Source organism: Rhodococcus sp. 05-2254-5 (assembly GCF_002258575.1).
Lineage (GTDB): Bacteria > Actinomycetota > Actinomycetes > Mycobacteriales > Mycobacteriaceae > Rhodococcoides > Rhodococcoides fascians.
Window position 1 is genome coordinate 57,672 of sequence record NZ_NOZG01000008.1, and the last position, 57,671, is coordinate 115,342.

General features: G+C 64.3%; 48 protein-coding genes (2 of these 48 cut by a window edge). 19 read left to right on the plus strand and 29 right to left on the minus strand.

Translation table 11 applies throughout. The features are described 5' to 3' along the window. The 5 genes from CH278_RS09365 to dnaA all read right to left on the minus strand — a co-directional run. Positions 1-514, minus strand: the 5' portion of a protein-coding gene (locus CH278_RS09365; protein WP_094621757.1) for a DUF721 family protein. It extends 47 nt beyond the left edge of the window; 514 of the gene's 561 nt are visible here — the first part of the coding sequence; it begins with the start codon at positions 512-514; its stop codon lies beyond the left edge, outside the window. After that, on the minus strand, positions 511-1,743 hold the full coding sequence (gene recF, locus CH278_RS09370; RefSeq protein ID WP_094621758.1) for a DNA replication/repair protein RecF: 1,233 nt from the start codon (positions 1,741-1,743) through the stop codon (positions 511-513). The genes CH278_RS09365 and recF overlap by 4 nt, the downstream gene beginning before the upstream one ends. Next, the gene (gene gnd, locus CH278_RS09375) at positions 1,744-2,670 is read right to left on the minus strand and encodes a phosphogluconate dehydrogenase (NAD(+)-dependent, decarboxylating) (protein ID WP_027494998.1); all 927 of its coding nucleotides are present in this window, start codon (positions 2,668-2,670) and stop codon (positions 1,744-1,746) included. Between the two features lie 104 nt (positions 2,671-2,774). Beyond that, positions 2,775-3,959: a DNA polymerase III subunit beta gene (dnaN, locus tag CH278_RS09380; RefSeq protein ID WP_032407801.1), complete on the minus strand. Its 1,185-nt coding sequence runs from the start codon at positions 3,957-3,959 to the stop codon at positions 2,775-2,777. A 659-nt stretch (positions 3,960-4,618) separates the two neighbouring features. Further along, positions 4,619-6,151 (minus strand): chromosomal replication initiator protein DnaA, encoded by a 1,533-nt coding sequence (gene dnaA / locus CH278_RS09390; RefSeq protein ID WP_027495001.1) that lies wholly within the window; start codon positions 6,149-6,151, stop codon positions 4,619-4,621. Between the two features lie 622 nt (positions 6,152-6,773). On the opposite strand from dnaA, the gene rpmH reads away from it, so the two are divergent. The 9 genes from rpmH to CH278_RS09450 all read left to right on the plus strand — a co-directional run bounded on the left by rpmH (position 6,774) and on the right by CH278_RS09450 (position 15,878). Then, positions 6,774-6,917, plus strand: coding sequence for a 50S ribosomal protein L34 (gene rpmH / locus CH278_RS09395; RefSeq protein ID WP_026347786.1), 144 nt, complete (start codon positions 6,774-6,776; stop codon positions 6,915-6,917). Positions 6,918-6,947: 30 nt separating this feature from the next. Further along, complete coding sequence (gene rnpA / locus CH278_RS09400; RefSeq protein WP_032367623.1) at positions 6,948-7,328, plus strand: ribonuclease P protein component; 381 nt, start codon at positions 6,948-6,950, stop codon at positions 7,326-7,328. After that, positions 7,325-7,654: a membrane protein insertion efficiency factor YidD gene (yidD, locus tag CH278_RS09405; RefSeq protein ID WP_027495003.1), complete on the plus strand. Its 330-nt coding sequence runs from the start codon at positions 7,325-7,327 to the stop codon at positions 7,652-7,654. The genes rnpA and yidD overlap by 4 nt, the downstream gene beginning before the upstream one ends. 4 nt (positions 7,655-7,658) lie before the next feature. Continuing rightward, a complete protein-coding gene (yidC, locus tag CH278_RS09410) occupies positions 7,659-8,750 on the plus strand; it encodes a membrane protein insertase YidC (protein WP_094621759.1) in 1,092 nt (363 codons plus the stop codon). Between the two features lie 25 nt (positions 8,751-8,775). Next, the gene (locus CH278_RS09415) at positions 8,776-9,459 is read left to right on the plus strand and encodes a Jag family protein (protein ID WP_256991928.1); all 684 of its coding nucleotides are present in this window, start codon (positions 8,776-8,778) and stop codon (positions 9,457-9,459) included. A gap of 2,667 nt (positions 9,460-12,126) precedes the next feature. Further along, positions 12,127-12,804 (plus strand): 16S rRNA (guanine(527)-N(7))-methyltransferase RsmG, encoded by a 678-nt coding sequence (rsmG, locus tag CH278_RS09435; protein WP_032371601.1) that lies wholly within the window; start codon positions 12,127-12,129, stop codon positions 12,802-12,804. A gap of 76 nt (positions 12,805-12,880) precedes the next feature. Further along, positions 12,881-13,882, plus strand: a complete 1,002-nt coding sequence (locus CH278_RS09440; RefSeq protein WP_094621763.1) for a ParA family protein — start codon at positions 12,881-12,883, stop codon at positions 13,880-13,882. Positions 13,883-13,885: 3 nt separating this feature from the next. Further along, positions 13,886-14,962 (plus strand): ParB/RepB/Spo0J family partition protein, encoded by a 1,077-nt coding sequence (locus tag CH278_RS09445; RefSeq protein WP_032367627.1) that lies wholly within the window; start codon positions 13,886-13,888, stop codon positions 14,960-14,962. A gap of 235 nt (positions 14,963-15,197) precedes the next feature. Then, the gene (locus CH278_RS09450) at positions 15,198-15,878 is read left to right on the plus strand and encodes a hypothetical protein (protein WP_032367628.1); all 681 of its coding nucleotides are present in this window, start codon (positions 15,198-15,200) and stop codon (positions 15,876-15,878) included. 37 nt (positions 15,879-15,915) lie between these two features. On the opposite strand, the gene CH278_RS09455 is transcribed toward CH278_RS09450, so the two are convergent. The 8 genes from CH278_RS09455 to CH278_RS09490 form a co-directional block, all read right to left on the minus strand. Further along, the gene (locus CH278_RS09455) at positions 15,916-17,109 is read right to left on the minus strand and encodes an N-acetylmuramoyl-L-alanine amidase (RefSeq protein WP_032367629.1); all 1,194 of its coding nucleotides are present in this window, start codon (positions 17,107-17,109) and stop codon (positions 15,916-15,918) included. A 138-nt stretch (positions 17,110-17,247) separates the two neighbouring features. Next, positions 17,248-17,580: a thioredoxin gene (gene trxA, locus CH278_RS09460; protein ID WP_008711582.1), complete on the minus strand. Its 333-nt coding sequence runs from the start codon at positions 17,578-17,580 to the stop codon at positions 17,248-17,250. Between the two features lie 46 nt (positions 17,581-17,626). Continuing rightward, positions 17,627-18,616, minus strand: a complete 990-nt coding sequence (gene trxB / locus CH278_RS09465) for a thioredoxin-disulfide reductase (RefSeq protein WP_032371600.1) — start codon at positions 18,614-18,616, stop codon at positions 17,627-17,629. Positions 18,617-18,741: 125 nt separating this feature from the next. Further along, positions 18,742-19,497, minus strand: coding sequence for a hypothetical protein (locus CH278_RS09470; protein ID WP_094621764.1), 756 nt, complete (start codon positions 19,495-19,497; stop codon positions 18,742-18,744). Positions 19,498-19,556: 59 nt separating this feature from the next. Next, complete coding sequence (sigM, locus tag CH278_RS09475; protein WP_045841535.1) at positions 19,557-20,138, minus strand: RNA polymerase sigma factor SigM; 582 nt, start codon at positions 20,136-20,138, stop codon at positions 19,557-19,559. A gap of 99 nt (positions 20,139-20,237) precedes the next feature. Then, positions 20,238-24,428, minus strand: a complete 4,191-nt coding sequence (gene murJ / locus CH278_RS09480; RefSeq protein ID WP_179274539.1) for a murein biosynthesis integral membrane protein MurJ — start codon at positions 24,426-24,428, stop codon at positions 20,238-20,240. Next, positions 24,425-26,827: a DUF6049 family protein gene (locus tag CH278_RS09485; RefSeq protein ID WP_256991927.1), complete on the minus strand. Its 2,403-nt coding sequence runs from the start codon at positions 26,825-26,827 to the stop codon at positions 24,425-24,427. Before CH278_RS09485 ends, murJ begins: the two co-directional genes overlap by 4 nt. Before the next feature lie 2 nt (positions 26,828-26,829). After that, positions 26,830-27,405, minus strand: coding sequence for an NUDIX hydrolase (locus tag CH278_RS09490; RefSeq protein ID WP_032373580.1), 576 nt, complete (start codon positions 27,403-27,405; stop codon positions 26,830-26,832). A 101-nt stretch (positions 27,406-27,506) separates the two neighbouring features. On the opposite strand from CH278_RS09490, the gene CH278_RS09495 reads away from it, so the two are divergent. Beyond that, positions 27,507-28,973, plus strand: coding sequence for a CCA tRNA nucleotidyltransferase (locus tag CH278_RS09495; RefSeq protein ID WP_032371394.1), 1,467 nt, complete (start codon positions 27,507-27,509; stop codon positions 28,971-28,973). 50 nt (positions 28,974-29,023) lie between these two features. Here CH278_RS09495 and CH278_RS09500 read toward each other — a convergent pair whose 3' ends face one another. The 3 genes from CH278_RS09500 to CH278_RS09510 are packed head-to-tail and all read right to left on the minus strand — an operon-like array spanning position 29,024 to position 32,823. Next, positions 29,024-30,520 (minus strand): DUF4185 domain-containing protein, encoded by a 1,497-nt coding sequence (locus tag CH278_RS09500; protein ID WP_094621767.1) that lies wholly within the window; start codon positions 30,518-30,520, stop codon positions 29,024-29,026. Positions 30,521-30,579: 59 nt separating this feature from the next. Next, entirely contained in the window at positions 30,580-31,866 is a 1,287-nt protein-coding gene (locus tag CH278_RS09505) for an MFS transporter (protein WP_094621768.1), read from the minus strand. Between the two features lie 24 nt (positions 31,867-31,890). Then, a complete protein-coding gene (locus CH278_RS09510; RefSeq protein ID WP_094621769.1) occupies positions 31,891-32,823 on the minus strand; it encodes an NAD-dependent epimerase/dehydratase family protein in 933 nt (310 codons plus the stop codon). Positions 32,824-32,940: 117 nt separating this feature from the next. On the opposite strand from CH278_RS09510, the gene CH278_RS09515 reads away from it, so the two are divergent. Beyond that, positions 32,941-33,630, plus strand: a complete 690-nt coding sequence (locus CH278_RS09515; protein WP_027495021.1) for a TetR/AcrR family transcriptional regulator — start codon at positions 32,941-32,943, stop codon at positions 33,628-33,630. Between the two features lie 54 nt (positions 33,631-33,684). Further along, positions 33,685-34,302, plus strand: coding sequence for a YqgE/AlgH family protein (locus tag CH278_RS09520; protein ID WP_032371389.1), 618 nt, complete (start codon positions 33,685-33,687; stop codon positions 34,300-34,302). A 72-nt stretch (positions 34,303-34,374) separates the two neighbouring features. Here CH278_RS09520 and CH278_RS09525 read toward each other — a convergent pair whose 3' ends face one another. Genes CH278_RS09525 through CH278_RS09540 form a run of 4 tightly spaced genes read right to left on the minus strand, consistent with a single transcriptional unit; the run spans position 34,375 to position 38,162 of the window. Continuing rightward, positions 34,375-35,736, minus strand: a complete 1,362-nt coding sequence (locus CH278_RS09525; RefSeq protein ID WP_094621770.1) for a glutamate decarboxylase — start codon at positions 35,734-35,736, stop codon at positions 34,375-34,377. Positions 35,737-35,768: 32 nt separating this feature from the next. Beyond that, the gene (locus CH278_RS09530; RefSeq protein ID WP_094621771.1) at positions 35,769-36,764 is read right to left on the minus strand and encodes a bile acid:sodium symporter family protein; all 996 of its coding nucleotides are present in this window, start codon (positions 36,762-36,764) and stop codon (positions 35,769-35,771) included. An 8-nt stretch (positions 36,765-36,772) separates the two neighbouring features. Continuing rightward, on the minus strand, positions 36,773-37,753 hold the full coding sequence (locus tag CH278_RS09535; protein WP_032371386.1) for a DUF1648 domain-containing protein: 981 nt from the start codon (positions 37,751-37,753) through the stop codon (positions 36,773-36,775). 4 nt (positions 37,754-37,757) lie between these two features. After that, positions 37,758-38,162, minus strand: coding sequence for an SdpI family protein (locus CH278_RS09540; RefSeq protein ID WP_027495026.1), 405 nt, complete (start codon positions 38,160-38,162; stop codon positions 37,758-37,760). 68 nt (positions 38,163-38,230) lie between these two features. On the opposite strand from CH278_RS09540, the gene leuS reads away from it, so the two are divergent. Together leuS and CH278_RS09550 are read left to right on the plus strand one after the other, a co-directional pair. Beyond that, positions 38,231-41,053: a leucine--tRNA ligase gene (leuS, locus tag CH278_RS09545; protein ID WP_094621772.1), complete on the plus strand. Its 2,823-nt coding sequence runs from the start codon at positions 38,231-38,233 to the stop codon at positions 41,051-41,053. A 124-nt stretch (positions 41,054-41,177) separates the two neighbouring features. Then, positions 41,178-42,416, plus strand: coding sequence for a lipase family protein (locus CH278_RS09550; RefSeq protein ID WP_094621773.1), 1,239 nt, complete (start codon positions 41,178-41,180; stop codon positions 42,414-42,416). Positions 42,417-42,421: 5 nt separating this feature from the next. Here CH278_RS09550 and CH278_RS09555 read toward each other — a convergent pair whose 3' ends face one another. Further along, a complete protein-coding gene (locus CH278_RS09555) occupies positions 42,422-42,847 on the minus strand; it encodes a pyridoxamine 5'-phosphate oxidase family protein (RefSeq protein WP_032367642.1) in 426 nt (141 codons plus the stop codon). A 91-nt stretch (positions 42,848-42,938) separates the two neighbouring features. Here CH278_RS09555 and CH278_RS09560 point away from each other — a divergent pair, with 91 nt between their 5' ends. Both CH278_RS09560 and CH278_RS09565 read left to right on the plus strand, forming a co-directional pair. Then, positions 42,939-43,664 carry a molybdopterin-dependent oxidoreductase gene (locus tag CH278_RS09560; protein WP_032367969.1) on the plus strand — a complete coding sequence of 242 codons (726 nt, stop codon included), beginning with the start codon at positions 42,939-42,941 and terminating at the stop codon, positions 43,662-43,664. Then, positions 43,648-44,238, plus strand: coding sequence for a cytochrome b/b6 domain-containing protein (locus tag CH278_RS09565; RefSeq protein WP_094621774.1), 591 nt, complete (start codon positions 43,648-43,650; stop codon positions 44,236-44,238). Before CH278_RS09560 ends, CH278_RS09565 begins: the two co-directional genes overlap by 17 nt. 18 nt (positions 44,239-44,256) lie before the next feature. On the opposite strand, the gene CH278_RS09570 is transcribed toward CH278_RS09565, so the two are convergent. The 3 genes from CH278_RS09570 to CH278_RS09580 all read right to left on the minus strand — a co-directional run bounded on the left by CH278_RS09570 (position 44,257) and on the right by CH278_RS09580 (position 50,947). Next, a complete protein-coding gene (locus CH278_RS09570; protein WP_094621775.1) occupies positions 44,257-45,681 on the minus strand; it encodes a phenylacetate--CoA ligase family protein in 1,425 nt (474 codons plus the stop codon). A 153-nt stretch (positions 45,682-45,834) separates the two neighbouring features. Then, a complete protein-coding gene (locus CH278_RS09575; protein WP_094621776.1) occupies positions 45,835-49,731 on the minus strand; it encodes a hypothetical protein in 3,897 nt (1,298 codons plus the stop codon). Next, positions 49,709-50,947, minus strand: coding sequence for a TetR/AcrR family transcriptional regulator (locus tag CH278_RS09580; RefSeq protein WP_094621777.1), 1,239 nt, complete (start codon positions 50,945-50,947; stop codon positions 49,709-49,711). The genes CH278_RS09575 and CH278_RS09580 overlap by 23 nt, the downstream gene beginning before the upstream one ends. 303 nt (positions 50,948-51,250) lie before the next feature. Between CH278_RS09580 and CH278_RS27960 the strand changes: the two genes are divergently transcribed. Next, the gene (locus CH278_RS27960) at positions 51,251-51,520 is read left to right on the plus strand and encodes a LuxR C-terminal-related transcriptional regulator (protein ID WP_370878644.1); all 270 of its coding nucleotides are present in this window, start codon (positions 51,251-51,253) and stop codon (positions 51,518-51,520) included. Between the two features lie 218 nt (positions 51,521-51,738). Here CH278_RS27960 and CH278_RS09590 read toward each other — a convergent pair whose 3' ends face one another. Together CH278_RS09590 and CH278_RS09595 are read right to left on the minus strand one after the other, a co-directional pair. Next, on the minus strand, positions 51,739-52,410 hold the full coding sequence (locus CH278_RS09590; RefSeq protein WP_094621778.1) for an SDR family oxidoreductase: 672 nt from the start codon (positions 52,408-52,410) through the stop codon (positions 51,739-51,741). Positions 52,411-52,423: 13 nt separating this feature from the next. Further along, positions 52,424-52,939 (minus strand): DinB family protein, encoded by a 516-nt coding sequence (locus CH278_RS09595; RefSeq protein ID WP_027495035.1) that lies wholly within the window; start codon positions 52,937-52,939, stop codon positions 52,424-52,426. A gap of 107 nt (positions 52,940-53,046) precedes the next feature. Here CH278_RS09595 and ggh point away from each other — a divergent pair, with 107 nt between their 5' ends. Beyond that, positions 53,047-54,384, plus strand: a complete 1,338-nt coding sequence (ggh, locus tag CH278_RS09600) for a glucosylglycerate hydrolase (protein ID WP_027495036.1) — start codon at positions 53,047-53,049, stop codon at positions 54,382-54,384. Positions 54,385-54,394: 10 nt separating this feature from the next. On the opposite strand, the gene CH278_RS09605 is transcribed toward ggh, so the two are convergent. Together CH278_RS09605 and CH278_RS09610 are read right to left on the minus strand one after the other, a co-directional pair. Further along, a complete protein-coding gene (locus CH278_RS09605; RefSeq protein WP_027495037.1) occupies positions 54,395-55,081 on the minus strand; it encodes a thioesterase domain-containing protein in 687 nt (228 codons plus the stop codon). Positions 55,082-55,221: 140 nt separating this feature from the next. Further along, on the minus strand, positions 55,222-56,415 hold the full coding sequence (locus CH278_RS09610; RefSeq protein ID WP_256991937.1) for an MFS transporter: 1,194 nt from the start codon (positions 56,413-56,415) through the stop codon (positions 55,222-55,224). Between the two features lie 139 nt (positions 56,416-56,554). Between CH278_RS09610 and CH278_RS09615 the strand changes: the two genes are divergently transcribed. Beyond that, complete coding sequence (locus tag CH278_RS09615) at positions 56,555-57,436, plus strand: LysR family transcriptional regulator (RefSeq protein WP_094621791.1); 882 nt, start codon at positions 56,555-56,557, stop codon at positions 57,434-57,436. 67 nt (positions 57,437-57,503) lie between these two features. Here the strand turns inward: CH278_RS09615 and CH278_RS09620 are convergent, their stop codons facing one another. After that, positions 57,504-57,671, minus strand: the final stretch of a protein-coding gene (locus tag CH278_RS09620) for a PhoX family protein (protein ID WP_094621780.1). The gene runs 1,884 nt beyond the window's last position; 168 of the gene's 2,052 nt are visible here — the last part of the coding sequence; the start codon falls outside the window, past its right edge; the stop codon is at positions 57,504-57,506.

The window sequence follows — 57,671 nt, forward strand, 5'->3', positions numbered from 1 at the left end:
CTTTTCGCCAGCTCTGCGTCGTCGGCCCGGTGATCCGAAGCGACGTCACCACACCGTGGCCCACCGCCGCCGCGATCTTCGCCAGAATCTGCGACTGCATCAGTCGGAGCTGCGTCGCCCACGCAGTCGACTCGGCGGAGATACTGAGCACTCCGTCCTTGAGACCGGTGGGGTCGGCGTGTGCCGAGATGTCCTCACCGACGACGCTGGGCCAGCGCCCCAGCACGGCACCCTCCGATACCTTGGCCGACCACCCACGCTTGGACGCGATGCTGTTGGCCAATGCACCGAATGCCTGCGGATCCCGATCGTCGGGGCCCGCTCCCGACCAACCCCGTCGTCGACGCCCCCGCAGTGCCCGGACACCCCCGGTCGGTGACGAACGACCTTGACCGACCGACTTGCCGCTCGCCTTGGCCGCAGCCCGGGCATCTTCGAGCGCCCGACGCGCAAGGTCGACGCCCTTCAACTCCGGCTGCTCATCCGGTGCCGGTGAATTTGTCTCGTCGCTCATGACACCTCACTCTCCGACGTCGACAGCTCGGTGATGGTCGAAACACGGCCTGCCGCACCGGAATCGGATCCCTGACGTGCCTCGACACCATAGCGTCGTGCATCGAGTTCGGGTGGCACGTCCTCGGGAACCGCGGCGGTGATCAGTACCTGTTCCGCGTCGGCCGCGACCGCCGCCAGGGCCGTGCGCCGCTTGCGGTCGAGCTCGGCGAACACGTCGTCGAGCATCAGGACGGGGTCGGTCCCGTCCTCGCGCAGCAACGAAAAGGAGCCGAGCCGAAGAGAGAGTGCGTACGACCACGATTCACCGTGGCTGGCAAAGCCTTTGGTGGGTCGGTCGCCGAGCATCAATTCCAGATCGTCTCGATGGGGACCGACCAGACACACCCCACGTTCGATCTCTCGCTGCCTCATCACCGAAAGCTGGTGTAGGAAAGCAGCTTCCAGCACGTCGACGTCGTCGGACTCCGGTGCTCGGCCGGCATCGGAGAATTCCGGCGGCAGTGCCTCGGCGAGGCTGCATCGATAGGACAACGTTGCGAGCCGCGATTCCGGCGCGATCGACTCGTAGGCCTGCTGCACGAAGGGCATCAGCTCGTGTACCAAAGATATTCTGGCCGACAGCAATCGGGCACCGTGGGCGGCAAGATGGCCGTCCCAGACATCGAGCGTGGCCAGAGCGCTCGAGCCGTCGCTGGACGACGAGCCTCGGCGCAACGCCCCGTTGGCGGTCTTGAGCAGTGCCGACCGCTGACGCAGCACCTTGTCGTAATCTGCACGCACAGCGGCCATTCGAGGAATTCTGGTGGTGAGCAGCTCGTCCAGATACCGCCGGCGCTCGCTCGGGTCGCCGCGCACCAGAGACAGGTCCTCGGGTGCGAACAACACACTCTGGAGTACACCCAGAATTTCTCGTGGCCGACGCAGCGGAGACCTGTTCATCCTCGCCTTGTTCGCCTTGCCCTCGAGCAGTTCGACGTCGATGATCAACTCGCGTCCGTGGTTGACCACGGCGCTGCCGACGAACGCGGTGGACGCACCTGCCCTGATCATGGGCGCATCGGTCGAGACCCGGTGCGAGGACAGCGTCGACAGATAACCGAGTGATTCCAGCAGGTTGGTCTTACCGTGTCCGTTGGGCCCGACGAACACGGTCGATCCCGGGCCCAGGTCGACGATGACGTCGTCCCAGGACCGGAAATCGTGAAGTTGCAAAGACCGGACGAACACTTACTCGGTGTTCTTCGGCGCGGGTGCGCGCAGTGTCTCGTCCGCATCCGCCTTCTTGACGGCATGCCCGCCGAACTGGTTCCGCAACGCCGACACAGCCTTCATGGCAGGCGAATCTTCTTGTCGCGAAGCGAATCTCGCGAACAGAGCTGCGGAGATGACCGGGGCGGGTACGGCATGCCGAATGGCCTCCTCGACGGTCCATCGACCCTCGCCGGAGTCCTCGGTGTACCCCGAGATCTCACTGAACTCCGGATCCTGACCGAGTGCCTCGACCAACAGATCGAGCAGCCACGACCGCACGACGGTGCCCTTGCTCCAGGCCCGCAGTACGCCCTGCACGTCCTGCACCAATTCTTCGGCCTCGAGGATCTCGTAGCCCTCGGCGTACGCCTGCATCAGACCGTATTCGATGCCGTTGTGCACCATCTTCGAGTAATGCCCGGCACCGACGGGGCCGGCGTGGACGAAACCGTCCGCGCGCTCCCCTTCCGGACGCAGGGCGTCGAAGATCGGCATCGCGCGTGCAACGTGCTCGTCGTCGCCGCCGACCATCAGGCCGTAGCCGTTCTTCAATCCCCAGACACCGCCCGAAACTCCGGCATCGATGTAACCGATTCCCTTGGCGTCCAACAGTTCTGCGTTGGGCTTGTCATCGGTGAAACGTGAGTTTCCACCGTCGATCACCAGGTCGCCCGGTTCGAGAACATCCCCGAGCCCGGTGATGGTGTCCCGAGTGATCTGGCCGGAGGGCACCATCACCCACACCACCCGGGGAGCGGTGAGGGATTCCGCGAGACCGGCGAGCGACGGAGTGTCCGTCACCTCGGGCCTCGGGTCGTAACCGATGACCTCGTGGCCGTGCTCGCGCAGCCGCTCGCGCATGTTGAAACCCATTTTTCCGAGACCGACCAAGCCCAGCTGCATGAGGAAGCGTCCTTGTCTGTGTCAGGTGTAATTCCGGTCGAGCGGGAGTGGAGTCGGCGGAACGACTCGTCCGATCCCGCAACTTCAACAGTAACCAGGCAGGATCAGCCCGGCAGCCTGACCGGCATCAACAGATAGGTGTATTGGGACTGAGGCGCCGCGAACTTGCCGGAATCGTCGGGCACCAGCTCCTCGTCCGACGTCGGACGCAGCACTGCAGGCCGACTCGGAGTGGTGAAACCGAACGTGACCTTCTCGCTGTGCAAGGAGGACAGGCCGTCGATGAGGTACCCCGGGTTGAACGCGATGGTGAGCGCCTCACCCTGGAAGTCGGCCGGCAGAGCTTCCTCGGCGCGGCCGGCATCGTCGCCGCCTGCCGAGAGCAGCACACCTTCGGCGTTGAATTCCAGACGCACCTGCGCACCGCGTTCGGCGACGAGAGCCACGCGCTTGATGGCCTCGACCAGCGACGCGATCTCGAGCGTCGCGACGGCGGTGTGCTCTGCCGGGAGCAACTGACGGAACTTCGGGAATTCCGCATCGAGCAGACGAGTGGTCGTGCGGCGCCCGTCGCTGACGATTCCGAGCAAACCGTCGCTCCCGATGGAGGAACCCGAACCGAGAGCGAGCTCGACGGGCGAACCCGCGTTGCCGCCGAGAGTCTTGGCCGACTCGGACAGGGTCTTCGCCGGAATCAGCACTGCAGTGGTGGTGTCGGCGCCGGCGGGAGTCCAGTCGACCTCACGAACCGCCAACCGGAATCGGTCGGTCGCAGCCAGCACGACGTTGGTGCCGTCGATCTCGACACGGATACCGGTCAGCATGGGAAGCGTGTCGTCCTTGCCCGCCGCAATGGCGACCTGGGCAATTGCCTCGGAGAACACATCACCGGCCAGCGAACCGGTGTTGCTGGGCAACTCGGGTAGCTGAGGATAGTCCTCGACCGGCATCGTCGGCAGCGAGAATTTTGCGCTTCCGCAGTTGACGAGAACGCGAGTCCCGTCGACGGTGACGTCGACGGGCTTGTTCGGCAACGACTTGGTGATATCGGCAAGTAGTTTGCCCGACACCAGAACTCGTCCTGCGGTGGCCACTTCGGCCGACACCTTCACCTGGGCGGAGACCTCGTAATCGAAGCCCGAGACCGTCAGACCCTGTTCGTCGGCAGCGAGCAGAACGCCACCGAGAACGGGAACGGGCGGCCGGGACGGCAGGCTGCGGGCCACCCACGCCACGGAATCGGAAAAATCTTCACGAGCAACGCGAAACTTCAAACTTCCAAGCTCCATCGCTCGGCATTTCCTCTCGTTCGGGGCATTCGTGTGCACAGTCGAGCGGTGCGACCACGATCGTCGCGGCTCCAACCGATGCAACGACGAGTCTGGCACATCCAGCGCAAGCACACCGTATGCCCTTCGAGACGAAGTTGAAAGCTCGGGCGAGGCCGCGAAGGGCACCGATGCGGTCGTCGGAAGGGGGCTGTGAACGGATCGTTCCCCAACACCTGTTTTCAAAGAAGTTCTTTCAAGGAGAAAACAGAAGTATTAATAGGTCCTGTGCAATCTGTGCATGGAGCCCTCGCGATGCTGGTGGCTAGGCGTGGTGTCGTGGGGATGAACTCGGGACCAATCTGCGGTTGACGGACGGCTGCCTGTGGACCAATCGCATCGGTGCACAGGCGCCCACATTCCATCCCCAGAAGTCGACGGTTGTCCACATGGTTATCCACAGGTGTGAATCAATGGTCGTCGGCTCCGAAATGTCATCCGATTCGGCCCAGAATCGGCGCGGAATCGACCCAGATTCGATCCGGAATCGACTGGAGATCGTGTTCGATCGACGCCCGAGTCGAACCGAGGCGGCACCGATCACCGACGAAAACGGCGACGGCGCCGACCCCCGCGATGGGAATCGGCGCCGTCGCCGTCGTTGCCGAAGGACTGTGGAGCTATCGCTTCGAGCGCTGCTTGATGCGCGCCGTCAACTCCTGGACCTGGTCGTAGACCTTGCGACGCTCGGTCATTTCCTTGCGAATCTTCTTGTCCGCGTACATCACCGTCGTGTGATCTCGGCCGAACGTCTGACCGATCTTTGGTAGCGACAGGTCGGTGAGCTCTCTGCAGAGATACATCGCGATCTGCCGGGCCATGGCCAACGCTCGGGCCTTACCCGGTCCGCACAGGTCCTCGATGGAGGTGTCGAAGTACTCCGCGGTGACGGCCATGATCGTGGCCGCGTTGATCTCCAAGCTGGACGAATCGGGAATCAGGTCACGTAGGACGACCTCGGCGAGGGTGAGGTCGAGGGCCTGTCCGTTCAACGAGGCGAATGCCGTCACGCGAATGAGGGCGCCTTCGAGCTCGCGGATGTTGCGCTCGATGCGGCTGGCGATCAGCTCCAGGACGTCGTGCGGCACGTCGAGTCGATCCATCCGAGCCTTCTTGCTCAGAATGGCGATCCGCGTCTCGAGCTCCGGTGGCTGGACGTCGGTGATCAGGCCCCACTCGAAGCGGGTACGCAGCCGCTCCTCGAGGGTCGCCAACTGTTTGGGTGGTCGGTCGGACGAGACGACGATCTGCTTGTTGGCGTTGTGCAGCGTGTTGAAGGTGTGGAAGAACTCTTCCTGGATACCTTCCTTGCCCTCGATGAACTGAATGTCGTCGACCAGCAGCACGTCGGTCTCCCGGTAGCGGCGCTTGAACGCCACCTTGCGGTCGTCACGGAGACTGTTGATGAAGTCGTTGGTGAATTCTTCGGTGGAGACGTACTTCACGCGCATGCCCGGGAACAGGCGCTGCGCGTAGTGACCGGCCGCGTGCAGCAGGTGCGTCTTGCCCAGGCCCGATGCCCCCCACACGAACAACGGGTTGTACGCCCGGGCGGGTGCTTCGGCGATGGCGACCGCGGCGGCGTGCGCGAACCGGTTGGAGGCGCCGATCACGAACGTGTCGAAGGTGTACTTCGAGTTGAGGCTGTTGGCACCCGACGACGGTGGCGTCGACTCCGGTGGTTTGGTGAAGTACGTCGGCCACGAGTTCTGGACACTGGCGAGGGCTTCCCGCTCGTCGTCCACTTCCTCGTAATCGGCGGTCTCGGAGTCCGACGGCTCGTCGTCTCTGCTGGTCAGGACGCGGCGCCGGTACGTAGGGGAACTGACGGCATCGGGATACGTCGAGCGCTCGGTTTCGAGCTTCTCGTCCTCGGGGGCGGAGATCCGAACGCCGAGACCTTCGACACCCTGTCCCAGATGACGCCCCAGGGCTCCCAGGATGGGTTCGCGCAGGTCACGTTCGATCGCTTCCTGAGCGAAGGTCGACGGGACGGCGAGCAGAGCGAAGCCCTGAGTCAACGTGAGCGGTTTGACCAGCGCGAGCCAGGCCTTTTGGCCCTTGGTCAGCGGCGACCCACTGTGTCGGTCGGACGTCAGCTCCGCGACTACCTCGGGCCAGATGCGCGCAAGCGCATCCGGATCGTCGTTCACGTCGATCCCTCCGTCGTCGAGCTTGTAGGTCTCGCCGGACTCCGACAACCGATTCGGTGCGGCGTTTCGAACCCGCGCAACCGCGTCGTCGGATAGCGTCGTCGATCGTGCGCCTCCGCGGCCGAGACAAGGGTCCTTCGGTGGACCCCGCAAGGTACGAATATGCCACCTGAACTGTGTTTCCACACAATTATCCACAGGTGTGGATAAACGACACCGATGTGAGCCCAACCGTCACCGAGTGGCGTGGTAGTACGTATACGACAGTCTGACCTGCGGCGATAGCCATTGTCAGTCGTTCGATCGCAGCAACGACCAGTTGCGCGGCGCGGCGGAACGACAGATATTGTCGACTCTTCGGCCCGTCCGAGGTCTCGTCGTCGGTGGCCTGTGTATGAATCGACGGATCGGTCGATGTCGAGCGAGTTTGACCACCGGTGACTCGATCAGTACTCTCGAACAGTCACCCAATAGCGAGGTGGCCGATGCTTGCTGGCTGCTCACAGTCTGTCTTCACTCGGATTTCTCGCTCGGGAGGCTAGCGAGTTCATCCGAACTCGCTGAGAACCTTTACAGCAGGCGCCGACAGATCGGCGTCGTCGAATCTCGAGGAGTGTTGACCGTGGCCAAGGGCAAGCGGACGTTCCAGCCGAACAATCGCCGCCGCGCGCGCGTTCATGGCTTCCGTCTTCGTATGCGTACCCGTGCGGGTCGTGCAATCGTTTCCGCACGTCGCGGCAAGGGCCGCAAAGAACTCACAGCCTGATATCCGTTCGTCCGAAGCTTGGAGCTCGGGATGCTTCCTGAGCCGAATCGGCTGCATCGCGCACGTGACTTCACCGTGGTGATGCGTCGAGGACGCCGAATGGGTAGATCGGACCTGGTCGTACACGCAGTTGCGCGTCACGAGCAGGACATCGCATCCACCGTTCATGGGCCACGTTTCGGATTGATCGTCAGCAAGGCAGTCGGGCCGGCCGTAACTCGTCATCGAGTTGCGCGCCGGCTTCGGCATATCTGTGCTGAGGTGATCGACGGGCTCGCGGTGAACACCGACGTGGTCATTCGAGCACTTCCGGGTGCTGCGCATGCATCCTCGGCAGATCTACACGTTCAACTGCGTTCAGGTTTGAAGAAGCTCGGTCTACTCGAAGCTCCGAAGGGTCCGCCGTCATGACATTCATGGGCAACCTTCGTTCCATTCCTGCTCGAACTCTCGTCTACTGCATCGTGTTGTACCGGACCTATGTGTCCCCGATGCGGCCCCCTACCTGTCGCTTCTCCCCCACCTGCAGTGAATACGCCATCGAGGCGCTCCAGGTGCACGGGATGCCGAAGGGCTCGCTCCTGGCAGTCGTCCGCCTCCTCAAATGTGCTCCCTGGCACTCTGGAGGCTGGGACCCGGTGCCCGAACCCGGTAGGTGGCGCGCAACCGTCACCGAGCTGACCGAAACCGAAGAACACCACGATCTCCTGCGAGTGGAAGAACAGAGGAGTACATAGAGCCGTGCTCGACTTCATTTACTACCCGGTTGCCTGGATTCTCTGGGTGTGGCACAAGGTGTTCGGCTTTGTGTTCCAGGATCCCAGCAATGGCTTCGCCTGGGCATTGTCCGTCGTCTTCCTCGTCTTCACGCTCCGGCTGATCCTGTACAAGCCCTTCGTCAAGCAGGTCCGCACGACGCGGCAGATGCAGGAACTGCAGCCGCAGATCAAAGCGCTGCAGAAGAAGTACGGCAAAGACAAGCAAAAAATGGCCGTCGAGATGCAGAAGCTGCAGAAGGAACACGGCTTCAACCCACTGATGGGCTGCCTCCCCGTGCTGGCACAGGCACCCGTCTTCATCGGCCTGTTCCACGTGCTCCGTTCGTTCAACCGCACCGGTACCGGTGTGGGGCAGCTCGGCCTGAGTCCGGAAGAGAACCGCGAACTCTCGAATTATGCGTTCAGCGTTGCCGATGTGCAGTCGTTCCTGGATGCCCGCCTGTTCGGCGCTCCCATCTCGGCGTGGATCACGATGCCGCAGGATCAGCTCAACGCCTTCGCCGTCGGTCCCGACGCGACCATTCCGTCCACGTGGGTCATCGCGGCGGTGTCCATTCCCCTGATGATCATTGCGGCCGTCATGACGCACCTGAACTCACGTGCGTCCGTGGCCCGGCAGAGCGCCGCCGCGGCCGCAAACCCGCAGTCCGCCATCATGAACAAGCTCGCCCTCTACGTGTTCCCGCTGGGTGTTCTGGTGTTCGGTGCGCTGTTGCCCGTCGCCATCCTGCTCTACTGGGTCAGCAACAACACCTGGACCTACGCGCAGCAGCACCTGGTGTTCGGCAAGATCGACAAGGAAGAGGCCGCCAAGGTAGCGGCCGCCGTCGAGAAGCGCTCGGAGAATGCGCCCAAGCCCGGAGTGAAGCCGGTCTCGACAGCGAAGCCCAAGCCCGGTGCTCGGCCGAAGCTCTCGAAGATGGCACCGACAGGTGAAGAGTCCTCGACCGATGCTGGAACCACCGGGACGGACTCTTCGTCAGGGTCTGCCACGCCGAGCAAACCGCGACCGCAGGCGAACAGGAACAAGTCGACCAAGCGCAAGCGGCGCTGACCGACACGTCGAGAGAAGGACGAACATGGCAGCGCACGCCGAAGAAGCACAGAACGACGAAGTACGGAACGCAGCAGCTGGGGATGGAGTGGGTGACGTGATGGTCGAGACCGATCAGGTGAGTGCCGTCGAGACGGAGTCCGACGACGAAGCAACCGTCGGCGACGCCGTACAGAAGACGCCGTCGGTTCCCACGAGTGTCGATGACGCTGCGGATTCGGATGATGGTGAGGACGACGAAGACGACGAGGACTACTTGGTCGAGGAAGGCGAAATCGCCGGCGACTACCTCGAGCAGCTTTTGGACGTGCTCGACTTCGACGGAGACATCGACCTCGACGTGGAGGGTGATCGCGCGATCGTCAGCATCGACGGCGGAGACGATCTCGCCAAGCTCGTCGGTCGTAAGGGCGAGGTACTCGACGCTCTGCAGGAACTGACCCGTCTGGCTGTGCAGCAGTCGACGGGCGAGCGCAGCAAGCTGATGCTCGACGTCGCCGGGTGGCGTGCCAAGCGACGCACCGAGCTCGGGAACCTGGGTGCCGAAGCAGCACGTCGAGTACTCGAATCCGGAGAGCGTGAGGAACTGACTCCGATGACTCCGTTCGAGCGCAAGATCGTGCACGACGCAGTCGCCAAGATCGACGGCGTTGCGAGCGAAAGCACCGGCGTCGAACCCGCTCGACGGGTAGTCGTCGTCAAGGCATAGCGACACTTTCGACAAGCGATGGCCCCCACTTCGGTGGGGGCCATCGTCGTTTGTGTTGAAAGCTCGGGCTTGAATTGCATGGATGTAATTTGCCTTGGGTGTTAGCGATCGGACGGGCTCCGAGAACGAAAAATACAGGGCCCAGCAGTATCGGACGCTTTCGTCACTGTGACGGGTGGTTGCAGGGCGGCTCTGTCCGTGATTCCACGTGACGGACGATGTTTCACGTGAAACGAACGCTGAGGCAGATGTCGATCGATAGGTCGAGGCGGCTCCCCCTTCTGGCGGTCATACGCACTTCGATCACGCGACCGGATTCCGGCCCCGGTGCGTCGACAGCCGATGATCGAGGATTGCTTCGCAGTTCGGCGAGGTCGCGGGTGTCAACCAACTCTTGGACCCCAGCCGGTTGCGAGTAGCCGCGACCACCCATCGTGCAGACGCTGAGAAGCGCCTGCATAGTTCTGTCGGCGTCAACGCACGTGGTTGCTCAGTTCCAAGTCCGAGGAAGGAACCAGCCACGGTGGTACAGCGGACTACACGACCGTCGGTTCCCTTGCCGCGATGCGCGCTCGCAGCGGGGACTTCGTCACCGTGGCCCATTGCGCGATGACACGGCAGGCGGGCCTCCGTGTATCGGCCTGGCACACCGGGTTAGTTCATGACCGCGAACTCTGCTGTCGTGTCGGAAGAAGGTGTACTCCCCAATTGCCGAGACGCTATCGGATGACGACGAGAGCCCATCGACGGACGGTGGGTTGTGACCGTGCTGTGCGTGCTGCGCGAACTCCTGGAGGCATGAGGTGTAGCAGGATCTGTCTGGGTGAATTCTGTGATGACCTTGTTCTGGATTGCGACGGCGGAGTGTCCGGCGCGGTGACGGCGCAGGTTAGGTCGAATGAGCATGGGTGGTTCACCATGGCGTGACGTGTGGCGGCCGGCAGTTTCGTAGTCACCTTCGGTCGCTTCACGCTCAGCGGGACTCGATACACCAGCATCGGATCGCGAATGTCTGCGAACGCAGGATCACCCATCGTGGGTGCGCCCCGGCGTCGCATCATGGACACGACGGTCGCGTAGGGAGAACCACCTCCCCCCGGGTGACTTACGAGGGGAGCGGACGCGTGTGCGTGTTTCACGTGAAACAGTCGGGTCTCTTGGACGGCTGTCACTTATCGAGACTGGGCTCGGTTGGACTGGTGCCGGCTCGCTCTATGCGTCCGACCCCATTTGCTCGAGGAGGGATCGACGCTGCCGCCCTCAATCGCCGTGCAGTCGTCGTCTTCGAATTGCGTCTGCGGGTGAAGTGGTCCAACTGATCGGAGGCACCCGAGGGTCGCCTGCCAATCTGACATCCAGACTTATCGTCGGTAAGACCCGTTGTAGAACTTGGCGCCGAGGGCGACTAACGGTCATCGAGACTACGGCGAAGTCGACGGCGAACGTGACCCGCAGAGACTTGGATCGTGTTTCACGTGAAACACGATCTAAAGCACGATCTTGCTTTCGAGGCGTCCGACGCTTTTGAATACGCTCCGGCCGATGCTCACGACATTCGGCGGGCCCGGCCCGAGGAGCAGTCCGAACCGGGCGTCGATCTTGCGACCGGTCGACCGGTGCTCGCGACAGCCGGCGGTAGGCGGGTGCGAGGAGCAGCCCGAGCCGCGCGACATTTCGCGACAGGACAAACGATGCCCGAAGCTGTTCGGTTGTATCCGACAGCGTGGGTGCCAATCGCCCGACGATCCCACGACGGGGGCTCGCAACAGCCGGTCCCAACGAGTGGCGCATGGAGTCGGCTCGCGATGGGTGGTGTGGGGCGAGGCCACGGTCGACCACGAGGTCGACGTGTGGTGGGCTCAGTCGAGTCCGAGATCAAGTCTCAGAAGCTGCCGGACGAAGAATCCGCCGACGCGTCCGGCCAGAGTGTTAGCTGTCCGGTTTCACGTGAAACAGCGGAGGGCGACGTCCGACAGCACGGAGACGGCCATCAGAGAACGACTCGTCTCGACGAATTGGTTGCTCAAAACCTGGGCGGGGATGGCGGATGCCTTTCACTGAACGCTGTCCCCCACGCCGTCCTTGGGGTGGCCTCATTGGATCGCCGGATTCTGTGGGACCCGTGATGGTGGTCGGGTCAATGTATCGGTGGGGTGCTTCCCTTGGCGGATGCGCCGAGTGTCCATGAAGCAACGGTCATAGGCGGCCCGGCTGAGGACCTACGACGGCGGTGGGCATAGGACAGCGACTCACTTCGACTCCCTAGTCTGACGCTCTCCATCGGATGGGGGGAAGGGAAGGGCTCTCGTACCGGATGGCTCTGGCCGTACGGGCATCTCGTTGACCATCGCCGGGCCGAGAAGTCCAACGCGATATCTATCAATACGTGGGTTCGTTGGAGTGCGCTGCGGACATCGGGTTGGTCTGTTCCTACGCACGCAACCGTCGCCTCCCCAGCCGTCGGACCGTGGCTCGGTTTCACGTGAAACACCGGCGTACTCCGGAAGGCAGAAGTGTCGGGCAGGATGAACCGTCGAATCGGAGTGGGTGCGCAGACGGCGGTCCTGGTGTGCTCCACCCAGCAAATCGGGACTCCACTCCCGGAACCTCGCAATCTCGTTGACTTACAGAGGTGTCGTTTGGCGATCCGTGCCCGAGCACGGGATGATGTTTCACGTGGAACAAGAAGCGTCGGATAGCACCGAGTTGATGGCCGTCGCCGAGCAGATGTTCGGAGATCGACTGGATCTCGCTCGGAGATATCACGAGTCCTTGGCTACCGCCGGAGTCGAACGGGGGCTGATCGGTCCACGCGAAGTTCCGCGACTCTGGGAGCGGCATATCCTCAATTGCGCTGCGATCGGCGAGCTCATCGACGAGGGCGAAACTGTGGTCGACATCGGAAGCGGTGCCGGTCTGCCCGGTATCCCTCTTGCCATCGCTCGACCGGATCTTCGGGTGACGCTCGTCGAGCCTCTTCTTCGGAGAACCGTCTATCTGGCCGAGTTCATCGACGAGCACGATCTGAACGTGTTGGTCGTACGTGGGCGGGCCGAGCAGCCCGGCGTGAAGAAGGAAGCCGGCGGCGCGGATGTCGTCACGTCGAGGGCTGTGGCCCCGCTGGAGAAGCTCGCCAAATGGTCTCTCCCCCTCGTTCACGAACGCGGCCGGATGCTCGCGCTGAAGGGTTCCAGCGCGAGTGAGGAGATCGAACGCGACAGGACTTCCCTCACCCGTATGGGTGCTGGCAAGCTGGAGGTCGTGGAGTGCGGTGTCGGTCTTCTCCCGACACCCACCATCGTCGTCAGGGCAGTCCGTGAGCCGCGGCGGCTCAGTCGCCACTGATGATCGATTGCGGGAATCGCCCCGCGCCGTTTGTATCGAACGTAGAACACATTCAGTTCCGCACTAAGGAGCACATATGTCGGGTGGGTCGGATCCCGCTGTTTCACGTGAAACAGAGTCCAAGAAGAAGTCGTCGAACGCAGCCGCCAACAAGGCGGGGGTGACGAGTGGCTTCGAGTACACCAACTCGATTTCGACCGACGACACCCCGATCGGGGCCGCCGCGCACCGGGCCAGTCAGGTCCTTCACCCGGGATCGGTGACGTTGCCCAAGCCGGCGAAGCGCCGCATGCTGACGATTGCGAATCAGAAGGGTGGCGTCGGCAAGACCACGACGGCGGTCAACCTCGCAGCCGCACTCGCGCTCCAGGGCCTGACGGTCTTGGTGGTGGATCTGGACCCTCAGGGCAACGCCAGCACGGCACTGGGCGTCGAACATCATTCCGGTGTGTCGTCGAGCTACGAGGTGCTCATCGGCGAAGTGAAGGCCAAAGACGCGATCCAGCAGAGTCCGCACAGTGAGCGGTTGTTCTGCATCCCGGCAACGATCGACCTTGCTGGCGCGGAGATCGAATTGGTCTCGATGGTGGCCCGGGAAGGACGCCTCAAGACGGCGTTGTCGGTCGAGGAGTTGGCCGGACTCGACGCCGATTTCATCCTCATCGACTGCCCACCGTCACTCGGTCTGCTGACTGTCAACGCGCTTGTGGCGGCCACCGAGGTGCTGATTCCCATTCAATGCGAGTACTACGCACTGGAGGGTGTGGGGCAGCTGCTTCGGAATATCGAGCTGGTTCAGTCCCATCTCAATCCTGAATTGCACGTCTCGACCGTCATCCTCACGATGTACGACGGCCGCACCAAACTGGCCGATCAGGTCGCCGAGGAAGTGCGGAAGCACTTCGGTGATGCCGTGCTCCGTGCCGTGATTCCGCGCAGTGTGAAGGTCTCCGAAGCACCCGGGTACGGCATGACGGTGTTGGATTACGACCCCGGTTCGCGTGGAGCAATGAGTTACCTGGACGCCGGACGAGAGCTCGCTGCTCGCTCGGCCGGCATCGACGCACGAAAGAAGTAGGACATGAGTCAAGCACGTAAGGGCGGTCTGGGGCGCGGACTCGCGTCGCTCATTCCCACGGGCCCCGATGCCGGACCGCGCCTCGGTAATGCAGCAGCCGACGTGATCATCGGTGCCGACCGAAACGCCAAGGACAAGCCGGATACGTCGACGAAGCCCAAGAAGGCAGCGTCATCGGACGACACCACAGAGACCGCAACGGCGCCGACTCCGACGCCGCCGGTGCTGAACGGGGACGACCTCTCCCCCGTCGGTGCCGTGTATCGCGAGATTTCGCCGGACCGAATCGAGGCGAATCCCAAGCAGCCGAGGCACGTCTTCGACGACGAATCCCTCGCCGAACTGGTGCACTCGATTCGCGAATTCGGTCTCATGCAGCCGATCGTGGTGCGCCTCGTATCCGGTTCTGCAGCTGCAGGAGATGCCAAGTATCAACTCGTCATGGGCGAGCGGCGGTGGCGCGCGAGCCAGGAAGCGGGCCTGGAGAAGATCCCCGCGATCGTCCGGGAAACCGCAGACGACGCAATGCTGCGCGACGCACTGCTCGAAAACATCCATCGCGTACAGCTCAATCCCCTCGAAGAGGCAGCCGCATATCAGCAGCTGCTCGAGGAATTCGATGTGACGCACGAGGAGCTCGCGGCAAAAATTGGACGGTCACGCCCCGTCGTGACCAACATGATCCGTCTGCTGAAGCTGCCGATTCCGGTACAGAGGCGTGTCGCAGCCGGTGTTCTGTCGGCGGGACATGCACGCGCACTGCTGTCGTTGGACGCGGGATCGGATGCACAGGAATCGTTGGCTGCGCGCATCGTGGCCGAGGGTCTCTCGGTTCGAGCGACGGAAGAAGCCGTCACTCTCGCCAATCGCGAGGACGGTAAGTCCCCCGAACCGGCGGCGAAGCGCAAGCCGATCCAGATGCCGGGCCTTCAGGATGTGGCCGATCGCCTCTCGGATTCGTTCGATACGAGGGTGACAGTGAGTCTGGGTAAGCGAAAGGGCAAGATCGTCGTCGAATTCGGGTCGGTCGACGACCTTCAGAGAATCGTCGAGATGATGGAAGCTCAGAAGAAAAAGTAGCCACGTTTTTTCAGGACCAGTCATACCAGGGCGTAACGTCACTGTGACGTATATCGACGATGAGTGGTCCCGAAAACGGCAAGTTGGACCGAAAACTATTGTGATGCACTAGGTTTCGAGGATCTTCCCCGATCACCAGGTAGCGCGACCCCGTCGCCTATCCTGGTCGAGGAGAGAATCGGCTCCCCACCGAGAATCGAGCGGTGGAACGACTGCACGGAGGCTGAGGTACGCGGTGTCGGCGATGGTGACCGGAGTGACCCTCGGCTCGTTCGAACATCTGCCGGCACATTCTCGGCGGTGTAGCTTCTGGGTCCTCGATCCCATGTCCGACGGCGCGGCAGTGGACCTCGAATTCGAGAACGAGGTGTGGCTGTCGACGATCATGCTCGAGTGGGGATCGTGTGGGCAGCTGTTGTCCGTGGACGGCGACACGATCGGGTGTGCGCTGTATTGCCCGCCCCGCGCAGTTCCTCGGGCGTCGACCTTCCCTACTTCGCCCGTCAGTCCCGACGCGGTCCTACTGACCCAGCTTCGTATCGATTCCCCGGCCGATGCGGATCTGCACTCGGCAACCCTGATTCAGGCCGTGGTCGGCGATCTCGTCAATCGTGGTGTTCGTGCCTTGGAGGCCTTCGGCATTCGCCACAATGCGGACGACGCGTCGCCGGCAATTCCCAACGCGACGGCACATGCGACGTGCTCGGCTGCGACATGCATGATCGACGCCGACTTTCTGGAGAAGGTCGGCTTCGAGGTGGTGGCGCCGCATCACAGGTTCCCGAGACTCCGCCTCGAACTGGATCGCGATCACGGGTGGAAGCAGGATGTCGAATCGGCGCTCGAGCAATTGCTGGTGGCGGCGAGTATCTCGGTGGTCGACATCGAACAGAAGTCGACGGTCGGAGCTCGCTGAACAACGGGCTCCGACCGGTGGCTCGGGGCGCCGTCGATCAGGGACGGTCGGCGGCTGCGAGTTCCTCGGCCAGTAGTTCGGCGAACGTGAACGTGCCGGTCGGTTGGTCGTCCTGACCCAGGAGGTACAACCGCTTGACGGCGATCAGGACTGCTTCGGCAATGATGTCGCGGAATCGCGGATCGCTCAGTACTTCGACGTCCGATTCGTTGGTGAGGTAGCCGAGGTCTATCTGGATGGTCGGCATGTTGGTGAGCCGCAACAGATCCCACGTGCGGCCGTGACTGCGGCAATCGAGAAGTGGTGTGCGAGCCACGATTTCGCGTTGCACGTAGCTGGTGAGGACCTGGCCGATCATCGAGGTGGATCCGTGCGAGTTACCGAAGTGGAAGCTGGCCACTCCATTGGCCACAGGACTGGTGCTCGACGCGCAGCGCAGCGAGATCATCAGATCTGCGCCCCAGGCGTTGGCGGTCTCCGCGCGGTCGGCCACCGACGGGTTGGTGCCCCGTGCACGAGAGAGGAACGTTTCCATTCCGGTCGCCGCCATTCGGCCTTCCAGACGACTGGCCAGATCCCACAGAATTTCCGATTCGGAGACGCGTCCGAATGTGCCGTCGACGATGCGGCCGGTGTCGGCACCACCGAGATCGGGGTCGATGACGATTCGCTTACCCGTCAACTGTGGGCCGGATTTGCGTACGAGTTCTTCTTCGCTCATCGCGTGGGGCGATCCACCGGTGACGCGGGTTCCGAGGAGGTCGAGCGAACGCAGTGTCGCCGGACCACAGATACCGTCGGGTGCCAGACCGATCTCGCGTTGAAAAGACGACAAGCCCTCGTGCGTCTTCGGACCGAAGAAGCCGTCGACGCGCTCGTTGTAGAAACCGAGGTCCTGCAGGCGTGTCTGCAGGGTAGCGACGTCGTCGCCGTACAGCGGAGCGGACAGCTGGTAGATCAGCGTGCGGGCACCGAGGTGGTAGGACGCTTCTTTGAGGGCGCGGTACGTGGCCGGTCCGACGACACCGTCGACCAGTAAGCCGCGATGCTGCTGGAACGCGCGCACGGCACCGTCGAGGGCCCGGTCGAACACCGATCCCGGGGCCGTCCAGTGGCCGTCGTCCATCGGGCCGGGCGGAACCACGGCCTCGTGGAGGAAACCGAGTGCCGAGAGAGTGCCGCGGACCTCGGCGACGGCGGGTCCGGAATCGCCGTGACTGAGCTCCTGCATCCTGGAAAAACCCTCTCGATCGTCCTGACGGTCTACACGCACTTCGATGCGCTGATGTGCCGACGCAAGCATCGGCACATCAGATGATTGTCGCAGAAAGACAGGCTTCTGCGGCAATCCACACCAAGCGTGGGTGAGTCAGATAACGCCTTCGAGGTCCTTGAGCAGCGCGGCCTTGCCCTTTGCGCCGACGATCTGCTTGACCGGCTTGCCACCCTGGAACAGGATCAGCGTCGGGATGGACATGACCTTGAAGTCCCGAGCCGCCTGCGGGTTGGCGTCGATGTCGAGCTTGGCGATGGTCAGCTTGTCCTTGTGCTCGGCAGCGATCTCCTCGAGCACGGGAGCAACCATCTTGCACGGGCCGCACCAGGTGGCCCAGAAGTCGACCAGAACGGGCTTCTCGCTGGTCAGAACGTCGTCGACGAACGACGCGTCGGTGATGGTGACTGTGCTCTTGTCGTCGGACATGTGAATCTCCTCGGTGTGGGTCTGCAACAGGTGGTGGGTCTACCGGTCAGGCGTTGACGGCGTCGACCGGCTGATCGGCGTGCTCGAGTGTGTTGGTGGTGATGTCGCCCTGCTCGGCCAGCCAACGCTCGGCGTCGATGGATGCGGTGCAGCCGGTACCCGCAGCGGTGATGGCCTGCTGGTACACGTGATCGACGAGGTCGCCGGCAGCGAACACCCCTTCGACCGAGGTGGCCGACGTGGGCGATGCGATCTTGACGTATCCGGCATCGTCGAGTTCGACCTGGCCCTTGACCAGTTCGCTGCGAGGATCATGGCCGATCGCCACGAACATCCCGGTGACGTCCAGAGTCGTCTTCTCGCCGGTGACTGCATGTTCCAGAGACAGGCCGGTGACGCTGGTGTCGCCGAGCACTTCGAGAACCTTGGTGTCGGTGAGGAAACGAATCTTCTCGTTCTTCTTGGCGCGCTCGAGCATGATGCGCGACGCGCGGAACTCGCTGCGGCGGTGCACGATCGTCACGCTGCGGGCGAAGCGCGTGAGGAAGGTTGCCTCCTCCATTGCCGAGTCGCCACCGCCGATGACGGCGATATCCTGGTCGCGGAAGAAGAACCCGTCGCAGGTGGCGCATGCGCTGACGCCGCGTCCGAGGAGCTTCTCCTCACCGGGAATGGAGAGGTACCGAGCGGCTGCACCCATCGCGAGAATGATCGCGCGAGCTCGGTAGGTCTCGCCGCCCGCCGAGACAGTCTTGATCGGCCCGGTCAACTCGAGCTCCTCGACGTCCTCGGTGCGGATGTCGGCACCGAAACGTTGCGCCTGTTCGCGCATCTGTTCCATCAGATCGGGGCCCATGATGCCCTCGCGGAAACCGGGGAAGTTCTCGACCTCGGTCGTCGTCATCAAGGCACCGCCGAACTGGGTTCCCTCGAACAGGATGGGCTCCAGCTCTGCGCGGGCCGCGTAGACACCGGCGGTGTATCCGGCCGGTCCCGAGCCGACGATGATGAGATCGTGAACCTTGGGGGTACTCAATGCAGACCTTCCGATCTTGTGCGGCGTGTTCTTGGCGTCGACGCGAAAGTGCACTGAGCACTGCCTATCGACGTACATCTGGTCAACACCACCCTAGAGGCAGTTGTTCCCCGGTGAGAGATGTGTCAGCCGATATCGCGACGCGTGAGGACATCGGGATTACCGCCGCGGCAATCGTTGCCCACTGCCAGAGCGATGAACTGCGCCGGCCCGGCCCCGGAGAGGACGAGGAGAGTTCCCTGTCGGCCGTCGATTCGAACCTGACTGGATCCGAGAACGGCGGCGGGGTCCACGCCGTTGGCGTCGAGACACGCGGCCAGGTCTGCCGGATCCGACAGGCTGCCGGAGTCTCGTTTACCGATGACGGTGAACGCAACGTTCGAGTCGAGATCGGTGGAATCGAGAACGAGGGACGAGTCGGGTGGCGTGGTCCCCGGCTCGGCTACGACGGGATCCGACGTGCCCGGGCTGTGCAGGACCGCGGCGAAGGTGACCGAACCACCCGCGAGAAGTGCTGCAGCAGCGGCGATTCCGACGATCACGTGCCGGCGTGTACGCGCGCTACGTGGAGGTCTGCGAAGCGGAAGGACATCGGCGGTACGGTCCGCCGACTCTGTGTCGGCCAGGGTCTCGAGGGTGCGATCGATCTGCCGGGCGACGTCGGCGGGAACGGGCATCGTGCCGTTCGGATCCTCGCCCAACTCGTGCAGCCGAGCGGTGACGGTGTCCAGTGTCGCCAGGATTCGCATCGCCTCGGCGTCGGCACGCACCAACGGCCACAGCCGACTGCTGACGTCCTCGGGTAGTGCATCTGCATGCAGGTCGGCCAGCAACTCGGGTGAGAACGGGGCACCGGGTAGAGCGTCGGTGTTCGACGACACGTTCCTGCCTCCCTTCGCCGAGTCTTCTTTCCCTCTCACAAGGTTTAGACGCGAGGGGTCTAGATTCGGTTCCCTGCGTCCTTGAGGTATGCGAGCTGCGTCGACAACTTGAGTCTGCCGCGAGCGCATCGACTCTTCACGGTACCGGTGGGAACCCCCAGCAACGCTGCGGCGTCGGCCACCGAGTAACCCTCCATGTCCACGACGACCACCGCCGCTCGCTGGTCGGGCGGCAGCGTCATCAGGGCCTGTCGGACGAGGATGCTGGTCTCGGATTCGGAGATTCGGTCCCGAGGCGACACCGGTTCGTGACTCTCGTTCTCGCTCAACGGAACCGACGGACGTGCCTTGTTTCGGCGAATGCGATCGAGGCACGCGTTGACGACGATCTTGTGCAACCAACTGCGGACTGCAGCGTCCGCGCGAAACGACCCGGCCGTTCGATGCGCGGAGAGCAACGCCTCCTGCAACGCGTCGGATGCGTCCTCGGGTGTGTAGCTCGTGCGGCGTGCCGTGAGCCACAGGTGTTCCTGATGGCGATGGATCAACGTGGCGAATGCGGTCGGCTCACCGGCTGCATGAGCAGCCAACAATTCCGCATCCGTGCGCTCCCCCAGCGCCGAATCGATACGTTCGGTCATACGAAAACGGCTCCCCCCGTGTTAACGCATTGGGGGGAGCCTAGGCCATCGATACCGCGAAGTACGAAACGAACGCGATTTGCCTCTGTATCGCCGGTTTTACGTGTCGAAACCGATCCCGGAGATCGAGGTAGCGATGCGGCCACCCTGCTCTCCGAGGGTGGTGATCCACACCAGGACGTTGCCGGTGGGTTCGGTGCCGTCGAGCGCGATGTCGGTGCGGCCGTTCTGCAGAGTGGCTTCACCGAGCAGCGTGGTGTCGCCGAGGCTCGGTGAATCGTTGGGAGCGGACCTGATCTCGACGACCGTTCCCGGCGACGTCGATTCGATCCACGCGTTCTTCAACGTCGACGACGGGATGGTGACGAGCAGTCCGACACCGTTCTTCAGTGCCGGGAACTGCTGGAAGTAGGAGTCGGTGGTCCAGGCCGTGCTGGGGTTGTTGTCGATCACGTTCGATGCCGTGCCCGGGTTGTCTGCAGACCCCTGTGGGGAGAAGACGCTGACATCGCTCATCGCGACGGGTCCACCCGTCGGCACCGGGGGCGCAGCGGTGTCGCCGGCCGGCGGTGCGGCAGCCGGGGTCGTCAGCCCGAACTCCTGGCTGTCCAGCGGCGCATCGGTGTTGTCGCCCGCGATGGAGGTGAACAACCAATAGCCGGCGAACGCCAGAATCAGCACCGTCAGAGCGCCGAGAACGGCGATGGCGATGTTGGTTCGCGTCGACTTCGCCTTCTCTGCGGCCAGCTCTTCCGGGTCTGCGAGCGAGTGACCGCTGGCTCCCGGGGCACGCTGGCCCAGTCGCAGTGCCGGCATCAGATCGGTCTTGTCGTTGACCACCGCGGCCTGATCGAGAACGTGCTGCACCGTCGCGGCGGTGCGAATGCCACTGTTCTGCTCGAGCGCTCGTACCGCGACGGCAGAGATCTCGAACGGAACGTCGGGGCGAATTTCGCGAGGCTCGCGCGGCGCACCCTTGTCGTCCCGATCGGCCGGACGCATGCCGCCGACGCTGCGCAGGGATGCCGCGTCACCGGGAACGACGGCTTCTCCGGTGGTGTCCGACAACGGCCAGCGTGCAGTGATCAGGGCGTAGAGCATGGCACCGAGACCACGGACGTCCGAACTGGAGTCGGCGTCCGCCAGAGTCGCGGGAAACGCCAGGACGGCGTTGCCGCTGGTACTGATGCGTACGCGATCGGGGTGGTCGATCGACAGCGCGCCGCCGCTGCGGTGCGCAGCCTCGGCCGCGGCGGCCAGGACCTTGATCGCACGAGCGGCACCGGTGGGGGCAGGAACCGTATCGGCCATCTCGCGCAGCGAGCGACCGGGAGTCCACTCGGCGACGACGATGCCGCCGGAGCTACCGCGCACCACGTCGAGCACCCGGGCGAGGCCGGGAGAGTTGATCCGACCGAGGCGCAGCGTCCGGGACAGGATTGCCTGCGGGCCCTGAGTGCGGTCGTTGGGTGACGCCGTGGACTGCTGATCGGCGTCGACGAACGTCAACGCGACCTCGCGGTCGAGCTTGACGTCGTGGGCCTGCCAGAACTTCAGCCCGCGAGCTCCACCGTGCGGTGCCAACAGGCGGTAGCGTCCCCCGGCCACCGAAGCACCGGGAATCAGCGTCGGTCCGCGAAGGGTGCGCCCGGGGGCGTCCGCGGTGGACTGGTCCTCGGCTGGTTTTTCGGCAGCTTTGTCCGTTGTCGGCTTCGGTGCTACTGGTGTGTCGACTGCAGCCGATTTCTTCGTCGCCTCCACCGGTGTGCTGTCGGTCTTCGGCTCGGCCTTGCTCGCGTCGTCGACCGGCAGCTTCGCCTTCGAGATGGAGACGGTCTTGTCCGACGGCTTGGCCGCCAGCGCTGCCTTGGAGATCGCGATCGTCTGATCCTTGGGAGCGGACGCGTTGGTTTCCTTCTTCTCGGTGGCCTCGGCACTTGACGCTGCCGCCGACTCAGGCGTGCTGGGTGTGCTCGGCTTCTCCGAAGAATCAGGTGCTTTCGAGTCCGCTGTCTTCGACTCGGGTGTTTTCGACTCGGGTGCTTTCGACGACGCAGCAGACTCGGCCTTCACGGGCTCGGTGCGGTCCTGGGTGTCGACTTCGACTCCGCCGCTCGTTCGGTCGGCTTCGTTTGCTGGAGACTGTGCCGGCCCCCCAGCAACATCGTCGTCGGTCACTGTTACTCCTTCAGGCGAATATGCCCCGTGTTGTTCTACAAGCGGTCGACCTGCAGGGGCGTCTGCCCCCGGGTGCCGTTGACCAGGGTACGGGAGTCGATCCCGCGCAGTGTCCCATGTGGGCTCGGTTCGAATAACAGGAATCACGCTGGTTTCCGCGGCAGCCGGATCCGGCACCGAACCGGACGTCACAGGCGCGGGCGGGGCCGACCGTCCGAGGACCCGGCGGACGAGCCGGCTCAACGCGACGGTGACGGCCAGTACTTCGGGAATCTTGCCGAACCACAGGATGGAGAACGTGATGCCGAGCATGATGACGGCGTCCATCGCGACGCGCACGAAGTTGCCGATCCAGCCGTTCGCCATGGCGTCGAATCCGACGATCCGGTCGATGGCGAGCATGGCTGCGCCGCCGGCCAGCGAGGCGATGAGAACCAGCCAGACAGTCTTCCCGACGTTGGCCATCCGCAGGTTGCCAAGGCTCTTGTGCAGCAGGTATCCGCCGATGACGGCACCTGCGGTGTAGCCGAGGCCGGTCGCGGTGCCGAGGAGCAGCACCACTTGTTCCGGATCGGTTGCGACGATCGGGGCGAGCAACGACAGGCCGATCTTGACGGCGGTGATGCCGAGGACGATCCAGGTGGGCGTCCAGGCCTGCTCGCGGGCGTAGAACACGCGCAGGTGGATCAGGACCAGCGCGTACGGGATAAGGGAGAACGCCGACCAGCTCACGGCCTCACCCAGCCGGTTGGCGTCGGGCGCAAACTTGCCGAACCCGTACAGCGCCTCGCCCACCCACGGCCCCGCGAACGTCAGGAACACGACGATCGGGACCATCGCGACCATCGTCAGCCGAGTGGCGACGGAGAGATCGTCGACGACCGAGGGCGTGTCACCGTTGGCGGCATTACGACTGAGTCGGGGCATGATCGCCGTCAGAACCGTGACGCCGAGAATGCCGTACGGCAACTGCAGCACGATCCAGGCCTGGGAATAGATCGTGGGGCTCGCGTCGTCGGCTCCCGACGAGATGTTGGTGGCGACGATCAGACCGATCTGACTGATGACGACGTAGAGCACGATTGCGGCCGCCATCGCGCCGAACTTCTTCAGGCGCGCGTCGAACCCCCAGAGTGGGCGCAGGTCGATCTTCTCGCGGCGAAGCGCAGGGATCAGCGCCAGTACCTGCGTGATGACACCGGTGGTGACGCCGAGGCCGATGATCAACAGCTGCGGGTTCGTCATGTCGACCGGATTGACGGTGATCTCACCCGGCATCAGGAAGTAGATGCCGAACACCGCAAGAACCACGAGGTTGTTGAACACCGGTGCCCACGCACCGGGTTTGAAGTTCTGTCGGGTGTTGAGCACCGCCGTGAGCAAGCCGGAGAGCCCGTAGAACATCAGCGCAGGCAACACCAGATAGGTGAAGGCAATGGTCAGGTCCTCGTTGACCTTCGGATCACCGTTGAGCATCAGACGCGCCAGCAGCGGCGCAGCGATGGTTGCGGCCAACGCCACGGTGCCGAGCAGCGCGACCGCAATGGTGAACAGGCGTCGGACGAAGTCACGTCCGCCGTCGGCGTCCTCTTGTTCTGCGCGTACCAGGACAGGAACGACGATCGCTCCGAGGACGGCACCGAGCACCAGCTCGGAGATCATGTTCGGGAGAATCGTCGAGACGGTGAACGCACTGGCCAGGCCGGCACCCAGGGTGGCCGTCATGGCTACTTGCTTGGCGAATCCGGTGATCCGGCTGACGAGGGTCGCAACGGCGATCGAGCCCGACGCGGCCAGCAACGATTTCTGAGGTCTGGGTTCGGGCTGCGGTGGTGACTCGTTGCCGCCCGGTGGTGTCTGCGGCGGAGGAATGTTCCCTGACGGCGCGGCGGGTGGGTAGTCCTCGTCCCGGAACCGTGGGATGAGCTGAGTTGCGGAGTCGTCCGCTGCCGGTTGACCGTCGAGCGGGGGCGGTGCCGGATAGGAACGCATCTCCGGTCGTGGTTGCCGCTCCCAGGGGGCGGGGCGTGGGGGCGTCGTGCGCCGGAACACCTGCGCTGCGGGCATGCGTGACCGGGGCAGGTCGCCGTCGTACGGCACATTGCCTGTCATGGTCTCTCGTACCCTTCGTCGGCCGGGTCGGGTTGTCCTCGGAATCGGTGCCAGAGTCGTCGGCCTGCAAGCAACAGTAGGAGCGCTCCGGCGCAGGCGGTAATTATCGCGAGAGCTTGACCGTATGCGTTCGAACGAACCGACACCGTCGATACCTCGCCGAGCCGGGTGCCGTCGAGGGTGGTGACGGAGAAGTCGACCGACAGATTGCGTTTGTCGTCCACCTCGGCGGGCACGGTGATGGTTCGCGATCCGCGCGCCGGAAGTTGGGTCACACCGACGTCGCTGATCGTCATCTCCGGTGGCGCGTCCACTCGGAGGAGCACGTTGACCGGCACCGGTAGGTCGTTGCGGGCCACGAGCAGCAGCGGACTCTGCTCGGAGGCGAGTGTGTAGACGCCGCCCGGGGCCAGCACGGTCACCGATCCGTAGACGGTGTCGAGTCCGACGCGGGTCGCGGTGAGACGGGTGCGTGCCATGGCCGCGGCGTCCTCGCCCTCGGCGCTGGCGCGACCCGCGGTCGACAGGGCGCGGAGCATGTCCTCCCGCAGCGGGGCGGTGTACAGGCGCGGAGTCAGTGCGGACTGGGGATCCTCGACCAGCGACTGCGCCAGGGTGTCCACGCGTGCGCTCTGTGTTCGCACCGTGTCGATGGCGGACGCATCGAGGCCGGTCGGTACATCGATGCTGGTCACCGGGATTCCGGTGGGGGGCTCGGTGATCAGGCCGGGCAGCGGGCGAGGCGTCGCCAGGCCCGAACGCAACAGCGAGGACACCGTCGACAGGATTGCCGACGGTTCGTCTCCTCCCGCGGTCCAGTACTGCGGCGGTGCGACGGTCACCGTGCGGCCGGGTCGATCGGCACCGACGAGGGCGTGGAAATTGATGGCGCCGAGGGCGTCCTGCAGCCGTGCGGTGCGGGAGTCGGTGCCCAGGTCGAAGCGTTGATTCGCCGGGGTCAAGGCCGGGGTCGACGGGGTCGTCCCGACGCCGGCCAGTGCCGCGGTGGTCGCCGAGTCGTAGTGGGTGGCGGCCAAGGCACCCGTCGGATCGGCGGCGGTCGGCGCGGTGTCGGTGGACACCAGCAGAGATGTCGGCGACGACGTGGGTGGGCTGATGCTGTTGTCGGCGACGAGGACGGTCCCGGTTCCCGACGATCTCAGCGCGTCCGCAGCGCCCGCGTCGACGCCGCCGGTGGCACTCCAGGTGAAACCGCGTAACGAACTGATGCCGAGGATGCCGTCGACGATGTCGGCCGGGGCGGCGACAGCGCTGCTGAGCAGCGAGGAATCACCGATGTCGGCGACGGCGGCGAGGTCGGCCTGAGCGAACGGTAGGGCCGTCACGCACGTGTTCGACGCCAGTGCCTCGAGCCGCGTCAACCACTGGGCTGCGGCCCCGCTGCCGGAGCCCTCCCGCGCGGAGCTGGCCGGATCGGCCGGGTTGTCGACGACGAGGTAGCCGCGGGTCATGTTCGAGACGGTGACCAGCAGGTCGGGATCGATGCCGATGCACAGGCTCGACGCCAGTTTGCCGTCGGGATCGAGACCGGGCTGCGTCGCGAATTCCAGGGCTTTGAGCAGGGTGTCGAGCCGACCACCAGCGGCGAGCTGGGTCGCCAGGTCGTCGTCGATCAAACGCACTCGATCGTCGATGGAACCGGGGATTCCGGCTGCGAGACGGGGAATGTCGGCGAGTGGCCACAACACCGTCATCGCTACGGGATTCCGGGTGTTGGGGGGGAGCGGCATCGCGTCGGGCGCTGCGGGGTCGAGCTGACCGGGATTCCGCGGCAGTCCCACGACGGGTAGCAGGAAGCGGGCGTCGTCGAGTCGAGCCGTCCCGCCGTACTCGGGGGTTCCGTTGACGTTCAGCAGCAGGGGGTAGACACCGGGAGCCTCGATCCCGAGGGAGGGCTCGGTACTGCTTCTTAGCTGCATCGACAGATCGAACTGCCGGCTCTGGTCCTTCTCCAGCGACTCCGCGACCGTGACGAAAGTCCCGACGCGGTCGAATCTTTCCTGGTCGAGGGTGAGCGAGGTCCGCAGACCGGACGTCGTGTCGATGGCCGCCGCACCCTGTAGGCGAACGCTGACGTCGTCGACGCGTCGATCGCCGGTGTTCTTCACTGTCGCGCGAACCGTGACGAACGGATCGCTGCTGGTGGTGACCGTCGAGGGGGCGACCGTGTCGATGCTCAGCGTCAGGAACGGATCGCCGGACTGCGTCACCGGGGTATCGGGAACGGCGCTGGTGGTGCCGCTGGTGTCTCCGGCGGAATCTGGCTGCGCCGCGGCAGTAGGGAGCTGTTGGGGTACCAGTGCTGCGGTGCCGACGGCCGGCGCTGCAGCGAGGAAAAACGAGGTCAATGCGGCGGCAGCGACCTTCCGGGCCCGCACGATCACTTCCCGCCGGGCGTGGGTGCGTTCGTGTCGCCGCCGGTTGTCTGCTCGCCGTTCATGTCCTCGATGAGTCTGGTGGCGATGGCGGCGAGTTTGCGTTCGTCGGCGTAGGCGAGTCGGGACGGCAGTTCGCTCAGCGGTACCCAGGCGACTTCGGTGACCTCGAGATCCTCGTCGGACAGTTCACCGCCCAGGAAGCGGAGGAGATAGTGGTGAACGGTCTTGTGGACTCGGCGGCCTTCGGTGACGAACCAGTAGTCGATGCTTCCCAGCGACGCCAGTACGGTGCCGCGGATGCCGGTTTCCTCGGCGACCTCGCGCATGGCCGTCTGCTCGGCGGTTTCGCCCTGCTCGATGTGTCCTTTGGGCAGGGACCAGAGCAGGCGTCCGCGCCGGTCGGTGCGGCCGATCAGGGCTGCGCAGCGGGTGGCAGGCGGGCCGTCGAGGCCGTCGACCACCAGGCCTCCGGCAGAGGTTTCTCGGACGGTCCGCAGCTTGGGTGCTTCGGTGTCGGCGCGTGCTTGACGCCGCCGCGGGTTGCGGCGGCTCCTGTTCGCACGTTCGGCAGCAGACACCCGATCCATACTAGTTGCCTCGGCGCCCCGCTCCGGCTTGCCGCACCGTGGCCGATGGCCGAGACGATCCGGTCGATACTGCGCCAGTAGGCTCTTCCACCGTGGCCGATCAGTCCCTGTCTTCCGTTTCCCCCGAGCACGCCGATGCGCGCCGGGAAAGGTTGCTGGCTGCAGCTGCGGTGACGTTGCGTGAACTCGCGCCGGTATTGACCCCGCTGGGCGCGTTGTTCGCGGCCGCGGGCCACGAGCTCTACCTCGTCGGTGGGTCCGTTCGGGACGCGGTTCTCGGTCGTTTGGGAACCGATCTGGATTTCACCACCGACGCCAGGCCGGAGGTCGTTCAGACGCTGCTGTCCGGGTGGGCGGACCATCAGTGGGATACGGGCATCGCGTTCGGAACGATCAGTGCGGCCAAGGACGGCCAGCAGATCGAGATCACGACGTTCCGCACCGATTCGTACGACCAGGTCTCGCGTAACCCCGAGGTGCAGTACGGCAGCAGCCTCGAAGAAGATCTCGTTCGACGCGATTTCACCGTCAACGCCATGGCCGTGCGGTTGGGTGCGGACGGCGTGCAGGAGTTCGTCGATCCGCTCGGCGGCATGGACGCGTTGCTCGAGGGCGTTCTCGATACCCCGTCGGCACCGGAAACGTCGTTCGGTGACGATCCGCTGCGGATGCTGCGCGCGGCTCGTTTCGTGTCGCAACTCGGTTTCTCGTTGTTGCCGCGGGTGCACAGCGCCATCGTCGACATGGCCGATCAGATCGACCGCATCACCGCCGAACGCATTCAGGTGGAGCTGGACAAGCTCATTCTCGGTGCCCACCCGATCGAGGGCATCGACGTGATGTGCGAGACCGGTTTGGCTCAGCGGATCATTCCCGAGGTGCCGAACATGAAGCTCGAAATCGACGAGCATCATCAGCACAAGGACGTGTACTGGCATTCGTTGACGGTTCTGAAGCAGGCTATCGACCTCGAGGACGGCGACCCCGATCTCGTATTGCGTTGGGCCGCACTGCTGCACGACATCGGCAAGCCCGATACCAAACGAAACGAGCCCGGCGGCGGCGTCAGCTTTCACCACCACGAGGTCGTCGGGGCCAAGATGGTGCGAAAGCGTATGCGCGCGTTGAAGTATTCGAAGAAGATGATCGAGGACGTCTCGCATCTGGTGTTCCTGCATCTGCGATTCCACGGGTACGGCAAGGGTCAGTGGACCGACTCGGCGGTGCGTCGCTACGCCACCGATGCCGGCGAGCTACTGCCCAAGTTGCACAAGCTGGTTCGAGCCGATTCGACCACCAGGAACAAGCGTCGAGCGGCTGCCCTGCAAGCCACTTACGACGATCTCGAAGAGCGCATCGCCCGCATCGCCGAGCAGGAGGACCTGGCGCGGGTTCGTCCCGACCTGGACGGCAACGCGATCATGGAGCTGCTCGGCATTCCCGCAGGTCCCGACGTGGGCAAGGCGTGGAAATACCTGAAGGAACTGCGCCTCGATCGGGGACCACTCTCACGTGAGGACGCCGAAGCGGCGCTGCTCGAGTGGTGGCCGACGCAGTAGCGCGTCCCGCGCACGTGCGCGGAACTTCGTAGCCCACTACGAGTTTCCACTCACGACGAGCGAAGCTCGGCCTTGACGAGATAGACGTTGTAGCTGTCCCACTCCGAGACGGTGAAGTACAGCTCGTTCGCCGTCGACCACGGATGAATGAAGCCGCCGTAGGTCTTGGGGTACTCGGCGGTATCGATCAGGGTGCTCGGGGCGGTCCACTCGCCCTGCGGTGAATTTGCTTCGCGCAGAACGATATCGCCGCGTAACGGATCCAGATACGCCATCCGCCAGAGGCCTCGGGCGTCGTCGTGATGAACCGACAGTTCCCCGGCCATACCGTCGGCGATGGGGGTGGCTTCGTTCGATTCGACGGGAGCCCAGGTGCCGTTCACCCAGTACTGGTAGGCGGTCTTGTTCAGTACGTCCGCTTTCGGGACCCGAGCGAGACCGACCTGTCCGACGCGACCGTTGACGGTGCCGAACATGTACACGTACTCCCCCGCCGGGACCATCGTCGACACCTGGAACTTGGAGAACCCGAAGACGTTGTCCCACTTGGCATGTTCGTCCTTGACCCAGGTGGAACCGTTGTCGTCGGAATAGGCGATGCCGCCGTAGTTGGTCCACCACATGCCGGGGATCGTGCTCCACCGCCGGATGGACATGTACGACATGTACTGCCGGTCGTCGATCGCGAACCCGGACGTGGGGATGACGGTGGTCTCCCAATTCTTGATCTTGCGCGAGGGTAGTAATTCGGCTGCGTGACAACGGGAATCCTGCACCATCGAGTCCAGGGCCATACCGTCGGACAGGTTGGTGTCCGTGCTGTGTCCCAGTACGTTCGACCGCCAATCGTCCCCGCCGACCACACCGAATTCCGAACCCTTGCCGAAGGAATCGCCGAATACGACGGCAACCTCGCCCGGTTTGCTCTCCCACATGATGCCGAGGTCGGTGCCGTCGACCTGCCAGCGCTTGTCGGTGCGGTTCTCCGATCCCGGTCCGGTCAGCTGCGCGACCACCTCGACGTGTCCGACGGCCGGTGCCACCGGCGGTACCGTCGTCGGCCCGGACTCCGCCGCGGTGACGGCGGGTGCGGGCGGCGGGGTTCCCGGAGTACCACCGGGGCCGGGAATCGGGATGGGAAGGGTCTCGGGCTGCGGGTCGATCTCGATGCGAGGGAACGGGAGATGGTCTGCAGAGCCGGTGGTGGGCGACTCCGTGGCGTCGGTGAGGTCGGGGCAGGGGTCCGCGCACGGGTCGGCCGACGGCTCGGCATGGACACGGGTGTTGTTCGGCGGCGGGTCGGGCACCGGCACGAGTTCGATCGACGGATACGGCACGGGGATCACCACACGATCCGGCAACGGCGGCAGCTGCGGCGGATTTCCGGGCCCGACGGGCTCTGGTGGGTAGTCCTTGGGATCGAATCCGGTTTCTCCACAGGAATTCACCGGCGGCGGCGGGGCCGCGTACGCGGGGGGTGCGGAAAGAACGGCTGTACCTGCGGCAACCGCGATGATGCAGCCGAGCGACGTCGTGCGGCCATGCATGCGGTGCCCCCGTGTTGTCCGACGAAACCTAGCGGTCCGATACGGCAAGATACACCACGTCAGCGCGGTGCGCGCCTCGTGTTGAGTAGCGCTGCGACGAAGCCGACGGCGTAGATCCCTGCTCCGACGAACACCAGCGCGTGCGCAGTGGGATCCTGGCTCAGCTCCGTGGCGTCGGGGCCGACGGCGAATGCGGCCGCGGCGAGGGCACCGACGAACGCGACGTTGAACACGGTGTCCTGCAACGCGAAGACTCGTCCGCGATGCGCGTCGTCGATCTCGATCTGCATGGCGGCGTCCCCACTGAGTTTGACGGTCTGCCCGGCGATGCCGAGGAGAAATGCTCCGAGCAGCAGACTGGTCTGGGTGAGGCCGGAGACGGCACCGACCTGAGCGGCGATGGCCAGGACGAGAGCGGTGGCGATGGTGCGGGTGCGGCCGAACCGCGGGACGGCGAACGGGGCGATGACGGCGGCGAGGAACATTCCGGTGGCCGTGGCTCCGACGGCAATGCCGAAGCCGGCGAGGCCGCCGGGCAGGGAACTCTGCGTGCTCTCCCGCAGCACCAGCACCATGATGAGGGTGTTGATGCCGAACACGATGCGGTGTGCCCCGATGCCGATCATCGCGGTGGTCACGCCCGGCGACCGCCACACCGCCAGGGCACCCGATTTCAGGCCGGCGGCAACATCTTTCAGCGGGTTGCCGGGCCGATCGTCCGTATCGGGACCGAGAGACCGCGGCGCGAACCGTCCGGCCGCAACAGCACCGACCACCGAGCCGGTCGCGGCCAGCCCCACGGCGACACCCGAACCGAGATCCCCCGCTCCGACGGCACCGATCACTGCGACCGCCAGTCCCGCACCGGCCGCCGCGAAACCGGAGCCGACGGTGGCCAGCACCGAGTTCATCGGCACCAGCCACGATTGCCGCACCACATGCGGCAAGGATGCCGACGCGCCCGCCAGGACGAACCGACTGAGCCCCACGGTGGCCAGAGCCAACAGCAGCAGCGGCGTGGCGTCGACCCCGGCACACAGAAGCCCGGCGGTAGCGGTGATGAGAACGATGCGAACGATATTGGCCCACAACAGAACCGATCGACGATCCCAGCGGTCCAACAGCGCACCTGCGAACGGGCCCACCAACGAGTAGGGCACGAGCAGAACAGCGAAACCGGCGGCGATCTCGGCGGGGTTGGTGGCGCGTTCGGGATTGAACAGGATGGCACCGCTCAATGCGGCTTGGAACAATCCATCACCGAACTGGCCGGCGAAACGAACGGTGGTGAGCTTGCCGACGCCCGGGGACTCACGTAGGCGGGTACGAAAGGAGGCGTCGTTCACCGACGGGACTCTATCCCGCGTCGGTCACACCGATACGGCGGGCTTGTCTGCCTTCCACCACGCGATCGTCGCGGCTGTGCCGTCGGCGAGCGGGGTGGGCTCGAGGCCGAGAACGCGCTCGCTGTGGCTCGAATCGAGGATGTAGGGGTAGCGGAACTGGTACAGGGTGTCCCCCAGCTCTTTCATCGGACCGGAAACGAGCCCCAGTGCTCGCATGACCCAAGCCGGCACGACACCGATCTTCGGGGTCGGCAAGTGCGTTGCAGCGGAATACATCTCGATCATCTCCCGCTGAGTCACCGCGGGGGCGGTCGGTGCATGCAGGACGGTGTTCCACGTGGACGGTCGTGCGGCCGCGACGATCATCGCGGCTGCGAAATCCGGCACGTACGTGAAGGAATGGGGTAGGTTCGCGGCCCCGATCACCCGAATGGTCTTACCGGCGAGCACATTGGCGACCACACGTTCTCCCATGTGCGAGACCAGCACCCGGGGGCCGTAGAAGTCGGATGCCGCGATGCTGACGGTGGGGGTCGAGTGAGCGTCGCGTGCGGACAGGAGTTCGGTCCGCACACCCAACTTGCGGAACGTGGCGTTTCTGGGCGAGTCCTCGCGAATGGGCCCGTCGACCCGGCCGTAGGCGTAGAGACTTTCGGGGAACACGACGACCGTGCCCGCGGCCGCGTCGAGCACACGTCGTTCCATCGCCTCGAGCTTGTCGCGCCACACCTTGTTCTCGTAGGCGGCGTGGGTGCAGTGATAGATGGCGGTTGCTCCGTCGACGTGCGCTCGGAGGTCGTCGGACTCGATGTCGACCGATTGCCGTTCGATGTTCGGATGCTGTGGCCCGCTGCCGGACCGAGTGAGGATCCGTACCGTATGTCCCTGCGCGGCAAGCTGTTCGGCGATCGTCCAGCCGACGGGTCCGGCACCGGTGACGACGTGAAGTTCTGACATGGCTACTCCGTTTCGGTAAACGAGAGCGGTGCTCTCTGATGTGTCGAGTGTGCACCTCTGCTCGGAGAAAAGCAAGAGCAGTGCTCTCGAAAAAGAGCGGCAGTTACAGTAGCGAGCATGGCGAGCACTCCGCGTACCCGAGCCCGCGCCCAGACTCTGAGCGACATCACCCGCATCGGACGCGAGCACCTGGCCGCAGACGGTGCTGCGGCCCTGTCGCTACGCGCGGTCGCCCGAGATCTGGGCGTCGTCTCCTCGGCGGTCTATCGCTACGTCTCGAGCCGGGACGAACTACTGACCTTGCTCGTCGTCGATGCGTATTCCGAGCTGGGCGACGAAGTCGACGCGGCCGTCGACGCAGCGGACGGCCCCGCCGACAAATTCCGGGCGTTGAGCCGGGCGGTGCGTCGATGGGGACTGCGGGAGCCGGCCCGGTACGCGCTGCTCTTCGGCAGCCCCGTACCCGGCTACCACGCGCCCGCCGAACAGACCACCGGCCCGGGGACCCGGGTGATCACCACATTGGTCGCAGTCCTGCAGTCGGCCTGGGACATCCGTCGCCCGGACATCGAATCGGCACCCACCGAGTTGGCGTCGCTGCACGCAAGTTTCGAGGACATCCGCGCCCAGATGGACATGGACCTGCCCGACGAGCTCATCGCATTGGGCGTGATGGTGTGGGCGTCACTGTTCGGCGCGATCAACTTCGACGTGTTCGATCAGTACGGCGCGACGACGTTTGCCGACCGGGACGCGTTGTTCGAGTTCCAGTTGGGGATTCTGACGAAGATTGCCGGGCTCGAGTAGGACCGAGGACTGGCCGTCGTGCTTGTGCCACATCCGGCGGTGTGCGGTGCCACAATGGCTGATGTGGCAGCGCATGCGGAGGAACCCGAGGATCGGACGGCGTCGGCACTGCACGATGTTCGTCCCGGCAGTCTGCTGGTGTCGTCCATCGAACTCGTGGAGCCCACGTTTCGGCGCACCGTCATCTACATCATCGAACACAACGACGCGGGCAGTCTCGGCGTCGTGATCAATCGCCCCAGTGAGACCGCGGTGCAGAACGTGCTGCCCGATTGGTCCGAGCTCGCCGCGAAGCCGCGGGCCCTGTACGTCGGTGGTCCGGTCAAGCGCGATTCGGCACTGTGTCTGGCCACGCTGCGCACCGGTGCGTCGATCGACGGGGTCGCCGGTCTGCGCCGAGTCGACGGCCGGGTGGTGATGGTCGATCTGGATTCCGACCCCGCCGACATCGCGCCGTACGTGGAGGGTGTGCGCATCTTCGCCGGGTACTCGGGGTGGACGTTCGGGCAGCTCGAAGGTGAACTGGACCGAGAAGACTGGATCGTGTTGTCGGCCTTGGCTTCCGATGTGATCGGTCCGCCGCGCGTCGACCTGTGGGCGCAGGTTCTGCGTCGTCAGCCGATGCCGTTGGCGCTGTTGGCATCCCACCCGATCGACGTCGAGCGGAACTGAGAGCGGCTGCGCCGCACGTGCGCGGAACTTCGTAGCAGGGGTCGAGTTTCCACTCACGACCCAGGACACAACCTAGTGCGAAAAAGCCCGCGCGGTCGAGTGTCCGCCCGATTTCAGACCGTCGATCACCTCGTCGATGGCGATGCACAGCATGCGGCCGAGGTCTGCGCTGAAGCCCTCGCGGACGACGATTCTGAGTACGGCGACGTCGGTGGCGTTGTCGGGCATCGTGTACGCCGGCACCTGCCAGCCGCGGGCACGTAGTTCGTGGGACACGTCGAACACGGTGAACTCGCAGTGCTCCTTCAGCATGAACGACAGGACCGGGATGGCTGATCCGTCGGTGATCACGTCGATATCGGGATGTCCCGCGAGATGAGTGCTGACGCGAACTGCGGTGTCGCGCAGTGCTTTCATGATGTCGGTGTAGCCGGACCGGCCCAGGCGCAGAAAATTGTAGTACTGGCCGATGACCTGATTGCCCGGCCGCGAGAAGTTCAGCGTAAAGGTGGGCATGTCGCCGCCGAGGTAGTTCACGCGGAACACGAGATCCTCGGGCAGGTCTTCTTTGGTCCGCCAGATGGCGAATCCGATTCCCGGATAGGTCAATCCGTACTTGTGTCCGCTGGCGTTGATGGACTTGACCCGAGGCAGACGGAAGTCCCATTCGAGCTCCGGGTACAAGAACGGTACGACGAAACCACCGCTGGCCGCGTCGACGTGAACCGGTACGTCGGGTCCACCGCCGCCGGCGATCTCGTCGAGGACGGCGCAGATTTCCTGTACCGGTTCGAGTTCACCGGTGAACGTGGTGCCGAGAATCGCCACGACGCCGATGGTGTTCTCGTCCACCGCGTCCCGAACCTGCTCCGGGGTGATGACGTAGCGACCGCGCTCGACGGGCAGGTACTTGGGTTCGACGTCGAAGTAACGACAGAATTTCTCCCACACCACCTGGACATTGCTGCCCAACACCAGGTTCGGGGTTCCTGTCCCGGTGCCCTTCGCCCGCCAGCGCCACTTGAGCGCCAACCCCGCCAGCATGACTGCTTCACTGGATCCGATGGTCGAGACGCCGGTGGCCGACGACGGGTCCTCGCGGTCGAGGCCGGGTGCGTGGAACAGATCCGCGACGATGTTGACGCAGCGTTCTTCCGTGGCCGCGGTGGACGGGTACTCGTCCTTGTCGATCATGTTCTTGTCGAACGTTTCCGCCATCAGCTTTTCGGCCTGCGGATCCATCCAGGTGGTGACGAACGTCGCCAGGTTGAGGCGTGAGCTGCCGTCGAGCATCAGTTCGTCGTGGATGTAGCGGTAGGCGGCGTCGGGGTCGAGTTGATTCTCGGGGAGTCGCAGTGCGGGTACAGGATCGGTGGCGAGCCGGCCGGTGTAGGCGGCAGAGACGACGCCGTCCGTGTGCAGTTTCCTGGGCATTGTCTTCTCCGATTTCTCGACTGACACCCAACCTAGTCCGCGACGACCGCCGCCGGGCTGGGTTCCGGTCGACGCGCGAAATGCTGAGCGATGACGGTGCACACCATCAGCTGGATCTGATGGAACAGCAACAGCGGCAGGACGATCAACCCGATGGGTTGGCCGACGAAAAGCACGGCGGCCATCGGCAGCCCGCTTGCCAAGCTCTTCTTGGATCCGCAGAACAGCAGCACCAGACGATCCTCGAGCGAGAAACCGAACCACTTGCCTGCGTACCAGGTGATCGACAGAACGAGGGCGAGCAGCAGGATGCATACGGCCACGACGATGCCGATGCGCCACAGGGCGACCGAGGACCACACGTGTTGGTTCATCGACGCGCTGAAGGCGGAGAAGACGACCAGCAGAATCGATCCCCGGTCGACGAGCTTCGTCGACGCGCTGTGGCGGGTCAGCCAGCCCGTCACCCAGGGTCGGAGCAGCTGACCGACGGCGAACGGGAGCAGCAGCTGCGCAACGATGTCGAGGATCGAGCTGGGATCGATGCTCGCCGAACCCGTGGTGGTCATCAGCGCGAGCACCAGCAGCGGGGTGACGAACACGCCGAGGATGTTGGAGAACGACGCGCTCACCACGGCACCGGCCACGTTGCCTCGGGCGATGGAGGTGAAGGCGATCGAGGATTGGACGGTCGAGGGCACCAGGCAGAGGAACAGCACTCCGGTGTAGAGGTCCTCGCTGAGCAGACTCGGTTCGAGGACCCTCAGGGCCAGGCCGAGCGCGGGGAACAACAGGTACGTCGACGCCAGGATCACCGAGTGCAAGCGCCAGTGTTTGACGCCTTCCCAGGCGTCACGTGGGGACAGTCGCGCGCCGTAGATGAGAAACAGCAGCCCGATGGCGACGCGTGTCACCCACCCGAGAACGTCCTCGGCGGTTCCCGACGCGGGGAAGATGCTCGCCAGCGCGGCGACCGCGAAGATGCTCAGCAGGAAGGGATCCAGGACGGTGTCCCGCAACGCTTTCACTCGGCCACTCAGTCCGCAGTGGTGGTGCGGGCACGGTCGGTGAGGGTGTTGAGCGTTCCCGCGATCGTGTCGGCGGCTGCGGTTCCGATGGTCAGTCGATCACCGTTGGCGAAGGTGACGAATGCCGCCGGCCCGGCTTCGGTCGCGACGGCGTAGTTGCCGCGGCCCTTCGCTCGAAGACCCCACCCGCCGAAGTCCTTGGCCGGGTGCACCGTCCGCACCGAGGCACCGGTGATCTCGGCGATGTCGTAATCGAATGCCGCCATTCCCAGGCTCGAGACGTAGAGACCGTCGCTGTCGATGTGCACGGTGAATCGCAGCAGGGACAGGATCAGGATGGTCAGCGGAACGAACAGAAAGATCGGCCACGGCGAATTCGAGAGGTAGCACGTCACGCCGGCTCCGGCCGCCGACAGCGCGATCACCGTGACTGCGGCGACGCGGCTCGCTCCGACGGGAACCACCAGCGGCAGTTCGAGGCCGCACCGAGGTAGGTCGGTGTGCAGGGGTGCGGTGGCGACGACGCGTTGGCGGTGATCCCGCAGGCGCGTCGCTCCGAACAGTCCGATGGCGAACCCGGCAACGGTACCGACGGCGATGGCCCAGCCGGGAATGGTGACGCTCTGCTCGGTGGGTAGGTCGAGTTCGCGTGCGAGGGTCGCGATCTCCAGCACTCCGATCGTCCCGACGACGGTGAGCCCGATGATCAACATCGTCCGACGCATGATCAGCAGCACTCGGGCCAGGGCGGCCACCGCGCTCACACCGCCGCCGACCAACACGATGACGATGGCGACGGTCCAGGCGTTGGCGAGCGGATTGGAGAAGTCGTCCGGCTGGGTTCCGCTGAAGTGAGTCGCCACCTGGTCCGGCAGGCGACCCTCCCACAGGTAGGCCAGGACGAGGCAGAGAGCGGCAACCGCGAGCGGGAGGACGACGCCGAAGACGACTCCGGCCGGATCGAAGGTGCGCAGACTCTTCTGTTTCATGCGCTCAGCTCGGCTGGCAGGCGTCCTTGAGGCTGCACGAGATGCACGATTGTCCGCATCCGTCGGCCTCGGCGGGTGCCGGCACTGCCGCGGCTGCGCGGGCACCGATGGATCCGCCGGCTGCGGCGATGAACAGCGCTGCAGCGAGGGCAACGACCACTCCGACGACCGCTGCGATGCCGCTCAGTGCGAGTGCGGCTACGCCGCCGATGGCCAGTACCAGCGCAGATGCGGCTGTGGTCGGGCCGGCGACACGGTTCGCGAGGACGAACGTCTCGTCGTCGCGCATTGCCTCGGGGGTACGGACACCGGCGAATCGATTGCGCGGGAGCCGGCCGAGCAGCGACAGGGCAGCGACAGCCCCGACGACGAGGGCGAGCACGAACAACACAACCGAGACGATGACCACCTGGCCAGGATACGGCGCAGCGAGGTCCTGGTACCAGGCGGGCCGCGTCACACTTTAGGCTGGTAGGTGTGACCGATTCCGTTGAAGCATCCACCGAGTCCGTTCCCGAGTACCGCTACACAGCCGAACTCGCCGGGCGCATCGAGGAGCAGTGGCAGGACCTGTGGGAATCGCAGGGCACCTTCGACGCGCCCAACCCGGTCGGAGCGCTCGCCGGAGACGTCCCCAAGGACAAGCTCTTCGTCCAGGACATGTTCCCGTATCCGTCGGGCAGCGGCCTGCATGTCGGGCACCCCTTGGGCTACATCGCCACCGATGTCTTCGCGCGGTACCACCGCATGCAGGGACGCAACGTACTGCACGCACTGGGCTACGACGCCTTCGGACTGCCCGCCGAGCAGTACGCCGTGCAGACGGGTACGCATCCGCGCAGCACCACCGAGGACAACATCGTCAACATGCGACGCCAGTTGCGTCGCCTGGGTCTCGGGCACGATCGTCGACGGTCCCTGGCGACGACGGATGTCGACTTCTACCACTGGACGCAGTGGATCTTTCTGCAGATCTTCAATGCTTGGTTCGACGACGAGCTCGGCAAGGCGCGCCCCATCTCGGAGCTGGAGGCGGAATTCGCCTCGGGTGAGCGGACCTTGGACGACGGCCGCTCCTGGGAGTCGCTGACCGTCGGTGAACGCCGCGAGGTGATCGACGGCTTCCGTTTGGTGTACGAGTCCAACTCGATGGTCAACTGGTGCCCTGGCCTGGGTACCGTGCTGGCCAACGAGGAGGTCACCGCCGACGGACGTAGCGATCGCGGCAACTTCCCGGTCTTCCGAAAGAACCTGCGCCAGTGGATGATGCGCATCACTGCGTACTCCGATCGGCTGGTCGACGACCTCGAATACCTGGATTGGCCCGAGAAGGTCAAGACCATGCAGCGCAACTGGATCGGACGCTCTCGCGGAGCGCAGGTCTCGTTCTCCGGGATCGAGGTGTTCACCACCCGCCCGGACACGCTGTTCGGTGCCACCTACGTGGTGCTGGCGCCCGAGCACGATCTGGTCGACGGCATGGTGGCCGAGCAGTGGCCTGCCGGAATTTCGGACAAGTGGACCGGCAGCGCCGCGACACCGGCCGAAGCCGTTGCCGCATACCGCGCGTCGATCGCCGCCAAGTCCGATCTCGAGCGGCAGGAGAACAAGGAGAAGACCGGCGTCTTCATCGGTGCGTACGCCGAGAACCCGGTCAACGGTGAGCAGGTGCCGGTGTTCATCGCCGATTACGTGCTGACCGGGTACGGCACCGGCGCCATCATGGCCGTTCCGGGCCACGACGCACGTGACTGGGAGTTCGCGACGGCATTCGATCTGCCTGTGCGCGAGGTCATCTCCGGCGGCGACGTCACCGAGGCGGCTTACGTCGGCGACGGTGAATTGGTGAACTCCGGTTTCCTCGACGGCCTGCCGGTGGACGAGGCCAAAGCCGCCGTCATTTCCCGACTGGAGTCGGAAGGCAAGGGCCGCGGCACAATTCAGTACAAGCTGCGCGACTGGCTCTTCGCGCGCCAGCGCTACTGGGGCGAGCCGTTCCCGATCGTCTGGGACGCCGAAGGCAACCCGCACGGACTGCCCGATTCTGCTCTGCCGGTGGAACTTCCCGAGATCGAGAACTACGCCCCGGTGTCGTTCGATCCTGACGACGCCAGCTCCGAGCCGTCCCCACCGCTGGCCAAGGCCGACGAGTGGGTCAACGTCGAACTCGATCTGGGCGACGGACTGCAGACCTACACCCGCGACACCAACGTGATGCCGCAGTGGGCGGGCAGCTCTTGGTACCAGCTGCGCTACGTCGACCCCACCAACTCCGAGGCCTTCGCAGACCCGGAGAACGAAAAGTACTGGGTGGGGCCGCGTCCCGAAATCCACGGACCCAACGATCCGGGCGGAGTGGATCTCTACGTCGGTGGCGTCGAGCATGCGGTGTTGCACCTGCTGTACTCGCGCTTCTGGCACAAGGTGTTGTTCGATCTGGGTCACGTCAGCTCCAGCGAGCCCTACCGACGCCTGTACAACCAGGGCTACATCCAGGCCTACGCGTACACCGATTCCCGCGGGGTCTACGTACCTGCAGCCGAGGTCGTCGAACGCGACGGCGGCTCCTTCTATCAGGACCAGCCCGTCAACCGTGAGTACGGCAAGATGGGTAAGTCGCTGAAGAACTCGGTCTCACCCGACGAGATCTTCGCCGAGTACGGTGCCGACACTCTGCGTGTCTACGAGATGTCGATGGGTCCGCTGGACACCTCACGCCCGTGGGCGACGAAGGACGTCGTCGGCGCGCAGCGTTTCCTGCAGCGCGTCTGGCGACTGGTACTCGACGAGGTGACCGGCGAGGTTCGCGTCACCGACGCCAAGCCCACCGAGGACACCCTGCGGGTACTGAACCGCGTGATCGACGGTGTGCACGCGGATTACGCTGCGCTGCGCGACAATACGGCCGGTGCCAAGTTGATCGAGCTGACCAACCACATCACGAAGGCGTACCCCGACGGTGCTCCACGTGGTGTGGTGGAGCCGTTGATCCTGATGCTCGCTCCTCTGGCACCGCACCTCGCCGAGGACCTGTGGGGCAGGCTCGGACACGAGAAGTCGTTGGCGCACGGGCCATTCCCGCGCGTGGAGAAGAAGTGGTTGGTCGCCGATACCGTCGACTACCCCATCCAGGTCAACGGCAAAGTCCGCAGCCGCATCACGGTCTCTGCCGATGCAACGAAGGACGACGTCGAGAAGACGGCATTGGAAGACGAGAAAATCGTGGGCCTGCTCGACGGGAAGGCCCCGACCAAGATCATCGTGATCCCGGGAAAGATGGTGAACATCGTCCTGAAGTAACTCTCGCCTCCGCCGAACTCGAAGTTATGGATGAAAATCTTGCGATTTCCGTCCATAACTTCGAGCTCGCGGGGGTTTAATTTGTTGCATGTCACCAGCTGGTAGAGGGTTTGCGTTGAGGCTGATGGCCTCCGTCGTGCTACTTCTCGGGTCCGCGACGCTCGTGAGTGTCCCTGTTGCACAAGCAGATCCGGGACCCGGCTCGCCGGTTCCAGCGGATGATCCGTTCTACGATTGGGACGGCGGCCTGGACGTCTCCCCGGGAACGGTGCTGCGGTCGAGGCCCATGACGTTCCGTACCCCCACCCAGCCGACGCCGATCACAGGTAGCCAGGTGCTCTACAGGACTACCGACCAGCAGGGCGACGGCGTCGTCACGGTCGCCACAGTGCTGCGGCCCTTGATCCCCGGGCCGACGCGGATCGTCTCGTACCACATGGCGTACGACGCCCTCGGCTCGCAATGCAATCCCTCGTACACCCTCAGCGGCGGGTCCACGAGTCCCATTGCCGGCGCGGAACAGGCGGTCATTGCCGGTTACCTCGCAGCCGGCTACACCGTCGTCGTGCCGGATTACGAGGGCGAGGAACTCGAATGGACGATCGGGCGGCAGTCGGGCTACGCCGCTCTGGACGGCATTCGTGCCGCGCAGTCCCTCCTGCAGCTTCCGTCGAGCACGCCCGTCGGCATGGTCGGGTACTCCGGTGGATCCGTCCCGACGCAGTGGGGTGCCGAAGTTGCCCCCGAGTACGCACCCGAGCTGAATCTGGTCGGGGCGGCGGCCGGCGGGCTACCGGTCGACCTGGCTCACAACCTTCCATACGTCAGCGGTAACAGAGAGTGGGCGGGTGTCATCCCGGCACTGATCGTCGCCTACGAGCGTGCGTACGGACTCGACCTGAACAGTTTCATCTCCGACTACGGCTTCGAGGTGATCGATCAGGTCGATCAGGAGTGCATTGCCCAGTTCGCCGACGACTACCCCACGCTCACCGACGCGTCGATGGTGAAGGCCCCGTACAACTCCCTGCTGGATGTACCCGAGGTGGTGGCGGCGATCGACGACAACATCATGGGCAGCCAGGGCACCCCGCGGACGCCGATGTTTCTGGCCGTCGGTCACGCCGATCCGATCGGCGACACCGTCATGATCACCGGCGACGTGCAGGGACTGGCGTACGGCTACTGCGGCCGGGGCGTGGATGTGCAGTACGCGCAGTACGACGGCCTGACGCACAGCGACGCCTTCCCGGTATTCGAGGCGCAGAGCCTGCAGTTCCTGACCGAACGGTTCAGCGGTGGGCCGACGCACAGCAACTGTGTGACGATCCCGCCCGGCAATGCCTTGACCCCGACTTCGTAGTTCTCTCAGATGGCCCCGAGATCGGCGGACAGCCAGTGTTCGGGGCGCAGGTAGAACACCACATTCTCCTCGTGCTCTCGGTTGGCCATCTCGAGGTAGCCGTCGACCTTCTCCGGGGGCAGGTAACGGGCTGCCATGGCTCGCAGCAGCTCCGGGGTGCTCGGCTCCTCTCGCGCCACGGGGCCCTCGACGCTGACGTAGCGGATCGTCGGATCGGACTGCTCGATCATCAGAGTGAATCGCCCTGCAGTCCTGATCAATTGGGCCTTCTTGGACGTGGCACCGGTCAACACCCAGGCTTCACCGCCGGGGGTGTAGTCGTACCAGATCGGTACCGTCAGCGGGCCACGGTCCGCCCCGGCCGCTACCGAGAGGGCGGCGATATGCGATTCGGCCAGATACTCTTCGCGTTCTGTCTTCGACAGTGCCACGAATCAACCGTAAGACTTCCCCGGGCGAAGTTCCAGACCTGATTCGACGCCCGATGTGGCCTGATCCTGGTCCGCCGTGGACAGTGGAGGGATGCCGATCGACGAGCCGAAGATTGCGGGTAGCCCCGTGGGTCGCCGAGTCGTGCTCGGCCTGGTGGCGGCCGGGGTCGCGGGCATCGTCGGTGGGGGCGCGGTCCAGAAGGGTCTCGCGTCCGTACTCGGGCCGCTCGGAAATCACGATCCGACGGGACTGATCGGACTGATTCCCGTCGGGAACAATTTTCGGTTCTATTCGGTGACGCAGGGCGCGCCGCGCAAGGACGAGAACTCCTATGCCCTGACGGTGGGCGGTTCCGTCGACACACCGCGCACGTTCACGCTGCAGGACCTCCGCGCGATGCCGCAGACGTCGTTGGTACGTGACTTCCAGTGCGTGACGGGATGGCGGGTACCCGAAGTTGCCTGGAGCGGAGTGCGATTGGCGGATGTCCTCGATGCCGTCGCACCCACCGCGTCGGCGACGTCGGTGCGGTTCACCTCGTTCGACGGCACGTATACCGAGAGCCTGACGCTCGAGCAGGCCCGTCGCGACGACGTGCTGGTTGCGTTGACCATGCTCGACGGCCCCGTCACCCACGATCACGGAGGTCCGGTGCGGCTGTTCGTCGCTTCGATGTACGGCTACAAGAGCATCAAGTGGCTCGGCGGAATCGAGTTGACGGACAACGTGGTTCCCGGATACTGGGAGAAACGTGGATACGACATCGATGCGTACGTCGGCGAGTCGAACGGACGTCGAGATGACCCCACGAGCTGACGACCGCGCACGGTTCGACCGGGTAGAACGGTACGTGCACTGGGCAGTCGGGGTCTTGGTGATCGTGTGCATGGTGACCGCGGCGGTTCTGTACATCGGGTCACTCGCGGTACTCGTCGGCAATCGCCCGGTGGTGGAGTTCGTGCACGTGTGGTCGGGCTTTCTGCTGCCGATTCCGTTGATCCTCGGTGCAGTCTCACGCAGCTATCGCACGGACCTCGGCCGTCTCAACAGATTCGTCGCCGACGACTGGAAGTGGTTGCGCTCCAAAGCACGTCGACTCGGGGCGGTGGGGGTCGGGAAATTCAACGCCGGCCAGAAGCTGAACGGTGCCCTGAGCGCCGGGTCGATTCTTGTACTCCTCGGTACCGGCGTCGTCATGTACTTCTCGTCGTGGAGTCCACTGCAATGGCGTATCGGTGCAACATTCGTACACGACTGGTTCGCCCTGGGATTCGGCCTACTCGTCGCCGGTCACATCACCTACGCCTGGCGTGACCCGGAAGCAATGCGCGGAATGACACAGGGTGCCGTGACCAGGGAGTGGGCAGAACACGAGCATCCGGAGTGGTGATCGTGCTCTGCGACACGGCTATTGAATCGACTTCTGTTTGCCACCGGTGACGAAGCCCTCCGAGCGGAACGGTCTCAGCCGCACGTGAGGTTCTGCTTCTCTGCCCTTCTGGTCGTGCACCACTCGGTACTCGGCACTCAGTTGGCGCAGGCTCGCAATGGACAATTGGCGAACCTGTTCAGAGGTCTCGGTATCGGGCAGTTGCTCGGGCCGCAGTTCCACATCGAGGGTGAGAGTTTGCCGTTGTTCGCTGTCGGTCTCACATCGGGCGATGAATCGACCGGTCAGCCGCGTTGCCAGGGAAATGTGCTCCACTGCGGGTCGGATGTAGTCGGGGTAGATGTTGACGGCGCTGTAGATCGCGGCAACATCGGTCCGTCCGAAAACCAGTAGGTAGTAGGCGTCCGTGTCGATGCCTTCGGCGAGTGCGGCGTAGCCGGCATCGGCCAACCGAGTTCGAATCTCGCTGCCCCTGAGAATATCTCCCCTGTCGTTCACGCGATACCGGACGAGCGGAAGCACTCCACCGACAGTGAACAGGAGGTACCCGGCCGAGTCGACTTCGATGTAGGTGAATTCCGGCTGGTACTGAACGAAGGCAGGCTGCTGCACGACGTTTTCGTCTGTGTCGTCCGTGCCGAACATCAGGCGGTTCAGAGTCGAATCATGTGCGGCAGCCGAGCGGATGGCAATCGTGGAGGCCGTCTCGTAACCCACGAAGCCGACGTCGGTCGCCCCGTAGACGACGCGTACTCGATCACCGTGTGCATCGCCGAGCATGGAGTGAATCAGAGCGCGCCACGCTTCGCTCACGGGTTCACCACCGACGATGACGACCACTCGGTGCCGGCGTAACAGGTCACCGTGAGTGTCGAGGAGGTCGCGGACGATCGGAGGGTACGCGAAGATCAGGATCTGCTCGTACCCGTCGGCGGCTTCGGTCACGACGTCGGCGATGGCGTCGGGGTCCATGCCGGGGGTCGCGATGGACAGCCGGTGCCCACGCCTGCGGAGATCGAGCAGCATCGAGTACATGAAGGCACCCCCGATGTAGGGACCGAGCGGAAAGGTGACGAGTGCGAGAGTGGCACGGCGTTCGGTATCGGCACTCTCCCGCAGAACGCGACCGAACATCGCTGCGCCGTGGTCGGCCGTGCGTTGGCCGCGCGACCAGAATGTCGGTTTCCCGGATGATCCGGCGCTGCTCGCAATGGTCTCGACGTCTTCTGGGCGGCCGGCCTGCAGGTCGGTGAGGATGCTGCGTAGCCGATAGGTGTCTTTCGACGTCGTCGGCAGCCGGGTGAGGTCTTCTGTAGTGGCGATCGAGTCGACTGCGATTCCGTGTTCGTGCAGCAGGCGGCGATATGCCGGCACCGACTGGGCAATGGATTGGACGAGTTGGAGCGCCGTGTGAGCGGGGTCGTGGATCTCGGCCGGGTTCATTGGCATGACCTTTCGATCGTGCCCGTCTCCGTTCTACGGCAGACGGGTATCACTTTGAGGGACAGTCCGATTCGATCGCAGATCGGTCTTGCTCCACTGTTCGAGAAATCGAGAGATGTCGACGAACATCGACGCGAATTATTCGGTGCCGGTCTACCTGTGCCTGTCCCGGGCGTGCCGTGCGTCGTCCGCTTCCTGATTCGCTGCGGCGTATGCCCTCTGAGCGGCTGCGAGTCCGAACTGCTGGCCGACCGCCGCACCATGGGCATCGACGGCTGCGCACAGTGCCGGTCCGGGTGCTGACCAGGTAGTGCCGGCCTTCAGCCTGTAGAAGGCCGATCTGGAAATCGAGAACAAGGTCTGCCCGAGATGGGCGTCGTCCCTGCTGTCCTGGATCCGACGGATGGTCCGGTAAGCCCTGTCGGTCGCCTGCTCGAACTCATTTCGTCGCTGCTCGAGTCGGCGGAGGGCATGGATCAGGCGCTCGTCGTATGCGGCCGAGTTCGATGACTCGTCGTACATCGACGAGCACGACGCATCCTGGGCTGAGCTGTCGTGTCGAACGAGAACCTCTTTGAAGGTGCCGCTTGCGATCACTCTCGGCGCGAGGTCCAGGCGGTCGCCGAATTCCTGGGCACGTTCGGCGAACAACGCCGACTCGAGGAGTCCCTGTATCAGCTGAGCGGTCAGTTCTGTCGGCGTCGTCCGGATCAGGTTGGCCAGTCGGTCGTAGTGCCGATCGTGCGCTCGGCGCAGAATTGCCGTGACAGGGCCCGTCAGCTTGTGGGACGCTTTGGCGCGCGTTTTCTTGTTCAGCTGTGACAGCGCGGACCACGTCATCCCGAGGTGCGCTATCGCGTCGTCCAGAGTTCCGGTCTCGGCCTCTGCACGCAGGAACCGTGCGAGAAGTCGAACACCTTCTGCGTCGGTTTTGCCCGACGAGCGCGGTGCGAACGTGAGGGCATAGACAGTGGGCCATTGGTCGGAAAACGATGTGGGACTGCGCGCTATGGTCTCCAACAGCGCGTCTCGGGCGGCGTCGATGACCATCGGTGGCCAAACCAGTTTTGTTCGAGGCGAAACGGTAGGTTTCGGGACGAGGCTCGTCGTGATGAACTGTGTCAGCAGGTCTGCAGCTACCGTTGACGAGTTCGCGCGGCGAGAGCAGGTACCGATCGTCCGTAGCAGCAGCGCTGTGCCCTCCGCGCTGGTTGCTTGTTCGAGCCAGGCAGCAAGTAGGTCCACTGATGGCAGAATCATGTTGTGGCGCAGCAGCATACGGAGCATTCCGGCACCTGACGCCTGGCTGTCGTGGGCACCGGTCATGAGCTGTTCCGTCCAGCGCTCCAGCAATGGTGCATGTGCACGTAGGGCGGTGTGATTGTTCTGGTGACGAAGCAGGTCCGCGACGGACTGGGGTCGACCGACCCGGTGTGCAATCGCCAGCGATGCGCGGACGAGCGGCTCTGGTCTTTGATGTGCGCGAACCAGCGAGTGATCGAGGAAGATCTCGGCCGCCCGAGGGTCGAGGCCGGCGCCTGCGTCGACCCGCGAGAGGCGATCCGCAGCGGCAATTGCGGTGGGTTCACCCCACACGATCGCTACCGGAGCCAGCGCGACCAGGTAGTCGCTGCGAGTGAACAATCGACGGTCACTCGAGTACTTGTGAATCGTCGTGGACACGATGTCGCGAATCACCTCCGCGGGGACGGAGGGGTCGGTCAACATCTGTCGAGTGACCGCCGCCCATACCGCTGGACCGGGGGCTGGATTTCGATCGTCGACAGGCAGGTGGTCGTGCAGCAGCACGGACAGTGTGGCGATCAGCGACGTCCTCGCGAAGGATGGTGTTGCGAGAACTTCGCGTGCGAACACGTCGGCGAGTCGATGCGGTGCCGTGGGCACGGGCAGCGAGAACAATGTGGCGAGCGTGGCTTCTACGAGGCCGACGTGGTGTGGTTCGTCGATCTGCCGCAGTGCCATGCCGACTGCCGCCAGGTGGGCGTCTGCGGTCGGATCTCGCTCACTACCTCGACGCTCGAGGTCGGCGCAGACTTCGCCGACCCAATGGAACCACCGGTCCGTCCAGTCGTTTTCCAGGCGATCGCGAAGAATGTGTGCGGCTATCACAGCGCCCATCGCCCGTCGGATGACCTCGACGTCGCGACGGTTCGAGTGTGCCTGAATTTTTGTGACACTGACTTCGAGCTGGAGCAGAAAAGGGTCGTCGGCCAACGCTTCCCACGATTCTGCCACCATATTCACGTACCGAGCGATGGTGTTCACGCTCTTGCGGCCCGATTCCTTGTCCGCGTGCATCGAGCGTTGGCTGAGCCCCTCGATCACTGAAAGGACCGCACTACGAACCACATTCGGAGCAGTCGAAGTCAGGTCACGCAGGAGGGTGAGGGGTTCACTGCTCGATCGCAGGTGGTGAGTTCGGGCAGCCGCTAGATCCGCGTACATCGCGGTCCGGCTCACGAGGTTCGCAATGGCGTGTGTATCACGCCCGGCGAGGTACGCCGCGGTGGTTGCGATTTCAGGACGGAGTTCGGGACGTCGAACCCATAGACGATAGAGGTGCTCTGCCACCGACGTCGTGTGCCCATGTACTCGCGGCAGGGTCCGCAAGAATCGCCGTAGTTGTTCGTCGGTCAGGACAGCGACCATGTCGTCGGTGAGTTCGAGCAGATCCGGGTGATGCGCCCAGACCGTCATGACAGACGAAATATGTTGTGGGTGGCCGGTTCCGATGAGACGGCGGCAGCTCGCGCGCACAATCGTTCGCGCCATCACGTCTGCCCCGAGAACTATCAAGGTCTGTTCGACCACGGCCCCGACGAGCAGGTCGTCGGGCACCCGCGCCGCCCGTTCGACCAATCTCGGCAGTTCACCGTCGGCACCTCGCGCAGCGAGACCCTGGGCGACGGCGAACTCGAAGAACGTCCGATGGAGAAATCGGACGCGATTGTGGGTCGTGACCAGGACTCCTCGCCGCGTCAACGTCTGAACATGTCTACGCAGAACAGCGGCGTCGTGCGTTCGATCGGCAGAATCCGCGACCTGAGCAGTCCACCGAATCAGGACGTCGATAGGTGGTTCGGGAGTTCCCAACGCCAACAATGCGATTGCGAGTAAGCCTGTAGTGGCGGAGAGGTCATCGGCGTCGTCCGGAGGGAGGTCGGCTCCAGTTCGGTGATCGCTGACGATCCGGCGGCACCAGAACAAGTTGTAGAGGCCGGTCACGTCCAATTCCAAATGTGGGAAATAGGGAGCGGACAGCGAGAACAGCAGCCGTAGGAAGAGAGGGCTGGTACAAACATCTTCGACGAGAGCCCCACGCGCGCGTGCTGATTGGATTGCCGCGACCGGGTGGGCGGGCCGGACGGAGTCGAGGTCGACGAACTCGTCGGTCAACGCCGTGATCGCGGCCGGAAGCTCGGATTTCGATGAGTAAGGGCCGAGGGAGATCTTGTGGCCGAGATTTGTCGGAAGGCTTTGGCCTTCCAGTGGTCTGGTAGTCATCACCACCGGAACGTGTGCTCGTGACAGTGTCTCGACCAGATCGATGACGTTGTGGCGAGCAGCGGGACTGTGCAACAAGAGGTCAGTGGTGTCGAGCAGCAGAATCGAGTCCGGTCGGGAGACCACAGCCGAGACGACGTCGTCGAGCGACGCATTCCGGATTCTATCGGTACCGGGTTGTAGCCACGTTGCCGACAGCAGCAACGGAGTCCGTCCCAATCTTGTCAGGGTGCGCTGTAACGACCACAGAAGGGTGGACTTCCCGTGTCCGGCTTCTCCGACGACGATGTGTGGTTCGACCCCCGGGGACAACAGCTGCTGAACCAGGGCAGCTTCGATATCTCGCGCTACATACCAAGTGTCGTCATCGTGGTGAGGCCGACTCCCTATGTCGTCGAGCAGATGCTCCGACAGCCGCGTCAATCGATCCCACAGTGTCCAAACCGATTCGGTGACGGTCACCTGTCGACGCCACCCACGTGACCACGCTTGTTCCGCGTTGTCACCGCGGCCGTATCGCAACACCGGGCATCAGTATTCGCAAGACACCCTGCGCCACTTCGGTTGCGGACTCCGCAGGACGCGTCAGGCAGCGAAAGAGAATGTTGTTGGTCAACATGATTGCGGCTTCGAGTGCCGGTGCGTCGTCGCTGAACACGCCGCTTTCACGTCCGCGTTCGAGAATGGGGACCACAGCGGACGGGAGGTAGAGGTTTTCGATGACCGTCGTGATGGTGCTCGGTTGGTGGAATTGTTCGAAGCTCAACGCGAGCAGCATGCCCGAGCTCATGGCTCGATTGTCGATGACGAACTCGCCCAAAGAAACCAACGTGCGTTGCAGTGCGGTGGCGGGGTCGACTCCGAGGCGTTCGTCGGCGCGACGGAGGCGGAGCACACGGTCGAATTCGGGCTTCAGCGCCGCAACGATGATGTCGACCTTGCTCGGAAACAGTCGTCGAAGGTCTTCTACGCGGATCTTCGCCGCCGCCGCGATGTCGGCCAGGGTGACCAGGAAGTAGCCGTTGTCGACGAACAGAGTTTCGGTCGCCGCGATCACGTCGGCCTCGAGGTCGGGCCGCAGAGCATCCGAGATTTCGCCCGGATCGGGTTGGGCAACGGTGCGATCGGAATGCAGTGGATCTATGGCCCACTGGAGAATCGAGTTGGTGGCCGATGCAACGTCGTCGGAGGACACCGAGCCCGGCGTGAGCACCTCCCGGAGCGCCAACCCGTCGAGCAGAGCCCCGACGACCGCCGAGAGGTTTGTCAGCGACAGTGGTTGGCGCAACGATCCGCCGTGAGCCTGCACCGCTCGGCCGATGATGGATCGCAGGTCGGTGTCGAAGCGCTCGAACTCGGGGATAACGGCTTTTCGGGCACCGTTGTGGTCGGCAGCCAGCAGCACTGCGACGAGGCGACGTCGCATGAGACCGGACGTGAGGTCGTCGAACAGCGCCGACACCGGAGCTTTCACGTCCTGGCTGCCGGCAGTAGCCGCAGTACCGGTGTAATCGAGTGTGAGGTGGTCGAGGAGGTCTTCGACGAAAGCTTCCTTGCCGCCGGACCCGCCGCCGCGAGAGTTACCGGGGTACGTGTTGTGGAAAGTTTGGTGCGACAGCCCCGCGCGTTCGACGACGGCCGAGATCGAGAGCGAACGCGCAAGATCGGTCGTGTCCATCTCACCGAGCAGGCGATATCCGGCCTGAAGGAACTGCTCCCGTGGGAGTGACTTCTGGTTCACCGACTACCGCCTTCGTCCACCTGCACCGCATTGTTGGATCTTGAACTATAGCAATTGGATGGTCCGGTTCCCCTTGTTTAGTTTCAACTAAAGCATGGTGTAGCCGAACATGCTTTGTGGAGTAAAGCCTCGAATAAGCTTGTGTTGCATGGAGTTCGGCAACCGTGGTCAGATTCAGATCGGTCCGTAGGCCGATTGCATGAGGAGGCCAAGATGGTAGCGACGAGTCATCGACCCCAACTTTATTCGCGAGTCTCGGTGTCGAGCGGCGTCCGCTCTCCACTCGCTACCAGGCCCGGCGGAGTGAGGCCCACCCCTGCGCCCGCTCGGGCTGTGCGGGTGTACACCTCACCGGGCCTGACCGCGCGGGAGATCACCGTGCTCAAGGCGTGGCTGGACTGCGATTCCAAGGTCGACGTGGGCGCACGCCTCCACATCGCATTGGGCACCGTCAACACGCACCTGACGAGAATCCGTGACAAGTACTCCCGCGTCGGCCGCGCCGCTCCAACGAAAGCTGCACTCGTCGCGCGCGCCCTGCAAGACGGCATCGTGAAATTGGACGAGCTCTGACGCTGGATTGTCCGCGTTGCTGAAACCTGTGGATGCGTGCCCGAGGTAGTCGGCAGTCGCCGCCCCGGACCGTAAGCGGTAGATCATCCGAGTGAATGAGAAGACCCCATTCGTCCACTGGCAAGGGTGAAGAGGGAGATGCAGTCGGTCCTGTGAACAACGCCGGGGTCGAAGCTCATGTTGTGAGTGGAAACTCGACCCCTGCTACGAAGTTTCGCTCACCTGGTGCGGAGCACCAATTCCGTGGGATGAGCATCGGCGGGAGTATCGATTGCGTTGCGCACTGCACGGGCAACGGTGCTGGGCTGCAAGAACTTCGAGCCGTCGTACTCCCCGCCTTCGTGCGCGACGATCTCTTGCTGCATCTCGGTGTCGATGCGCCCTGGGTGCACCGAGGTGACGCGCAACGACGGCTCCTCGAGGCGCAGTGCATCAGCGAAGGCGCGGAGCGCGAACTTGCTCGCCGCGTAGGCACCCCAACCGGGGTTGGCGCGTATGCCGGCACCCGAATTGATCAGCACCACATGGCCTTTGGCGGAGCGCAGTGCAGGGAGTAGCAATCGAGTGAGTTCGACGACGGCGATGACGTTCACCTCGTATTGGCGACGCCAATGGTCCGCCGTCGACTCTTCGACCGTCCCGAGCGCCGCCACCCCGGCGTTGTGCACCAACACATCCAGAGAATCGATGTTCGACGCGGCAGCGGCCACCGCGTCCGGGTCGGTCAGTTCCACCGGCCACGGGGTGGACCCGGACAGTTCCGACGCAATGGGGGCGAGGGACTCGGTGGACCGACCACCCAGCAACACGTGATGGTCCGGCGCGAGCAATCGAGCGATATGGGCCCCGAGACCCCGGCTTGCTCCGGTCACCAACGCAGTACGAGTCATGAACTCAGGTTAGCTAGAAGCTCATCCCCGCCTCGGATGCCCATGCCTGGGTGGTGTTCGCGCCGTCGAGTTCCTCGCGAATGATGTCCGCGTGGCCGGCGTGCTGAGAGATTTCGCGAAGGATGTGCAGAACCGTGAATCGTGCACTTTGCCAGATTCGTTCGGGTGCCCACGGCGCCGTCGGGACAGGTACCGACAGGTCGAGGTCCAAAGTTTCCAGCGCTGCCGAGGTGGCACCGGCCACCTCTTCCCATTCGGCGACGAGTCCGGCGACGGTCTCGTTTTCGGCCATCACGTACTCGCTGCCGGCGGCGGCCATGTCGAATTCGGCCGTCTCGTCCAGCTCTGCGATCACTGTCATCCAGTGGCGCTCGTTGCTGATCACGTGGTGCAGCAGTCCGCCGAGGGTCAGCTCGCTCGCGGTGGTGCGGGTGCGTGCCTGTTCCTCGCTGATGCCGCGGACGGTGATGAGAAAGTTCGCGCGCTGTTCGGCGAGCATTTTCTGGATGTCGGTGTTCTCGGTGGCCATCGTTTTCCTCCTGGTAGCTGGTGAAACTCACACTAGGAGCGATCGCGGACACGTTCGGTCCGCAATCCAACCGAGCAGAAATCGGCCGCCGGACGCAAACTATCTGCATGGGCGATCGCGGTTTCACTTCCACGCAGCTGGCCGCACGTGCGGCGTATCTGCTCCGAGGCAATGACCTGGGCACCATGACCAGCGCAGCACCCAGGTTGTACCCGCACATGTGGAGTTGGGACGCCGCATTCGTTTCCGTCGGCTTGGCACCGCTGAGCGTCGAGCGGGCCGTCGTGGAGATGGACACGTTGCTCTCGGCGCAGTGGAAGAACGGGATGATTCCGCACATCGTGTTCGCCAACGGTGTCGACGGCTACTTCCCCGGCCCTGCGAGGTGGGCCACCGGGACGTTGGCGACCCACGCTCCGATGAGTCCGCAGACCTCCGGAATCACCCAACCACCCGTCCACGCGATCGCCGTGCAGCGCATTCTCGATCACTCCAAACGCCACGGCCGCACGACGCGAGCGGTGGCGGAGGAGTTCCTCGATCGCCGCTGGGGTGATCTGGTGCGGTGGCATCGTTGGCTCGCCCAGGCCCGCGACGTCGACGACAACGGACGTATTGCGCTGTTCCACGGCTGGGAGTCCGGCATGGACAATTCGCCGCGATGGGATTCGGCCTACGCCAATGTGGTTGCCGGTGAGATGGATCCGTATTTTCGCGAGGACAAGGCGGTCATCACGGACTCGTCTCAGCGGCCCAGCAATCTCGAGTACGACCGCTACATCTGGTTGGTGGAGGAGATGAAACAGGTCGGCTACGACGACGATGCGTTGAAGACCAAGATGAGCTTCGCCGTCGAGGACGTGTTCGTCAGTGCCATCTTCGCCGTCGCGTGCGACGTCCTCGCCACCATCGGGGAGGACCACTCGCGGCCGCGCTCGGATGTGCGCGAATTGCGCGGGTGGGCGGACAAGTTCCGCACGGGAGTCATCGCGACCACCGACACGCGTTCGGGTGGGGCACGAGATTTCGATCTGCGGACGGGTCAGTGGATCGGCACGGAGACCATTGCCATGTTCGCGCCGCTGCTGTGCGGAGGATTGCCGCGCGAGCAGGAGCGCAATCTCATTCGGATCTTCGAGGGCACCCGGTTCTGCGGACATCCGGACCTGCGGTACGCGGTACCGCCGTCGACGTCCCCGGTGTCGAAGGACTTCCGTGCTCGCGAGTACTGGCGTGGGCCGGTGTGGCCGGTGATGACATGGCTGTTCTCGTGGGCTTTCGCACGCCGCGGGTGGTCGGAGCGATCACTGTCTTTGCGAGACGAGGGTCTGCGTCAGGCGAGTGACGGCAGCTTCGCCGAGTACTACGAGCCGTTCACCGGCAAACCGCTCGGCAGCATGCAGCAGTCCTGGACGGCCGCTGCCGTGCTGGATTGGCTCGGATGAGCCGGCCGGGTCAGCCGAGGTAGCTGTCGACCAGCGGGCCGACGACGTCGAACGAGGTGGCGTCGGGCACGAGGTACTTGGCGATCGTGCCGCAGACGAAGGGGTGCCACGCGGAACCGGAGTCGGTTCCCATCGAGGACACGGCGAGGATGTCACCGAAGTAGATGCCCGGCAGGTGCCGCTGGGCGAGTTCGTCGTTGTGCGAGGCAACGGCGAGCAACTCTTCGGCGTGGCTGCGATCGATGTCGTCGCCCATGGATCCGAGCAGGTCGGCGCTGTCGGCGCTGGACCGAACGGGGTCGCTGTCGAGCAACGTCAGTGCACCGACCGTAACGCCGCGACTCTGCAGCTCGACGGCGATGGCGTGCGCGAGTACTCCACCGAAGGACGTGCCCAGCAGGTGTACGGCCCCGTCGGTCTGGATGCGAACGATGTCGTCGGCGTACTGCGAGGCCAAGGCGACGAGGGACTCCGCGAGCTCTCCCGACGTCGGGACCTGGACGCCGTAGATGGGACGCGCGTCGTCGACGTGTGCTGCGAGTTCCGCGTAGCAGTCGACCAGCCCGACGAGGGGGTGGATGCAGAACACCGGGTCGAGGTGGCCGGCCGTACGAATCGGTGCGATGGTCGGCACCGCGTAATCGGACGGGTCGAGTTCCGTGAGAGCCACGTGGATGCGATCGTTCACGACAGTCATGGGTGCGCCTCCGAGCCAAGAGAAGTAGTTCGTGTTTCTATGGTTTGTTCGTGCCGACTCTGGGTATGTCGCCGTCGGCAGCGTGAGTGTTACCCACGTCTCATCGAGAACGACTCAACCACGTCTCGGAACAGAACGCATTAGTGACTGTTCACCATCGTCGGCTCGGACCCACCGGGCGTCCCGCACGTGTTTTCCCGCCGATGACGGGCGTCCACCTGCAGATCCAGCAGCCAGACCAGTAGTCCGGCGATCGCGAACACGGCCCCCGCAGCGCACACACCTGCCCACTCGAAATGCTTCCAAGCCATAGTCCCAACGGCAGATCCTGCTGAGGCTCCCACGAAGTACGTCGTCATGTAGACGGAGTTGATTCGGGCGCGAGCAGCCGGTTCCAGGGCGTAGACGATGTGCTGGTTGCTCACGTGCACGCCCTGCAGAGCCAGGTCGAGAAGTACGAATGCGACCACGAACACCACCCAGTAGTGGCCGCCGACGGCGAACATCGGCCAGAGTGCGATCAGCAGAACCGCACAGGTACCGCTGGCCCATTGCACCAGTCCGCGGTCTGCGAGTCGGCCCGCGACCGAGGCCATCAGAGCGCCGCCGACCCCGGCCAATCCGATCAGTCCGATCTGGACGGCACCGAAGCCGAACCTCGACGACAGCAACAGCGTCATCGTCGCGAACACCGTGCTCACCGACGCGAAGCCGAGACCGCCGAGCACCGCGCGGGTCCGAAGCCTGGGGTGGGTGCGTATTAGCCGAACCATCGACACCAGCGCCGAGCCGTAGGTGACGTCCGCCGTCACGGTGTTGCGTGGCAGCACCCGCCACAGGCCGACCGCGGCAATCAGCATCAACACCGCGGCCACACGGTAGACGCCCTGCCACCCCGTCACCGACGACAGCAGCCCCGAGATGCTGCGGGCCAGCAGGATGCCCGTCAGCAACCCGCCCATGACCACTCCGACGATGCGTCCCGCTTGCTCCGGGTGTGCCATCGACGCGGCGAACGGCACGATCACCTGCGCCGCCACCGAGAACAGTCCAGCGATCGCCGTGCCGACGAGGAGCCAGGAGAGGCCGGGAGCGAATCCGGTGATCGCCTGACCCGTCGCAGCGAGAATCATCAGCCCGACGCTCAACGTGCGGCGATCGACGACGTCGCCGAGAGGCACGATGAGCAGCAGGCCGAGGGCATAGGAAATCTGTGCGACGGTCACCGAGGTGGCTGCCGCTGTCTCGGACACGTCGAATTCGGTGGCAACGAGGTCGAGCAGCGGCTGGTTGAGATAGTTGCCGCCGGCCGAGAGTCCGGTGGCGATCGCCATGAGGGCGACGACGGGGGTGCTCACGCCGGTGCGCGAGGTGCTTGCTGTCTTCACATGAACAAGGGTGCTCGTTGCGCATCCAGCTGTCCAATAGAACGTTACGAACGATCGATCGTCTAAACAGATAGAGTTGCGAAGCGTGGAACTCAGACACATCCGGTACGCCGTGGCGGTCGCCGAAGAGCAGCACTTCGGGCGTGCAGCAGCTCGGCTGCGAGTCGCTCAATCGGCGCTGAGCAGCCAGATCAGAGACCTGGAAAAAGAGCTGGGCGTGGAACTGTTCGCGCGCACGAGCCGAAGCGTCACCATCACCCCGGCCGGACAGATCTTTCTCGAACGCGCGCACAGCGTGCTCGGTGCCGTGTCCCGATTGGTGGCCGACGTCGCGCCCGATCCCACGACCGCCATCAGGCGGCTGCGTATCGGCATGATTGCGCCTCTCGCCCGTGTCGATCTGGCCGCGGTGGTCGGCCGTATCTCCCAGCGATTTCCCAACACGTCGGTGACGTTGCTGCCGCGGCCGAGCGCCGACGTTCTCGACGGCATCGCACGCGGAGACCTCGATCTCGGAATCATCGGACTCGCGCCCGGACGCCCACATCCCGGATTGGCGGTCACCGCCCTGTGGACGGAGCCACTGTCACTGTTCGTCGGTCCCGATCATCCTTGGGCTCAAAGGAATTCGATACGGTTGGCCGACCTGTCCGAGATGACGATGATCGACCGGCCGGCGGGAAGCGAGGCCAGACTGCAATCCGATCATGCATTCACCCGCTCGTCGGTTCCCCGTGGACGCATTCTGGAGGCCGATTCTGCCGACCTCATCGGTCAACTCACCGCAGCAGGGTTGGGGGTGACACTGCTGCCGTCGTCCTTGGCGTCGATCCTCCCCGGACTGCACATGATCGACGTCATCGATGCACCGACCCGAACGGTGTCGGTGGTGACCAACCCCGAGCACGCGAATGGCGTGATCGCCGCGGTGGTCGAGGATTTGATCGCGTCGTCGGTGGCGCAGTGAACACCGCCCGATGCCCGTAGTCGAGGATTCGACTACGGGCATCGTGGCTCTATCGAAACAGTCTGGGCTAGGCGGACTTCCACACCGCGACGATGGACGGCCGTGGCTGCGTGTCGCCGCCGTCGGGCCAGTGCGAGATCGGTGCGTCGGCGGTGGCGTCGTCGCTTTCACCCGGGTGCTGGACGCAGACCATGACGCGCTCGTCGGTGACGATGGGGCCGCAGGTCTCGCCGCC

Bases quoted from the DNA above. Each gene is read 5' to 3' on its own strand.
- CH278_RS09595 (WP_027495035.1), bottom strand. From the start codon at position 52,939: ATGGCCACCGAGAACACCGACATCCAGAAAATGCTCGCCGAACAGCGC.
- sigM (WP_045841535.1), bottom strand. From the start codon at position 20,138: ATGACCGAACGTATCGATTCGGCGCTGGGGGAGCGCACGGATGCGGAA.
- CH278_RS09570 (WP_094621775.1), bottom strand. From the start codon at position 45,681: ATGAACCCGGCCGAGATCCACGACCCCGCTCACACGGCGCTCCAACTC.
- gnd (WP_027494998.1), bottom strand. From the start codon at position 2,670: ATGCAGCTGGGCTTGGTCGGTCTCGGAAAAATGGGTTTCAACATGCGC.
- CH278_RS09610 (WP_256991937.1), bottom strand. From the start codon at position 56,415: ATGGCGATCGCCACCGGACTCTCGGCCGGCGGCAACTATCTCAACCAG.
- CH278_RS09440 (WP_094621763.1), top strand. From the start codon at position 12,881: ATGTCGGGTGGGTCGGATCCCGCTGTTTCACGTGAAACAGAGTCCAAG.
- CH278_RS09520 (WP_032371389.1), top strand. From the start codon at position 33,685: ATGGCTGATGTGGCAGCGCATGCGGAGGAACCCGAGGATCGGACGGCG.
- CH278_RS09415 (WP_256991928.1), top strand. From the start codon at position 8,776: ATGGCAGCGCACGCCGAAGAAGCACAGAACGACGAAGTACGGAACGCA.
- CH278_RS09500 (WP_094621767.1), bottom strand. From the start codon at position 30,520: ATGCATGGCCGCACGACGTCGCTCGGCTGCATCATCGCGGTTGCCGCA.
- CH278_RS09445 (WP_032367627.1), top strand. From the start codon at position 13,886: ATGAGTCAAGCACGTAAGGGCGGTCTGGGGCGCGGACTCGCGTCGCTC.
- CH278_RS09535 (WP_032371386.1), bottom strand. From the start codon at position 37,753: ATGAAACAGAAGAGTCTGCGCACCTTCGATCCGGCCGGAGTCGTCTTC.
- CH278_RS09550 (WP_094621773.1), top strand. From the start codon at position 41,178: ATGGCCTCCGTCGTGCTACTTCTCGGGTCCGCGACGCTCGTGAGTGTC.
- dnaN (WP_032407801.1), bottom strand. From the start codon at position 3,959: ATGGAGCTTGGAAGTTTGAAGTTTCGCGTTGCTCGTGAAGATTTTTCC.
- CH278_RS09565 (WP_094621774.1), top strand. From the start codon at position 43,648: ATGACCCCACGAGCTGACGACCGCGCACGGTTCGACCGGGTAGAACGG.
- CH278_RS09455 (WP_032367629.1), bottom strand. From the start codon at position 17,109: ATGCAGGAGCTCAGTCACGGCGATTCCGGACCCGCCGTCGCCGAGGTC.
- CH278_RS09515 (WP_027495021.1), top strand. From the start codon at position 32,941: ATGGCGAGCACTCCGCGTACCCGAGCCCGCGCCCAGACTCTGAGCGAC.
- rsmG (WP_032371601.1), top strand. From the start codon at position 12,127: ATGTTTCACGTGGAACAAGAAGCGTCGGATAGCACCGAGTTGATGGCC.
- CH278_RS09590 (WP_094621778.1), bottom strand. From the start codon at position 52,410: ATGACTCGTACTGCGTTGGTGACCGGAGCAAGCCGGGGTCTCGGGGCC.
- murJ (WP_179274539.1), bottom strand. From the start codon at position 24,428: ATGACAGGCAATGTGCCGTACGACGGCGACCTGCCCCGGTCACGCATG.
- CH278_RS09605 (WP_027495037.1), bottom strand. From the start codon at position 55,081: ATGACTGTCGTGAACGATCGCATCCACGTGGCTCTCACGGAACTCGAC.
- CH278_RS09510 (WP_094621769.1), bottom strand. From the start codon at position 32,823: ATGTCAGAACTTCACGTCGTCACCGGTGCCGGACCCGTCGGCTGGACG.
- ggh (WP_027495036.1), top strand. From the start codon at position 53,047: ATGGGCGATCGCGGTTTCACTTCCACGCAGCTGGCCGCACGTGCGGCG.
- CH278_RS09525 (WP_094621770.1), bottom strand. From the start codon at position 35,736: ATGCCCAGGAAACTGCACACGGACGGCGTCGTCTCTGCCGCCTACACC.
- trxA (WP_008711582.1), bottom strand. From the start codon at position 17,580: ATGTCCGACGACAAGAGCACAGTCACCATCACCGACGCGTCGTTCGTC.
- yidD (WP_027495003.1), top strand. From the start codon at position 7,325: ATGACATTCATGGGCAACCTTCGTTCCATTCCTGCTCGAACTCTCGTC.
- CH278_RS09560 (WP_032367969.1), top strand. From the start codon at position 42,939: ATGCCGATCGACGAGCCGAAGATTGCGGGTAGCCCCGTGGGTCGCCGA.
- rnpA (WP_032367623.1), top strand. From the start codon at position 6,948: ATGCTTCCTGAGCCGAATCGGCTGCATCGCGCACGTGACTTCACCGTG.